This window comes from Paraburkholderia podalyriae, from assembly GCF_014397785.1.
GTDB lineage: Bacteria > Pseudomonadota > Gammaproteobacteria > Burkholderiales > Burkholderiaceae > Paraburkholderia > Paraburkholderia podalyriae.
In genome coordinates this window covers 1-57023 of the sequence record NZ_VZQQ01000033.1, presented here as the reverse complement: position 1 = coordinate 57023, position 57023 = coordinate 1, and the positions used below count along the sequence as shown (strand labels likewise).

General features: G+C 60.7%; 52 protein-coding genes and 5 pseudogenes. 38 read left to right on the top strand and 19 right to left on the bottom strand.

Going from position 1 to position 57023, the window contains the following annotated elements:
• The first annotated feature begins 262 nt into the window (after positions 1–262).
• Positions 263–949 carry a glutathione S-transferase family protein gene (locus tag F6X42_RS28725; RefSeq protein WP_187637426.1) on the top strand — a complete coding sequence of 229 codons (687 nt, stop codon included), beginning with the start codon at positions 263–265 and terminating at the stop codon, positions 947–949.
• Positions 950–1362: 413 nt separating this feature from the next.
• Here F6X42_RS28725 and F6X42_RS28720 read toward each other — a convergent pair whose 3' ends face one another.
• The gene (locus tag F6X42_RS28720; protein WP_187637425.1) at positions 1363–1716 is read right to left on the bottom strand and encodes a hypothetical protein; all 354 of its coding nucleotides are present in this window, start codon (positions 1714–1716) and stop codon (positions 1363–1365) included.
• 275 nt (positions 1717–1991) lie between these two features.
• Here F6X42_RS28720 and F6X42_RS44300 point away from each other — a divergent pair.
• The 12 genes and pseudogenes from F6X42_RS44300 to F6X42_RS28670 all read left to right on the top strand — a co-directional run.
• Positions 1992–2516, top strand: a pseudogene (locus F6X42_RS44300) (AfsR/SARP family transcriptional regulator); the annotation flags it as partial.
• A gap of 78 nt (positions 2517–2594) precedes the next feature.
• Positions 2595–3971, top strand: a complete 1377-nt coding sequence (locus F6X42_RS44295; RefSeq protein WP_246530263.1) for an ATP-binding protein — start codon at positions 2595–2597, stop codon at positions 3969–3971.
• Complete coding sequence (locus tag F6X42_RS44290; protein WP_246530259.1) at positions 3961–4923, top strand: hypothetical protein; 963 nt, start codon at positions 3961–3963, stop codon at positions 4921–4923. The genes F6X42_RS44295 and F6X42_RS44290 overlap by 11 nt, the downstream gene beginning before the upstream one ends.
• Positions 4924–4964: 41 nt before the next feature.
• On the top strand, positions 4965–5216 hold the full coding sequence (locus F6X42_RS28710; RefSeq protein ID WP_187637424.1) for a nickel-binding protein: 252 nt from the start codon (positions 4965–4967) through the stop codon (positions 5214–5216).
• 459 nt (positions 5217–5675) lie between these two features.
• The gene (locus tag F6X42_RS28705) at positions 5676–6485 is read left to right on the top strand and encodes a methyltransferase domain-containing protein (RefSeq protein ID WP_187637423.1); all 810 of its coding nucleotides are present in this window, start codon (positions 5676–5678) and stop codon (positions 6483–6485) included.
• A 733-nt stretch (positions 6486–7218) separates the two neighbouring features.
• Complete coding sequence (locus F6X42_RS28700) at positions 7219–8649, top strand: aldehyde dehydrogenase family protein (protein ID WP_187637422.1); 1431 nt, start codon at positions 7219–7221, stop codon at positions 8647–8649.
• 158 nt (positions 8650–8807) lie between these two features.
• Positions 8808–9893 carry an alanine racemase gene (locus F6X42_RS28695; protein ID WP_187637421.1) on the top strand — a complete coding sequence of 362 codons (1086 nt, stop codon included), beginning with the start codon at positions 8808–8810 and terminating at the stop codon, positions 9891–9893.
• A gap of 229 nt (positions 9894–10122) precedes the next feature.
• Positions 10123–11184: a transporter substrate-binding domain-containing protein gene (locus F6X42_RS28690; protein WP_222945754.1), complete on the top strand. Its 1062-nt coding sequence runs from the start codon at positions 10123–10125 to the stop codon at positions 11182–11184.
• Between the two features lie 64 nt (positions 11185–11248).
• Positions 11249–12544 carry an ABC transporter permease subunit gene (locus F6X42_RS28685; protein WP_187637420.1) on the top strand — a complete coding sequence of 432 codons (1296 nt, stop codon included), beginning with the start codon at positions 11249–11251 and terminating at the stop codon, positions 12542–12544.
• Positions 12544–13680, top strand: coding sequence for an amino acid ABC transporter permease (locus F6X42_RS28680; protein ID WP_187637419.1), 1137 nt, complete (start codon positions 12544–12546; stop codon positions 13678–13680). The genes F6X42_RS28685 and F6X42_RS28680 overlap by 1 nt, the downstream gene beginning before the upstream one ends.
• Before the next feature lie 70 nt (positions 13681–13750).
• Positions 13751–14509 (top strand): amino acid ABC transporter ATP-binding protein, encoded by a 759-nt coding sequence (locus F6X42_RS28675; RefSeq protein WP_222945757.1) that lies wholly within the window; start codon positions 13751–13753, stop codon positions 14507–14509.
• A 176-nt stretch (positions 14510–14685) separates the two neighbouring features.
• Positions 14686–15534, top strand: coding sequence for an ureidoglycolate lyase (locus tag F6X42_RS28670; RefSeq protein ID WP_187637418.1), 849 nt, complete (start codon positions 14686–14688; stop codon positions 15532–15534).
• A gap of 280 nt (positions 15535–15814) precedes the next feature.
• On the opposite strand, the gene istB is transcribed toward F6X42_RS28670, so the two are convergent.
• Positions 15815–16585: an IS21-like element helper ATPase IstB gene (gene istB / locus F6X42_RS28665; protein WP_187637417.1), complete on the bottom strand. Its 771-nt coding sequence runs from the start codon at positions 16583–16585 to the stop codon at positions 15815–15817.
• Positions 16582–18216, bottom strand: coding sequence for an IS21 family transposase (gene istA, locus F6X42_RS28660; protein ID WP_187637416.1), 1635 nt, complete (start codon positions 18214–18216; stop codon positions 16582–16584). The genes istB and istA overlap by 4 nt, the downstream gene beginning before the upstream one ends.
• 228 nt (positions 18217–18444) lie before the next feature.
• Here istA and F6X42_RS28655 point away from each other — a divergent pair, with 228 nt between their 5' ends.
• Positions 18445–19497 (top strand): LysR family transcriptional regulator, encoded by a 1053-nt coding sequence (locus F6X42_RS28655; RefSeq protein WP_312892932.1) that lies wholly within the window; start codon positions 18445–18447, stop codon positions 19495–19497.
• Between the two features lie 51 nt (positions 19498–19548).
• Here the strand turns inward: F6X42_RS28655 and F6X42_RS28650 are convergent, their stop codons facing one another.
• From F6X42_RS28650 to F6X42_RS28635, 4 genes are all read right to left on the bottom strand, one after another.
• Entirely contained in the window at positions 19549–20337 is a 789-nt protein-coding gene (locus tag F6X42_RS28650) for an aldolase (RefSeq protein ID WP_312892933.1), read from the bottom strand.
• A 216-nt stretch (positions 20338–20553) separates the two neighbouring features.
• A complete protein-coding gene (locus F6X42_RS28645) occupies positions 20554–21525 on the bottom strand; it encodes an ornithine cyclodeaminase family protein (RefSeq protein ID WP_187637414.1) in 972 nt (323 codons plus the stop codon).
• Between the two features lie 54 nt (positions 21526–21579).
• On the bottom strand, positions 21580–22191 hold the full coding sequence (locus F6X42_RS28640) for an MFS transporter (protein WP_187637413.1): 612 nt from the start codon (positions 22189–22191) through the stop codon (positions 21580–21582).
• A gap of 761 nt (positions 22192–22952) precedes the next feature.
• The gene (locus F6X42_RS28635; protein ID WP_187637412.1) at positions 22953–23528 is read right to left on the bottom strand and encodes a TetR/AcrR family transcriptional regulator; all 576 of its coding nucleotides are present in this window, start codon (positions 23526–23528) and stop codon (positions 22953–22955) included.
• 185 nt (positions 23529–23713) lie between these two features.
• Between F6X42_RS28635 and F6X42_RS28630 the strand changes: the two genes are divergently transcribed.
• From F6X42_RS28630 to F6X42_RS28620, 3 genes are all read left to right on the top strand, one after another.
• A complete protein-coding gene (locus F6X42_RS28630) occupies positions 23714–25123 on the top strand; it encodes an amidase (protein ID WP_187637411.1) in 1410 nt (469 codons plus the stop codon).
• 143 nt (positions 25124–25266) lie between these two features.
• A complete protein-coding gene (locus F6X42_RS28625; RefSeq protein WP_187637410.1) occupies positions 25267–26361 on the top strand; it encodes an IS630 family transposase in 1095 nt (364 codons plus the stop codon).
• A complete protein-coding gene (locus F6X42_RS28620; RefSeq protein ID WP_187637409.1) occupies positions 26358–26600 on the top strand; it encodes a DUF6429 family protein in 243 nt (80 codons plus the stop codon). The genes F6X42_RS28625 and F6X42_RS28620 overlap by 4 nt, the downstream gene beginning before the upstream one ends.
• Before the next feature lie 385 nt (positions 26601–26985).
• On the opposite strand, the pseudogene F6X42_RS28615 reads toward F6X42_RS28620, so the two are convergent.
• Positions 26986–27480: pseudogene (locus F6X42_RS28615) on the bottom strand (NAD(P)H-dependent flavin oxidoreductase); the annotation flags it as partial.
• A gap of 91 nt (positions 27481–27571) precedes the next feature.
• On the opposite strand from F6X42_RS28615, the gene F6X42_RS28610 reads away from it, so the two are divergent.
• Genes F6X42_RS28610 through F6X42_RS28600 form a run of 3 tightly spaced genes read left to right on the top strand, consistent with a single transcriptional unit; the run spans position 27572 to position 29585 of the window.
• Entirely contained in the window at positions 27572–28183 is a 612-nt protein-coding gene (locus F6X42_RS28610; RefSeq protein ID WP_187637408.1) for a hypothetical protein, read from the top strand.
• A gap of 1 nt (position 28184) precedes the next feature.
• Complete coding sequence (locus F6X42_RS28605; protein ID WP_187637407.1) at positions 28185–28859, top strand: hypothetical protein; 675 nt, start codon at positions 28185–28187, stop codon at positions 28857–28859.
• A gap of 39 nt (positions 28860–28898) precedes the next feature.
• The gene (locus F6X42_RS28600; RefSeq protein ID WP_187637406.1) at positions 28899–29585 is read left to right on the top strand and encodes an RES domain-containing protein; all 687 of its coding nucleotides are present in this window, start codon (positions 28899–28901) and stop codon (positions 29583–29585) included.
• Positions 29586–30573: 988 nt separating this feature from the next.
• Here the strand turns inward: F6X42_RS28600 and F6X42_RS28595 are convergent.
• The 5 genes from F6X42_RS28595 to F6X42_RS28575 form a co-directional block, all read right to left on the bottom strand.
• A complete protein-coding gene (locus F6X42_RS28595) occupies positions 30574–30876 on the bottom strand; it encodes a hypothetical protein (protein ID WP_187637405.1) in 303 nt (100 codons plus the stop codon).
• A 94-nt stretch (positions 30877–30970) separates the two neighbouring features.
• Positions 30971–31228, bottom strand: coding sequence for a hypothetical protein (locus tag F6X42_RS28590; protein WP_187637404.1), 258 nt, complete (start codon positions 31226–31228; stop codon positions 30971–30973).
• Positions 31229–31308: 80 nt separating this feature from the next.
• Positions 31309–31764 carry a hypothetical protein gene (locus tag F6X42_RS28585; RefSeq protein ID WP_187637403.1) on the bottom strand — a complete coding sequence of 152 codons (456 nt, stop codon included), beginning with the start codon at positions 31762–31764 and terminating at the stop codon, positions 31309–31311.
• A 71-nt stretch (positions 31765–31835) separates the two neighbouring features.
• The gene (locus F6X42_RS28580) at positions 31836–32843 is read right to left on the bottom strand and encodes a tyrosine-type recombinase/integrase (RefSeq protein ID WP_312892931.1); all 1008 of its coding nucleotides are present in this window, start codon (positions 32841–32843) and stop codon (positions 31836–31838) included.
• A gap of 501 nt (positions 32844–33344) precedes the next feature.
• Positions 33345–34799 carry an amidase gene (locus F6X42_RS28575; RefSeq protein ID WP_187637402.1) on the bottom strand — a complete coding sequence of 485 codons (1455 nt, stop codon included), beginning with the start codon at positions 34797–34799 and terminating at the stop codon, positions 33345–33347.
• Positions 34800–34945: 146 nt separating this feature from the next.
• Between F6X42_RS28575 and F6X42_RS28570 the strand changes: the two genes are divergently transcribed.
• On the top strand, positions 34946–35854 hold the full coding sequence (locus tag F6X42_RS28570; RefSeq protein ID WP_187637401.1) for a LysR family transcriptional regulator: 909 nt from the start codon (positions 34946–34948) through the stop codon (positions 35852–35854).
• 504 nt (positions 35855–36358) lie between these two features.
• On the opposite strand, the pseudogene F6X42_RS43480 reads toward F6X42_RS28570, so the two are convergent.
• Positions 36359–37937 (bottom strand): annotated as a pseudogene (locus F6X42_RS43480) (IS3 family transposase).
• Between the two features lie 568 nt (positions 37938–38505).
• Here F6X42_RS43480 and F6X42_RS28550 point away from each other — a divergent pair.
• Positions 38506–38922 carry a cupredoxin domain-containing protein gene (locus F6X42_RS28550; protein WP_187637397.1) on the top strand — a complete coding sequence of 139 codons (417 nt, stop codon included), beginning with the start codon at positions 38506–38508 and terminating at the stop codon, positions 38920–38922.
• Between the two features lie 432 nt (positions 38923–39354).
• On the opposite strand, the gene F6X42_RS28545 is transcribed toward F6X42_RS28550, so the two are convergent.
• Both F6X42_RS28545 and F6X42_RS28540 read right to left on the bottom strand, forming a co-directional pair.
• Positions 39355–40533 (bottom strand): TIGR03118 family protein, encoded by a 1179-nt coding sequence (locus F6X42_RS28545; RefSeq protein ID WP_187637396.1) that lies wholly within the window; start codon positions 40531–40533, stop codon positions 39355–39357.
• A gap of 392 nt (positions 40534–40925) precedes the next feature.
• Positions 40926–41374 (bottom strand): annotated as a pseudogene (locus tag F6X42_RS28540) (recombinase family protein).
• A gap of 268 nt (positions 41375–41642) precedes the next feature.
• Between F6X42_RS28540 and F6X42_RS28535 the strand changes: the two are divergent.
• The 10 genes and pseudogenes from F6X42_RS28535 (at position 41643) to F6X42_RS28490 (ending at position 50576) form a co-directional block, all read left to right on the top strand.
• Positions 41643–42623 carry a chromate resistance protein ChrB domain-containing protein gene (locus F6X42_RS28535; protein ID WP_187637395.1) on the top strand — a complete coding sequence of 327 codons (981 nt, stop codon included), beginning with the start codon at positions 41643–41645 and terminating at the stop codon, positions 42621–42623.
• A pseudogene (locus F6X42_RS28530) lies at positions 42620–43794 on the top strand (chromate transporter). The gene F6X42_RS28535 and the pseudogene F6X42_RS28530 overlap by 4 nt, the downstream one beginning before the upstream one ends.
• A gap of 35 nt (positions 43795–43829) precedes the next feature.
• Positions 43830–44408: a superoxide dismutase gene (locus F6X42_RS28525; RefSeq protein ID WP_222945756.1), complete on the top strand. Its 579-nt coding sequence runs from the start codon at positions 43830–43832 to the stop codon at positions 44406–44408.
• A 41-nt stretch (positions 44409–44449) separates the two neighbouring features.
• The gene (locus F6X42_RS28520) at positions 44450–44767 is read left to right on the top strand and encodes a hypothetical protein (RefSeq protein WP_187637393.1); all 318 of its coding nucleotides are present in this window, start codon (positions 44450–44452) and stop codon (positions 44765–44767) included.
• A gap of 52 nt (positions 44768–44819) precedes the next feature.
• Entirely contained in the window at positions 44820–45248 is a 429-nt protein-coding gene (locus F6X42_RS28515; RefSeq protein ID WP_018420361.1) for a chromate resistance protein ChrB domain-containing protein, read from the top strand.
• Positions 45235–46491 (top strand): MFS transporter, encoded by a 1257-nt coding sequence (locus tag F6X42_RS28510; protein WP_187637392.1) that lies wholly within the window; start codon positions 45235–45237, stop codon positions 46489–46491. Before F6X42_RS28515 ends, F6X42_RS28510 begins: the two co-directional genes overlap by 14 nt.
• Positions 46492–46600: 109 nt before the next feature.
• Complete coding sequence (locus tag F6X42_RS28505; RefSeq protein ID WP_187637442.1) at positions 46601–47524, top strand: DUF1259 domain-containing protein; 924 nt, start codon at positions 46601–46603, stop codon at positions 47522–47524.
• A gap of 79 nt (positions 47525–47603) precedes the next feature.
• Positions 47604–48650, top strand: coding sequence for a YncE family protein (locus F6X42_RS28500; protein ID WP_187637391.1), 1047 nt, complete (start codon positions 47604–47606; stop codon positions 48648–48650).
• Positions 48647–49810 (top strand): DUF3182 family protein, encoded by a 1164-nt coding sequence (locus F6X42_RS28495; RefSeq protein ID WP_187637390.1) that lies wholly within the window; start codon positions 48647–48649, stop codon positions 49808–49810. Before F6X42_RS28500 ends, F6X42_RS28495 begins: the two co-directional genes overlap by 4 nt.
• Positions 49800–50576 carry an alpha/beta hydrolase family protein gene (locus F6X42_RS28490; protein WP_187637389.1) on the top strand — a complete coding sequence of 259 codons (777 nt, stop codon included), beginning with the start codon at positions 49800–49802 and terminating at the stop codon, positions 50574–50576. The genes F6X42_RS28495 and F6X42_RS28490 overlap by 11 nt, the downstream gene beginning before the upstream one ends.
• 72 nt (positions 50577–50648) lie before the next feature.
• On the opposite strand, the gene F6X42_RS28485 is transcribed toward F6X42_RS28490, so the two are convergent.
• Positions 50649–51077 carry a hypothetical protein gene (locus F6X42_RS28485; RefSeq protein ID WP_187637388.1) on the bottom strand — a complete coding sequence of 143 codons (429 nt, stop codon included), beginning with the start codon at positions 51075–51077 and terminating at the stop codon, positions 50649–50651.
• 263 nt (positions 51078–51340) lie between these two features.
• Here F6X42_RS28485 and F6X42_RS28480 point away from each other — a divergent pair, with 263 nt between their 5' ends.
• The 4 genes from F6X42_RS28480 to F6X42_RS28465 are packed head-to-tail and all read left to right on the top strand — an operon-like array spanning position 51341 to position 53384.
• The gene (locus tag F6X42_RS28480; protein ID WP_187637441.1) at positions 51341–51841 is read left to right on the top strand and encodes a DUF4142 domain-containing protein; all 501 of its coding nucleotides are present in this window, start codon (positions 51341–51343) and stop codon (positions 51839–51841) included.
• Between the two features lie 28 nt (positions 51842–51869).
• A complete protein-coding gene (locus tag F6X42_RS28475) occupies positions 51870–52214 on the top strand; it encodes a cupredoxin domain-containing protein (protein WP_246530258.1) in 345 nt (114 codons plus the stop codon).
• A gap of 13 nt (positions 52215–52227) precedes the next feature.
• On the top strand, positions 52228–52929 hold the full coding sequence (locus tag F6X42_RS28470) for an RNA polymerase sigma factor (RefSeq protein WP_187637387.1): 702 nt from the start codon (positions 52228–52230) through the stop codon (positions 52927–52929).
• Positions 52930–52949: 20 nt separating this feature from the next.
• Entirely contained in the window at positions 52950–53384 is a 435-nt protein-coding gene (locus F6X42_RS28465) for a hypothetical protein (protein ID WP_312892930.1), read from the top strand.
• A 61-nt stretch (positions 53385–53445) separates the two neighbouring features.
• Here F6X42_RS28465 and F6X42_RS28460 read toward each other — a convergent pair whose 3' ends face one another.
• On the bottom strand, positions 53446–53907 hold the full coding sequence (locus F6X42_RS28460; RefSeq protein WP_187637385.1) for a hypothetical protein: 462 nt from the start codon (positions 53905–53907) through the stop codon (positions 53446–53448).
• Positions 53908–54435: 528 nt separating this feature from the next.
• On the opposite strand from F6X42_RS28460, the gene F6X42_RS28455 reads away from it, so the two are divergent.
• The gene (locus F6X42_RS28455) at positions 54436–55263 is read left to right on the top strand and encodes an MlaD family protein (protein ID WP_187637384.1); all 828 of its coding nucleotides are present in this window, start codon (positions 54436–54438) and stop codon (positions 55261–55263) included.
• Entirely contained in the window at positions 55260–55868 is a 609-nt protein-coding gene (locus tag F6X42_RS28450) for an ABC-type transport auxiliary lipoprotein family protein (RefSeq protein WP_187637383.1), read from the top strand. Before F6X42_RS28455 ends, F6X42_RS28450 begins: the two co-directional genes overlap by 4 nt.
• Here the strand turns inward: F6X42_RS28450 and F6X42_RS28445 are convergent.
• Positions 55865–56416, bottom strand: a complete 552-nt coding sequence (locus F6X42_RS28445; protein ID WP_222945753.1) for a cytochrome b — start codon at positions 56414–56416, stop codon at positions 55865–55867. The two genes, F6X42_RS28450 and F6X42_RS28445, sit on opposite strands and share 4 nt — an antisense overlap.
• Positions 56417–57023: the final 607 nt, after the last annotated feature.

The following is a 57023-nucleotide window of genomic DNA, read 5'->3' as shown; positions in this document are numbered from 1 at the left end:
TCCGCGATTCTCCAAAGCAGACGTTCGCACAAGAACAGGTTCCACTTGGTACGGCGACTTATGACGAGCTCACTTTCGCCAGTTGAGTAAATGCCAGTCTGCAGGTTGACCACTTACAGGGCGTGGAGGCCCAGCAGAATCCTGGTGCATCAGCGTGCGTTCCAGGGCGGGACGCTACCTACGTAAGTATGAGTGGGGTCCCTGCAAAGAGAAGCTCGCAGCCCTATAATCATCAGCCGTCCCACCCGTTCACAGTTACCTCATGATCAAGTTTTACTACCACCCTTCGCCCAACCCCGCCAAGGTCGCATTGTTTCTTGAAGAGAGCGGGCTGCCGTATGAACTTGTGCCTGTCGACACCCGCAAGGGCGAGCAGCACGTCCCGGCCTTCACGGCGATCAACCCGAACGCGAAGACGCCAGTACTGGTCGATGGCGATGCGACCGTCTTCGACAGCAACGCCATCCTGCTGTACCTAGCCGAGAAGACGGGTCGGTTCCTACCGGTGAGCACCGCCGAGGCGCGGGCGCAAATGCACTCGTGGCTGATGTTCGTGGCCACCGGCATTGGGCCTTACTCGGGCCAGGCGGTGCATTTCAAACACTATGCGCCGGAGCCTAAGGACTACGCCGTGAACCGCTACGACTTCGAGGCGTGGCGCCACTGGAGCATCATCGACGCGCACTTGGCCCACCGCCGCTACATGCTCGGCGACGAATACACTCTGGTGGACATGGCCGTATGGGGATGGGCACGGGTCGTGACCTTCGTCCTGGGGCCCGAAGCATGGGAAAAGCTGCCGAACGTCAAGCGTCTGCTCGACGAAATCAACATCCGACCAGCGGCGCAGCGCGCCGAAGCGCTCAAGACGCGTCATGCGTTTAAGGCCGAAATGGACGATGAGGCACGCAAGTCGATGTTTCCCCAGAACGCACGCATTGGCGCCTGAGCCTACTGGAACTCACGCGATCGTCGACAACGCGGCCACGCGCTGCGCGTTTGAGCGGCGGTAGCCTGGTGGCTGCCGCCAGAAAGCTTGAATCATCCAGCACGGCTCATCGGGCCTTCTGCTGCTTGTGCACAGCTATTCCGAGCGAAGGTCCGCGATGCGCGTCTCAGTCCGAAGAACCGCTTCTGGCCGACGGCGATCGGCCCTTCGCGACCCCCTGCCGTCATTCGCGTCACAAGGGTCGCAATGACCGGTGTCAAAGGTTCAACGGTCAGTCGCCTGCGAAGGCCTTGCCGCGGTCCGTTGACCTATGGCTGTGCAATTACCTCAAGGCACACGCACTGCACTTTCGGCTTCCGCCAGAAACGCTACAAGCGGCGGGTTAGGCCGTCTGCCGTCGCCGCATACCCGCATCACCGCGCGAATGGCCTCGTGCGGCGCCAGATCCGAAATGCGTCGGCGACGAAATAAAGCCCGGGCTCATGGGCGATTGCGAACGCCTGCTGTTCGGTCATCCAGTATTGCTGACGCGCCGCGTCGTACTGGAGATGACCCTGCGTCACCTGCGCCCCCAACCACTTGCGCACGGCTCCCGCATCGGTGCCCGTCTTCCTCGCGAGTCGCTGCGCCGATAGCGGATTGTCAGCCAGCGCTTCATACAGTCGAAGCGTGTCCGCTTCCGCTAGCGCGGCATTGACTCCGAATGCATCACGACGATGCGCGAGTGCCAGGATGTGCTCGTTTAGCTTGCCTTGATGGTTTGCCACGTTGACCTCCCTGCGATTTTCAGGTGGCAGAGCGTCCCGCTCCGGTAGTAACCTGCATTCAAGCGATGATTCGATGAATGCGTTCGACGACATGAGCGTGCCCCTGAAGCGTTGTATTGACGGTTGGAGCCAGCGTGAGAAACGCCGATGCGCCTGACGCCCCGGGCCGACCCTTGAGCATTCGCCTGCTCGGCGAGCTCGAAGTGCGGCGCGACGGCGCGAGCGTACCGTTGCCCGCTTCACGCCGTACCCGCGCTCTGTTGGGCTATCTCGTGATGTCCGACGGCGCAATACACAGATCGGCCCTCTGCGATCTGCTATGGGACGGTCCCGACGATCCGCGAGCCGCGCTTCGCTGGAGTCTGTCCAAGCTGCGCCCGCTGGTCGACGACGCATCGCAGGAGCGCATCGTCGCCAACCGGACACACGCTGCGTTCCATGCCGCTGGCGCGTTCGTCGATAGCAAGAGGATTGAGGCGCTGCTCGAATCGGGAACCGAACGATTGCCCGTAGCTGCGCTCGCCGAAGCAGCGCAGTTGCTCGGGGGCGACTTCCTCGGCGGGCTCGAACTTCCGGGCTGCTACCGTTTCCATAACTGGTGTGTCGGCCAGCGCGAACGGTTCGGACGGATTCGCGGGGCGGTCCTGCGCTCGCTCATCGCGCGGCTGTCGTGCAATGTGCCGCTTGCGTTGCAGTATGGCCGTGAGCTGGTCCAGACCAATCCGCTCGATGAGTCGGCTCACGCGATGTTGATCAGCTTGCTCGAAGCGGACGGCCGTCCCTCGGATGCGGACGGCCATCACCGCTATGCACACGAGCTTCTCCATCGCGAGCTCGGCGCGCGCGCGTCTGCAATGCTCGATGGTGCTGTCCGGCGCATGCGCCACACCACCTTGTTGCGCAACACCAACGAGTATTGCCATCGCGCACTTCGTGACGAGAACCGCCCATCGAAAGACGACGCTGGAACAGCAGAACGAAGCGAGCGAGCGCCGACGCGTGATCAACAATCGATGTCCCCGTTGCCTCTTGTCGGGCGCGACGCAGAACGTGCGAAGCTCGATGTGCTATTGGCATCTTCGACGGCGCACGGACTCACTCTGCTGACGGGGGAGGTTATCCGGCCATACGGCATCTGGATAGACGCCTTGCGCGACGTCGCAATGGATGCTTTAGAACCGCTCGACCAACATCTCGCGCCTTTTATCCGTCCCGCTACCGTCGGCACGCCTCAAATCCAGCGCGATGAGGGAAGCCGCGAACGGTTCTTCAATGCGGTCGTCACATTGCTTGGCCGGCTGTGTGTCGACCATCGATTGGCGTTCGTGCTCGATGATCTACAGTGGCTCGACAAATCGTCGGGCGCGCTGCTGCACTTCGTGCGGCGACGATTGGACCCCGAACTGCCTGTCGTTTTCGCCGCTGGCGCGCGTCCTGCTGAAATGGAGGACAACCGGTTCGCGAGGGTACTGTTGCAATCGCTCGCGCGAGACGGCAGGCTGACCCGCGTCCCATTGCAACCGCTTTCTGCCAACGAGGTGGGCGCGCTTATCCGGGCCGCGGGGAGCGACATCCGCGTTGAGCAGGCCTTGAGGGATAGCGGCGGCAATCCGCTTTACGTGCTCGAGCTGACGCGCGCAAAGCAAATGGATCGCGAAGCGTCGACCTGTACCGTCGATACGTTGATGGCCGATCGGCTCGCGCCGCTCGACGCGCCCACGCGTGATCTGCTTTCGTTCGCGGCTTCGATAGGTCATGCGTTTGCTCCCGAGCAGCTTGCGCAACTACTCGACCGCCCGCTTCCTGACATCCTGTCGTCCATTGTCGAACTCCAGCGTCGCGGGATCCTGGCCGAGGCGACATCCACGGAATTCGACTTTGCACACGATCTGGTACGGCAGACCGTCTATCGAACGCTTTCGCAGCCGCACAGGCGTGCGATTCATCATCAGATCGCGCGGCAACTGCTGGCCGCAAGCGTGCACGACCCGCAGCTGCATGGAGAAGTCGTTCACCACGCGATGTTGGCGGGCGACTCGCGCATGACGGCGCGAGCATGCGTTGAGGCCAGCCACCACTGTCTTCGCGCTTTTTGCGGCCACGGAGGCGCGCGCTGTCGCGGAACGCGGCCTGGCTCACGCCCGTTCATTACCGCAGGGGAGCGAACGGGTCCAGCTCGAAATCCAGTTACTCACTGCGCGGCTCGTTGCCGTCGCGAGTTCGGGCGACGGTTATGCGGTGTCGATGGAGCATGAGTTCGAACGGGCGATCCATGAGGCGGAAGCCCTGTCGCTTCATGCCGACGTTGTGCAGGGACTCCATAGCCTGTCATGGCTGACGCAGCAGGCAAACGACATCGAACGTACGCGCCAGGTGACGATCCGCGCAGAAACGGCCGCGCGCAAAGCCGACGCGGCGACGCGCTGCAAGCAGCTCGCCAACACGGGCCGGTGTTTACTCGAACTGGAGCGAGATCTGCCTCGTGCGCGCGGCGTTCTGCAGGAAGCGGGCGTGCTCGCCGGACGTCTTGACCTGCGCGTCGTCGAACTGATGTGGGGCCAGGCGCTGCTCGCCCGGGCCGACGGCGAACTGGACATCGGATGCGCGAAGCTCGACGAAGCCGTGGCGCAGGCGCGTGCGATGGGCGATCACTGGCGCGAGTACCAGTGTTTGGTCTGGCTCGCGACGATGAAGTTCGAGCGCGGCGCGTATTTGGACGTTACGCGGCTGGCGGCGGACATCGTCGCGGCTGCACAGAAAATGGGCGACTCCGGCGCACCCTTTGCGGAGGTCATCAGTCAGATATCAGCCCTGCGCCTGGCCGAGGGCGACCATCGCATGTTCGTGTTCGAAGGTCTTGACGCCCTTCGGCAAGCTGATGACAAGCGGCATCTTTGCTATGCACTGAACGAGGTGGCGCGTGCCTGTCTCGACTGTCGATGCAGCGCCGATGCGAGCGATCTTGGGCGACAAGCGCTGCAAGCTGCCGACGCGCTTGGTTCACCCACCGAGAAAATCGTTGCGACGGCTTTGCTCATCGAGGCAGCTTTCGCCGCCGACGAGACGGAACGCTCCAACCGTTTTCTTTCTTCATTGCGCGAATTGCTGGGCGACAAGCCGCTTGCTCCCCGAAGTCGGGCTGCACTACAACGGCTTTACGATCGCTATCCCGGCACTGCAACCATCATTCAAACGCAGACGCATTAATCTTTGGCGAGTGCAAACTGTGTCGCAATGGGAGAACTGACATGTCGCACGTCGTCGTTGAAAGGAGCTTTCCGATGCCACAGTCGGAGGCGGACCTGTCCGTCCTGGAAGACCACCTGGCCCCGTGCAGCGAACTGCATGGCGTTGTCTGGATACGCAGTGTCGTGTCCATCGATCGCCGGCATATGATCTGCGAGTACGAAGCGCCCGATGCGGAAACCGTCCGAAAGGTGCAACGGGAAGCCGGCGCTGCCTTCGATCACATCTGGTCGGGCGACGTCATTGAAAGCTAAAGCGGCACGCGCGTTGGCGTGAGCCGCAGTGTCGAACAGACACTTGGGAAGCTCCTGCTTCCTAATGACGCACCGCGCGCGCCGTCTTTTTTATCGCAGCTACCGCGCTTTGACGGGAGCTGTGTCCCGAAGGACTCGGCGGCGCATACAGCCAACGCCGCTCGTCTGCGACAGGTCAAAATGACCGCGGTTCTATGTCAATCTGCCGTTTCAAAGACTGAACGCCGGCAGGATCGAAAGGCCGTCAGTGGCCGAACGCGGTCACAAAGCGCAACCCAAGGTTGGCGCGCCATGGAACCCGACAAGTTAAGTTTTTGCGTGGATTAAGCCGGACAACTATATTTAGCCACATGTGTCCCATGCGGCTGCCGACTACCCCTCACCAGATACCGCCGCAGCGGCGGACCTGCTTCATGCATTGCCAAAGGGCCTCCCGACTCCGACTAACGAGGACGAAACATGTCTTTCCGTGACGTGTACGGCCGCACTCACCAACTCGACGCGCCGACTGTCGAAGTAATCGCGAAGCGACTGGAAGCGCGATCGAACAGCGATCGGTACATGGGCATGCTGCACGACTACCTCGGTGCTATCGATCTGACCGCCGCTCGGGACGTGCTTGCTCTTGGCTGTGGCACGGGCGTCGAAGTTCGCGAACTCCTTCGCCAGCCATCTTTTTCGGGAAAGGTCACAGCGGTTGACATAAGCCCGACACTGATCGCGACCGGAAAATGCATCGCCGCACAACAGGGATTCGCGGATCGAATCGAGTGGTTGGTGGACGATGCACAAAGGCTTGGGTTTCAGGACGCGGCATTCGATGTGGTCATCGCGCACACGTTGATCAGCCACGTACCGGACCCGGAAGAAGTCATCCGACAAGCAGCACGCGTCGTCAGGCCCGGTGGAAGAGTCGTTGTTTTTGACGGTGACTACGCTACGCTGACGTTCGGAGCCGATCCCGACATGGATAACAAGATTATTTCGGCACTGATAGCAAATCCACGTGTCTTGCGAAGACTGCCGACGATGTTCAAAGACGCACACCTAGAACTGGTCGATAGTCGCGGATGGGCTCTCACTGAAATCGGACACGCGGACTTTTTGCTGGCGGGGCTGCAATCGTTTTCTGTCCTGTTGCCAAAAGCCGGCGCAGCGACGCCTGAAGAAGTGGAAGCGTTCGTTGCCCGACAACTTCGCGCCAGTGAAAAGGGGACCTTCTTCGGTGGTTATAACTTCTACGTCATGATCGCTCAGAAAGCGAGCTAAGGCACGTGCAGGCGCACCCATCCCTGCGCATTGCTCGTGTGATTCTGTAGCTTCGCATCGACTGCCGCTTAACCGGCGATTCCCGACCCGTTCCTGCCCCTCAGTAAGTTTCTCCGAATGTCACCACCGCGCTCAAAAGCGGCCGTTCTCCCCACGCCGTAACTGGGGGCTGGGCGACTCGCGTGCGCTGGGCGATCGCCCTGGCTCCGGCATAGGGAGAGCCGGAGGCCAGGAATAGCCGCCGCATTTTCGTCCACATGCCAGCAATCTGACAGTACCCCGCCGTCCGACCATGCGCCAAAAAAGCGCAAATGGCGGACCATGCCAACCTTCGACATTCAGTGTTGCTCGACAATTCGCTGTGCCCCTATGACGAGACGGATGACGTCATAACTCGTCTTGGGCAGTTTTCCAAGGCGAGATATGCCATCACGGCGTGAAGCCCGGCTCCAGGGAAGCATAGTGCGAGGAGCGCTGCGATCGCACTCGTGCACATGCCCAAAAGAACATGCCTGTGGCGCACGACCGTGGATCTTTCGCGTCCCCTCTATTAACTGCCGCATTAATGATGAAGTCGCGTTGGCGTTAACCCTATTGGCATTTTGGCTGGCAATACTTCGTCCCGCCCTATGCGGTTGCGCGCCAGACGGCGCAGCAAGCACCGGCGAATTTCCAAGGATCGGTCCTGACCTGTCGGCGGCGATCCGTCCACGAATGATCGAGGAGTCAAGCAATGAAGCAGGAAGCGGCCGTCATCAACGGTGAGTCGATTGAGACACGCGACACGGTAGCGGTGCTGGATCCGTCCAGCGGCGAAGTGATCGCCCAGACCCCGGACTGCGGTCCTGCGGAAATCGATCTTGCGGTTAGCGCGGCCCGGCGCGCGTCGCATCCGTGGCGCAAGGTGGCGGTTGCCGAGCGCGCACGCATTCTGCGCCGCATCGCTCAACTGGTCGAACGTGACCGCGATGCACTGGCGGAACTCGAAGCGCTGCAAACGGGGAAGCCTTTGCGGCAAGCGAAGCGCGATGCTGAAATTACCAGCCGCTACTTTGACTTTTACGCCAGCGCGCTCGAGACACACTATGGGTCGTCCATTCCGTTGAACGCGGATACGATGATCTTTACGCAATGGGAACCGCATGGTGTCACCGCGCACGTGATTCCATGGAATTATCCGATGCAGATCTTCGCGCGCACCATCGCCCCCGCACTGGCGATGGGCAATTGCTGCGTGTTGAAGCCTGCTGAAGAAGCGCCGTTGACCGCGTTGAGACTGGCATTGCTCGCGCTTGAAGCGGGCTTGCCTGCCGGCGCGCTGAACGTAGTGACTGGCTATGGCGAGACGGCCGGTGCAGCGTTGACGAGCCATGGCGACATCGACCATATCTCGTTCACCGGCTCAGTCGAAGTAGGACGCATCATCGCCCACGCCGCGGCCAACCGTGTAATTCCGGCAACGATGGAATTGGGCGGCAAGTCGCCCAATATCGTGTTCGCCGATGCGGACCTCGAACGTGCCGTACCGGGCGTCGTCAACGCCATTCTGCAAAATGCAGGGCAAACCTGCTCAGCCGGTTCGCGGCTGCTGGTTCACGAAAGCGTGCACGACGTGCTGGTGGAGCGCATCCAGCAGGCCTTTGCCAACGTGACGATCGGTCCTGCTCTGACTGACCCCGTTCTTGGGCCGCTCATTTCGCAGACGCAGCGCAGTCGCGTCATGTCGTTCCTCGAGCAGGCGCGCGGCAACGGCGCGAAGATCGTTGCCGGCGGCAACGCGCTGAACGGCGGCGTGTTCGGTAAGGGCTTCTTCCTGCAACCAACATTGATTGACGATGTCGACCCCGCGAGCCCGATGGGCCAGGACGAAGTCTTCGGGCCGGTGCTGGCCGTGACGCGGTTCCGCAACCTCGAGGAAGCGGTCCAACTGGCCAATGGCACCGACTATGGACTGGTTGCTGGCGTGTGGACGCGCGATCTGACCACCGCGCATCGAATGATCCGGGAGGTGTTGGCCGGGCAGGTCTTCGTCAACACGTATGGCGCCTCAGGTGGGGTTGAACTGCCGTTCGGCGGCTTCAAGCGCTCCGGGTACGGACGCGAGAAAGGCGCGGAGGGGCTGCGCAGTTTTGCGCAGATCAAGACCGGCGTGGTCGCGCTGTAAGCAAGTCCAACTCGTCCCAAGGTAGAGGAATTATGTCGAGCATGAGACGTACAACAACAGATCCGAGTGAGCCTGAGTTCCACGGTGAGTCGCGCGCTGCAACGCCTGGGCCAATCGAGTCCCTGTGCACCCCTGCGCTGTTGCTCGACGAGAGCCGCATGATGCGCAACATCGCGCGTCTGCGGGGACGGCTCGCGGAACGCAGCGTCAAGTTGCGCCCGCACCTGAAGACACCGAAGTCGATCGAAGTGGCGCGTCGCGTGATGGATGGTCCGGCCGGACCGGCGACGGTATCGACTCTTCAGGAAGCGGAGCAGTTCGCCGCCGGCGGCGTGCGCGACATTCTCTACGGTGTCGGCGTTGTGCCCAGCAAACTCGACCGCGTGAGTGCACTACGCCAGCAGGGCATCGACCTGTCGGTCGTGGTGGACAACGTCGACGCTGCGCGAGCGGTTGCCGAGCAGTCGCGCCGCACAAATGACCGCATTCCAACGCTGATCGAGATCGACTCGGACGGTCATCGCGCCGGTGTGCGGCCCGATGACACGGTCAATCTTCTGGCAATCGGCAACACGCTGCATGACGGCGGTGCGGAATTGCGTGGCGTCATGACTCATGCGGGCGAATCGTACGCATGCAGGAGCATCGAAGAGATCGTGGCGATTGCCGAACGCGAACGCGCAGCGGCAGTCGGTTGCGCAACAGTGCTGCGCGCTGCGGGATTGCCAGCCCCCGTCGTCAGTGTGGGGTCGACGCCGACGGCCCATTTCGCGGGCGACCTGACGGGCGTCACGGAGGTGCGTGCGGGTGTGTTCGTGTTTTTCGATCTCGTGATGGCGGGTCTTGATGTGTGCACGGTCGACGACATCGCTGTTAGCGTGCTGGCCACCGTCATCGGTCACCAGGCCGCCAAGGGATGGATTCTCGTCGATGCAGGCTGGATGGCGATGTCGCGCGATCGCGGTACGGCGTCGCAGAGAATCGATCAGAGTTATGGCGTGGTGTGCAGTGTCGACGGCGTGCCCTACCCCGACCTGATCATGGTTCAGGCGAACCAGGAGCAGGGGATCATCGCCGTGCGCAGCGGTAGTGGGGCGTCGCTGCCTCATTTACCCATCGGCTCGCTTGTGCGCATTCTCCCGAATCACGCTTGCGCGACGGCCGCCCAGCACGCCCACTACGAGTTGATTCGAACCGGCTCTCGCGAAATCGCAGCCCAATGGCCACGCTTTCAGGGGTGGTGATAGTTAGCGGCAAGTCCCTCCCCGCTGCTGAGACAACTACACGCCTGCTTTAGGTAAGGTTGTCGAGTAGCGCGAAGCATTGCATGTCAGCCCAGGTTGTCATGCGATCGAGCTTCGAGAATGGAAAGGACTGGGAAGTGAATACGAATGGTTGGTTGCAATTTTGCGTCGCGCCGATATTGCTCGGAATAGGCGGGCCGACGTCATCTTTCCGGGCTGGAGAAATAACATGAAGATTCGCTTTAATGCGGCACGTCTCCTTGCGTGCATGGCGTTGAGCTGCGGTGCGTTGACTTTGGGAATGACCGCTGCACACGCCGATGAAGATCACCTGAGCACGGTGGTCAAACGCGGCATGCTGTTGTGCGGCACGGACAATGCAACGCCGGGCTTCGGCTATCTGAACACGAAGACCGGCAAGATGGAAGGCATGGATGTCGACCTTTGCAGGGCGACCGCTGCCGCCGTGTTAGGTGACCCGAACAAGGTCCAGTTCGTGATCGTCACGGACCGCAGCCGCTTTAACGCGCTTCGCACGGGGCAGGCCGACGTCGTTTTCGCCCACAGTACGGTCACGCCGACGCGCGAGTCGGCAGCGCTCAGCATTTCCTTCCTGCCCACCAATTTTTATGACGGTACCGGTGTTCTGGTCAAGACCGCGCTGAAGGTCAAGCACATCAGCGACCTGAACGGTGCGACATTTTGCACGACGCAGGGTTCGGAAACGGAGCAGATGCTGGCCGGTTACTTCAAGGCTCACAACTGGAAAACGTCAACCAAGGCGCTGACCTATCAGGACACGAACAAACTGTTTGACGCGCTGAATTCCGGACGTTGTGACGCAATGGTGACGGACAAGTCGGCTTTGGCGGGCTGGCGCGGCAACGCGAGCAATCCGGCTGCCTTCCAGATTCTTCCTGAGGCGTTCGACAAATCGCCGCTCGCAGGGTTTGTGTCTGAGGACGACCCTCGCTGGCACGCTGCGTTGACATGGGTGATCTATGCGACCTTCGAAGCCGAAGAGCACGGCATCACCTCGAAGAATTTGCCGACCTTCGTCAAGACGACAGACCCGTACCTGCAAAAATTCTTGGGTGTGAACGGTACGCTCAGCAAGGATTTCGGGCTGCAACCTGAGTTTGTGCAGAAGGTGATCGCGTCGGTCGGCAATTACGGTGAGATCTACGACCGCAATATCGGCCCACGGACACCCTACGCAATTGAACGCAAGGGTTCTCTGAACGCGGCATGGAATGACGGCGGCATGATGTATTCGCCGCCCTGGTACTAAGCAGCGCAAGTCGCACTGAAGCGGGCGGCCGGCAACCTGCCGCCGGCTTCGGCAGAGTCCGGATATGAAACGAGATCAACTGTCCGCCCGCATTGGAAATTTTGACGTCAGTGGAGAAGGAAGAGTGTCGCAATTAAAACTGTCCAGTACGGAAAAAAATCGACCGTTCGGACCTCCTCCTTCACCCGCTTCACAGTCCCAATCGAAGCGGCGGCGCGCGGCACGCACGCGCGCAGCGGCGATCCAGGCGCTGATCCTTGCGGCCATTATTGCGGTCGTGTTGGCCTTCTTCGCGACGGTATGGGGTGGTCTTCAACGCCATGGCATCGGGTTTAGCCTCGACTTTCTCAAGCAGCCTGCAGGCTTCGACATCAGTGAGGGCCTGACCGTAGCGAAAGGTCCGCACGGTCTGTCGCTGGTGCCGTTCAATTCTCAGCAGACCTACGCCCAGGCACTGATTGCGGGTCTTTATAACACCCTCGTAGTCACACTCATCTCGATCGTGCTCGCCACCGTTGTTGGCGTGCTGGTCGGCGTCGGGCGCATGTCGAGGAATTGGGTCGTCAAAAACTGGGCGTGGGCGTTTGTCGAACTCATCCGCAATACGCCGCTACTCATCCAGATCATCTTCTGGTATTTCGCTGTGCTGTTGCAACTGCCAAGCCTGTCAGATGCGACGCTGCTGCATGGTGCGTTGATCGCAAGCCGGCAAGGTGTGTTCACTCCGTGGCTGATTGCTACCCCGGCGGCGTCCCGCTACGCGTGGATTGCAGGACTGGCCGTGGCCGTGTTTGCCGTGGGTGTGCTGGTGAGGACGCGAGGCCAGCGTCGCTTAGCCTTCGCGGTGAGTGCCGGGATATTGGCGCTCGGCGTTGCGGTCGCTGGGCGGCCGTTCAGCATCGACATGCCGCAGGCCAGCGCTTTTTCGGTGTCGGGTGGCGCGGGCTTTTCTCCGGAGATGGCCGCCCTGATCATCGGTCTCAGCGTGAACTTCGCCGCGTACGTTGCCGAAGTGGTGCGCGGTTCGGTGCAATCGATCGACCGAGGGCAGTGGGAGGCAGCCGCTGCACTAGGTCTCGGCCATCGTGAATCCCTCTGGGTAGTCGTCTTGCCGCAAGCGGTGCGCGTCATCCTGCCTTCCCTTGGCAACCTGTACGTCACCATCGCGAAGAGCACTTCCTTTGCAATTGCGATCGGTTTTCCCGATATGTTCAGTGTGTACGGGACGGTCGCCAACCAGACCGGACGTGCACTGGAGGGCATCATCATTGTCATGGTCGTCTACATGCTCATCAGCTTGTCCATTAGTGCGATCGCGAACCTGTACAACCGGCGTGTCATGAAGAAAGGAGCTCGGTAATGGCAATGACCATTGGTCGTTGGGCGCGGCACAACCTGTTCTCGACTTCATCCAGTTCGCTGCTCTCGCTGGTGTCGATTCCGCTGACGCTTTATATTGCAGTCCTTGCCGCGCGCTGGGTCTTGTTCATCGCGCATTGGTCGGTCGTGGTGGACAACCTGACCGTATTGCTGGTCGGGACGTTCCCGGCAGACCAGATCTGGCGTGCGCTCGTTACTGGCGCCGGACTGAGCGCGCTATTCGGCATGACGATCGGCCTTGTATTGATAGCGAAGCGCTGGAAGCGCCATGTCCTGAGCGGCGCCGTTCTGGCGGCGGCCGCGGCGGTGACTTCCGGTATTCAACTTCATTGGCTCGCCGGTGTGTTCGGCTGTCTTTCCATCGCGCTGGTCGCATGCGCCGCTACGAGCCGCTGGCCCCAGATCGGCCGCATGATGGGCCTGTTGTGGCTGCTGGGCGTGGGCATCATCTGCGCGTTGCTGGCACCGGCCGGCGTCGACCGATGGGGTGGATTGCTCCTGAGTGTCCTCGTCACGGTGATTGCCACCTTGCTCAGCCTGCCGGTAGGCATCCTGCTCGCGTTCGGCAGAAATAGCCGATTTTCGAGCGTGCGACTGGCGTGTTCGGGGTACATCGAATTGATGCGTTCCGTGCCGCTTGTCTGCACCGTCTACTGGTCATGGATCATTATTCCGCTGGTGTTTCCACCTCAGGTTCATATTCCGGACCTTGCGCGGGGCATCGCGGGTTTCGTGCTCTTCTACGCGGCCTATGCCGCCGAGTATGTTCGCTCTGGTATTCAGAGCGTGCCGCGGGGGCAATCGGAGGCGGCTCAGTCTTTGGGCTTCAGCAAGCGGGACGAGAGTTTCCTCATCGTTCTTCCGCAGGCATTGAAGGCCGTGATTCCCGCGCTCGTGGGGAACGTGCTTGACCTGTTCAACAACGTACCCGCGCTGTTCATTATCGGGCTTACCGATTTTCTGAAGGCAGGACAAACCGTGCTCGCCAATCCGCAGTACAGCGGCTCGCAAGACGAGGTTTATGCCTTTCTGTTCGCTGCTTACCTCGCGATCGGCTCGCTCATATCGTACGGCGCTCGCCGGATTGAACTGAAAATGAGCGAGGGTGCGCGCTAGGCTGCCGCCTCGAACAAGATGGATGGCCAGCTTCTTGCTGGGTGAAGATATTTTTGACGAAGGAGTGGATATGTCCGCGATTGTCCAAATGCACAAGCTGAACAAATCGTACGGCGCATTTCACGTGTTGAAAGACATAGATCTGCAAGTACAGAGCGGCGAAGTGGTGGTCATTATCGGTGCGAGCGGCTCCGGCAAGTCGACCCTGATTCGTTGCGTCAACGGGCTGGAGAATTTCGGCGATGGCCAACTGATTGTCGATGGAATCGAGCTGGCGCCGTCGGAGGATGGGTTCGGCACTTCAAGGAAGGAACTGGCGGCTATCCGTAAGGAAGTCGGCATGGTCTTCCAGCACTTCAACCTGTTTCCGCACAAGACCGTTCTGGAAAACGTGATGCTCGCACCAATCCGCGTACGCAGATGGCCGCGTGCGCGCGCCGAGACGATTGCCCGCAAGCTGCTCGAGCGCGTTGGACTACGAGACCATGTCAACAAGTACCCATCCCAGCTTTCCGGCGGACAGCAGCAGCGAGTCGCGATTGCGCGTTCGCTGGCGATGGAGCCGCGGGTGATGCTGTTTGACGAGCCGACCTCGGCGCTTGACCCGGAAATGGTAGGCGAGGTGCTTGAAGTGATGCGCGAGCTCGCAAGTTCTGGAATGACGATGATGATCGTTACCCATGAAATGGGCTTCGCGCGCGAGGTGGCGGACAGGGTCATCTACATGGACCACGGCAAGGTGCTTGAACAAGGGGAGCCGGCCGCCATCTTCGACAATCCCATGCATGACCGCACGCGTACGTTCCTGTCACGGGTACTCAAGCATTAATGCCGCGGCGACGCTCGCCGAGCCACGAACCCGTCCAGCCGGCGCACGAATGGGGCAGGACGGAGAGGACAGGCGCCGAGATGAGTTGAGCTGACGCGCGAAGTAGCGTCAGACCGGGCTAAACGGCTGGCCCCAAGAAGCCCGATTTTCAATAGAAAACCTTAGGAAGTCAAACAATGAAACTGCTTCGTTATGGGCCGAAAGGGCATGAAAAACCAGGGTTGCTGGATAGTGACGGCAAGATTCGTGATCTGTCTGCTGTCGTGGACGACATCGCTGGTGACGTGCTAACAGACGCAGGGCTTGCACGGCTGCGCGCCATCGGTCCTGCGTCGTTGCCTGTCGTGCAGGGCGAACCGCGCATCGGAGCATGCGTTGGCAACATCGGCAAGTTTGTCTGTATCGGCCTGAACTACGTCGACCATGCGGCCGAATCAAATCTGCCGGTTCCTACGGAGCCAATTGTCTTCAACAAGTGGACGAGCGCCGTATGCGGCCCAAATGACGGCATTGAAATCCCGCGCGGCTCCGCGAAGACCGACTGGGAAGCCGAACTCGGCGTCGTCATCGGCAAGTCTTGCAAGTACGTCGACGAAGTAGATGCGCTCGAGTACGTAGCGGGCTATTGCGTGATCAACGATCTGTCGGAGCGCGAGTGGCAGATTGAACGCGGCGGCACGTGGGACAAGGGAAAGGGCTGCGACACATTCGGACCAATCGGCCCCTGGCTCGTGACTCGCGACGAAGTGGCCGATCCGCAGGCACTCGATCTGTGGCTCGAGGTCGACGGGCATCGCTACCAAAACGGCAATACGCGCACGATGGTGTTCAGCGTCGCGAAGCTGGTTTCCTATTTGTCCCAGTGCATGAGCCTGCAGCCGGGTGATGTGATCTCTACCGGTACGCCGCCGGGAGTCGGCATGGGTGTGAAACCGTCGCCAGTGTTTCTGAAGCCGGGGCAGACGATGCGCCTTGGCATTGATGGTCTTGGCGAACAGCAGCAGACCACGTACGCGGCCGAATAACACGCTCGCCGCTTGCATTTCGGCGAACAACGCGGCGGCGAGGTTGTTTTCGTGAAGTGGCCGCACCCGAAGTCATATCAGAGGCCGTGCGCCATTGAGCCGGGACACGGCCTCGCGCGCTCTGCAGTCACTCGCGCGAATGTGTCAGGTGCGGGTCGATGGTCTTGCGGAACTCGCGTGATTGAGGGTCGGCTGGGCTGAGCGCCCGGATGGTCACTTCAAACTCCCCCACTTGTGGTCGCGCAAACTCCTCCATCCGGCAGCAGGACAAGATTGTTTTTTAGCTCGCTTTGGTTTTGCGCGCAAGAGTTTCAGCAGCCTCCTTCAGCCGGTAACTTCGGCCGTCGAATTCAAGCGAGTGACAGTGGTGCATAAGTCGGTCGAGAATGGTGCTGCTCATGGTGTTATCGCCGAGGTAGGCGCCCCAGTCCTGGACGACGCGGTTGGACGTGACCATGGTGCTGCGGCGTAGTTTGTATCGTTGATGAACGAGGGTCTGCAGCAGCGCACCGGCGGCGTCTGGAATCGATCGCGACAGGAACAGGTCGTCCAGAACTAGCAGATCGCAGTCGAGAATGTTGCGCAGGCGTTTCTCCTGCTGCTCGGGCTCGCTGAGATTGAAGCGGGCGAAGAAGTCGTCGGTTTCGAGATACTGGACCTTATAGCCTTGCAGAACAGCCTGATTCGCGACGGCCTTCGCGATGTGCGATTTGCCAGTGCCGGGTTTGCCGATGAGAAGTGCGTTCTCGCCAGCGGAAACGAACTTCAGCGTTCGCAACTCCAGACAGGCCTGCCGAGGGAGTTTTGGATTGAATGTCCAGTCAAACTCGGCGAACGTGAGCTTCTCGTCAAGGCCCGACTGTTTATGCCGACGATCGATCAGCCGGGACTGACGACGATCCAGTTCGTCCTGCAGAATGATCGAGAAGGTTTCGATGAACGGTTGACTTGCCGCCTGTGCCTGCAGTATGCGGGTCTCCAGCGTGTCGCGCACGCCGGACAGGTGGAGCTGTTTGAGCGAACGCTCGATTTCGGGCATCGACATGGTCATTCGTTGGTCTCTCCGTTGTTCAACGACAATGGGTTGAGTTGCTGTCGTGCGCCGAGGCTGAACAGCTCACCGTATTCGGCCGCTGGACGGATTAGCGCGTGATTCTGGGTAAGAGGCAAAGCGACCTGGGGCGCCTGATCAAGCTGTTCCAGTGCCTGCTCGAACAGTCGCTCGACCAGCTTGCGAACCTGTTTGTAGGATTGGAGGCGGTACTGCAGTGCCTGGCTGCAGGCTTGCTCGACGATGCGGGCCGGGTATCTCTTTGCCAGACCGACGATGCCCCACATGCCCCGCTGGCCAACGCGTCCCTGGGCTTCAAACATTCGCTGGCAAAGTGCCTTCGTTTGCGGACCGATGTCGCCTGCGGTTGAGAGCAGGAAGGCGGTTTGCCGGGACGGATTGAACGGACGCTCGTCCTCGGGCAGTAGCAGTTGACCGGGCTCCGTGAAACGCGGGTGGATGCGTAACAGCGCTTGTGTCTGTCGATCCCGAACTTCAATGGTTGAATCGAAGACACGCACAAGCACCGTGCTGCCTATCGCCGCAGGACGGGCTGCGTACCAGCTGTGGTCGATACGAATGGTTGTATCGTCGGAGACAGTGCGAACGACCTGCTTGAAGTAACGGAATGCAGTCAGCGGCAATGCCCGGAGGTGCGGCTTCTCCTCCTCGAACATCGACTCGACCTGACGGCGGGCGCGCCCATGCAGGCGCTTCGACGCCCAGTTCGCCTCCCAGCGCACAAGGAACGCGTTCTGCTCTTCGATAGAATCGAAACTCCGCCCGCGCAGCGCGGTGCCCTGCGTATGCTGGATCGCGTTCTCAACCGTACCCTTCCTGTTCGGATCGCGGATGCGTGCAGGATCGGCGATCACGCCATAGTGCTCGAGCATCGCGGCGTAAAGATGATTGATCTCCGGCTCGTACAGGTCCGGTGTGATAACCCCTTCCTTGAGGTTATCGAGGACGACGTAATGAACACAACCACCGAAATAGCGGAACGCTTCTTCGTGCAGTCGCGCCCACACCTCCTGCCCGGATTTCCAGACAACCCGCCGGAAACTGTGGCGCGAATAACGCAACGTCATCACAAATAGCCGCGGTCGCCGATAACGTCCAGTCTTTGGATCGCGGGTCGGAGCGCCCTCGCCATAGTCAACCTGGGCCTCCTCGCCGGGCAGGAAATCGAGCCGGTCGAATTGCTCGGGATCGACGTGTCGCAGTGCGCGCACGAACCGTTTGACGCTCTCGTAGCTCGCAGCAAACGAGAACTCGTCGACGAGATCCTGATAGATGGCTTGGGCGTTTCGCTGCAGACGAACCGGTTCTTCGATCCATTGCCGGTGAGGCTCGCACAACGAGCGGGCAAAATCGAAGTTACGCGGCTCGGCAGGCGTGGCCTGAAAAGCCGGTGGTCGCGGGGGTGGAGGAGTTTGATCTGGTGGCCTCGATCCGATGGTCGCCGGAGTGGGGGAATTTGCGGACGCGCTTGCGCGTGCAGCGAAGATCGCCATGTAACGGCGGATCGTCTTGCGGTCGATTCCAGTGATCCGATGAATCTCGCGCTGGCTCTTGTTGAGTTCCAGCAACGTGAACACCGTACTTTGCTGATGCGGCTTCAAGACGTTCAACTCCCACCTCCCGGGCTGGCCAAGGAGGTAAAAATAACGTCCGGCTACGTGGTGCGATCGGCGACGTCGGTCTGCTCAGATCGGACCGCAAGGTGGGGGAGTTTGAAGTGACCACACCCGGAGGAATTTGGGTGACCGGCCGGGCTGAGCGGACATCATCGTTGTAAATCAGCAGACGAATTGCGCAGGCGGATCGCAAGGAATCTCTCGTGTCAAACGCAGATAGCAATGGCGGTCAAAAAACCCGCAGACTACCATCCTCGGATTGTTGCGCTCACACTCAAGTCAATGATCTCGACCGAGGACCTGCACTTTTTCATTATGCTTACGAACGCGGCGTCACTCGCTGACGCCGCGCGCAAGCTCGGCGTCACGCCGCCCGCGGTCACGCAGCGACTCCGTCTTCTTGAAGCGCGCTTGGGCATGCGGTTAATCGACCGATCGGGGCGGCGCATGGTGCTCACCGATGAGGGCGAACTGCTTGCGAGCAATGCGCGCCGGATCTGCGATGACATCGGCAATCTGGCGGACACGCTGGCATCGCGACGCGGCTCGGTGGCTGGACATCTGCGGGTGATCGCGCCGCTCGGTTTCGGGCAGCGTTATGTCGCGCCTGCCATTGCTGAATTTCGCACCCTTTATCCGGAAGTCAACGCAAGCCTCATGCTATCCGATCGTCCCGCGAGCATCTCAGACGATATGTGGGACCTAATGGTACATATCGGCGAATTGCGCGATTCGTCGCTTGTCAGCCGGCGCCTTGCACCTAACCGCCGCATCCTGTGCGCCGCGCCCTGCTATCTGGCCCGGCGCGGCGAACTGCGGTATCCGGACGATCTGCGCGCGCATGACTGTATCGCGCTGCGTGAAAACGATGAAGACGTGACGATGTGGCGCTTCACGCCGAAAGATCATGGTGCACCGGCGAACGTCCGTATCGAACCGGTCATGACGAGCAATGATGGTGGCACCGTGCGCGATTGGGCACTGGCCGGACTCGGGATCATTTCACGTTCCGAGTGGGATGTCGCCGAACACCTGAACGCGGGGCGGCTTGTCCCACTGCTCGGTGCATGGACGCAACCGGACGCGGATATCGTCGCGCTGATCAGTTCGCGGCATGGGCGCTCGCTGCGCGCAACTCGTTTTCTTGAGCTTCTCCATGCCTCGGTGTTGCAGCAGCCTTGGCTCCCGCGAAATGGCAGCGAGCATCCCGAGCGCGGCAAGTGTGCAAAGGACCCGCGTGCCGATGGCTCGGGCGCTCGCGCGACTGCCGTCTGACGGGATGTGACCGCAACGGTATGCCGTCACTCTCAAACACCATGACTCAGGTTAGTCCCGGTAGTCAGGTTCCAGCTTATCGAGCCTGCGTTTGATGCTCTCAAGATGTAGCTGACTGGCTTCCTCGGCGCCGGACTCCATTTGTTCGAAGGTCAATCGCGCGATCTGTGGATCGACCGGTTTCAGAGGCACGCCCGTTGACAGCGCGAGGCGTTCCACTTCGCAAACCCGTTCGAGATAGTAGAGGTCGTCCCAGGCTTGCGCGATGCTTCGGGCAGCGACCATGACGCCATGATTTTTCAAAAAGATCACGTTCGCGCTCCCGAGTGCGGCTGCCATGCGTTCGCCTTCACGGTTGTCCAACGCGAGGCCGCCGAAACGCTCCTCCACCGCGAGCCGGCCGTAAAACCTCAGTGATGTCTGACCCGCCCATCGCAACGGGGGCCCTTCGAGCATCGACAGGGCGGTTGCGTTCGGCATGTGCGTATGAAAGCATGCAACGGCATGTGGATGGTGCAGATGCACCTGCCCATGAATATGAAAAGCCGTGCTTTCGGGCTCCCCTTTTCCAGCGAGAACCTCACCGTCAAAATTGCAGATCAGCAGGCTGGAAGCGGTGATTTCATCGAATGCGTAACCGAGCGGGTTGACCAGAAAGAGCCTCGGGTGTCCCGGCACGAGCGCGGAGAAGTGGTTGCAAATGCCTTCATGAAGGCCGAGCCGCGCGGCCATGCGAAAGCACGCAGCGAGATCGAGACGCGCCTGCTGGATGGCAGGAGATTTCAATTCATCAGACGTCTGGCGTGAATTTGAACCTATCGTGGAATCTGTGGAAGTCACGTCATCCATATTCTTTACCCGGACGTCTCTTAGTTGCGAGGTGTGCAATTGAGTCGCAGGGCAGGCTCAACGACATTGCGCAAGCGTTCGACGTACCGCTCCTTTGGAAAGTTGAGTGTGGCCGCCTAACCGTATTGTCCATCGACGAACTAATCGGCCTGATCGGTGCTGGACTTGGGCTGACGGCCTGTGCTTGTGGTCTATGACCCAATGATATTACCAGGGCCACGCCAACGACGTTGCCGTGCTTGTTTCGCAGGCGCGCTGATGAAGCAGGCGTGCCACCGTCAGGTCTTGCAGGGCAATACCCGTCATGTCGAACAGCGTGATGTCGTCCGGCTGCCGGTTTGTCTGGACCCGGCCGGTGATCACATCGCCGATCTCGATAGATACGGTGCCCGGCGCCCATTGAGTCTCGCCGATTTCTCGCGCCTGGGTCCGGTCGTCGACGAAAACGCGACTGCGCATCAGCAAGCCTTCGGGAAGTTCACGTTTGCCTTTGGTGTCGGCACCGACGCAGTTGAGGTGAGTCCCGGGTCGAACCGCCGCCGCGTTGAAGAGCGGCCCGAAGCCTGGAGTCGCGGTGATCACCACATCGCTTTCGGCAACTGCGGCGTTATGGTCGGTCGCATGCGACACTTCGCAGTGTCCGGTGAAATGCGCTTCAAACGAAGCATCGCGCTGAGCGTCCACGGTGACATAGCGAATGGAGGAAAGCTGCTTTAGCACACGCAGCGCGAATGTGACCTGAACTCGCGCCTGTACGCCCGTGCCAAAAACGCACAGGCGGGTGCTGTCCGCACGCGCGAAGAGTGTCAATCCCAAAGCACCTGCCGCACCCGTGCGCATGGTCGTGATTGCGTTGCCGTCGATCACGCATACAGGCCGGCCGGTCTTGGGATCGATCAACATGATGGTGGCCTGGTGCGGTTCGCCGCCCACGCCGCGGTTTGCCGGCCAGAAACCCGCAGCCTTAAAGCCGAGCAGGCCTTGCGACTGTACGTCGCCCGATTTGATTCCAAATACGCCACCCGTCACGAGCGCCTCCCTGACAACAGGAAAGACACGCCCTTCGCCCGCGCTGTGCAGAGCAAACGCCTCCCGTACCGCTTCGACGACATCGTCAGGCTTTGACAACGCCTCGACTTGGTGTTTGTCGAGAAGAATCAGCTTGACATCATTTCGCATCGTATTAAACCTCTGTTTGTGAATAGTTCAATCCTGGAGCGTTTCGCACGTGCGCTAACCAGCGTGTGCCAGCCGGAGAGTCAGAGCGCGGCCGGGCTCAAGGAGTACTGCGCCGGGGCGCGGCTGCTGGCGGGCCGCCGCGCGGTTGGCGCGGTCCGCGAATACTACTGTGGTTGCCGAGACGCACATCAGCGCGGCAACACCGAGCATCGGAACGCGATCGGGGCCGGTAAGGCTGTGCAGCCAGCCCGTTGCGTAAGGTCCGAGGATGCCGGCCAGCGTGCCGATGATATTGACAAGGCCGATGCCGGGCGCAGCCGCCGCGTTGTTCAGATAGCGAGGCGGCAACTGCCAGAACGATGCATGTGGGTATAGACGCCAACCGCCCCAGAGGATGAAAGCGGCCATCACCTCATAACGCGACGAAAGATCCAGCGCAGCGGCGAACAACAAGCCGCCCAACGCCGTGGAAATTGCGACGTGCCAGGCGCTGAACGAGGAACGTCGGGCATATTGTCCCCACAACAGAAACATCACTGCCGATACCGCAAATGGAACTGCGGTGATCAGCCGGACGTGGACACTGAATACTTCCCAGCGAACACGGGGCGCAACTCGGTTCGACTTGATCGCGAAACCAAGAGTGCCGATGCGCAGACTTTTCATCAGGTACTCGTTCCTGGGTCACTCTCAATGGCATCGGACGCGTATCTGCCCAACGGAGTATCGACGGGTAGTGGCGTTACTTTCTGCGGCTCGGCGGGAGACTGCCGACGTGCGTGACGGCAGGTGTGTTCGCCTGCCGTTTGAAAAGTATTAGTTACCAAAAAGCCGTTGGGGTTAAGGCAGTCTGACTGATTAGTTAACTTGTGGATTAATGACGTCTCGCAAGCGAGTAGCCGGTCCGGCGTACGTCGCAGGGCAACCTGATGGGCATCCAGGAGCATCGTCAGGACCAGCGCGGCTTGCTCTGCTACCACACGTCAATGCGCCTGTGTCGGACTTGCCGGTCAGGCGCATCGTCGCTCCGTTCACTTCATTGCCGACCTGACACTGCCTTACGGACGAGTGCTGCACGACTACAACCGATAACATGCATTGCCGTTTCGTCGATCTCTGTAGTGTGGATGGCCGGTATGGGTCCGGCGAGCAGCCATTCGCCGTCACGACGCGAATGACCCATCATGGCCGCGTGCTGCCCGATGCGTTTTGCCTCGTGCCGACCCACAACAGCCCCTCGTCGTACTGCTTAGCGGTCACTCAGTTCGCGGGGGCAAACGCGGACCTGGCGTCGTTGGCGCAACCAGCGTCCCGGCAACACCGGCTCGATCGATTCGCCGATCGACGCCGAGAGCGCGCCGGTTAGCTATTGATCGTTCCGCAGCATGTTTCCGCAATTGTCGCGTCTATACGCGTAAGGTGAAGCGTCAACCAGGCAACAGCCCGGCCTGCCTGTAACTTTCGATCAGCGCGTCGAATAGTGCAATGTCTGCGCGACCGCGCGCGATAAGCTGCGCACCGGCGACCGCCGCATAGATTGCGCAGGCACGTCGACGGGTCTGCTCGGGGTCGACGATCCCCGCCTCTCCCAGAACTTTCTCCAGCCACGCGACGTTTACATCCGCAAAAGCCTGAACCTCTATCCTCACCCCTTCAGGCAGATCGTCATACTCGGCGGCCATGAAGCTGCTCAGGCACATGCGGTTGTCGCTCTCGAGCGACTTGCGAAACGTTTCCGGATATCGACGCAGGCTGAGCAGCGGATCCGCCGACGCGGTCGCAAGCGCTTCGAGCACTGCCGCAGAGTCTTCCCAATAACGTCTGGCGACGGCCGCGGCCAGGTCGGCCTTGCTAGCAAAGTGATGGTAGATGCTTGCAGCCTTGATACCAACCTCCTGCGCAAGGTCACGAATGCTGAGCCCGCCGTAGCCGCGGGCCTGCGCCATTCTTGTAGCCGCGACGACAATTTTGTCGCTCGAGCTCCCAACGGCTTGGTTCTTCAAGGCAGGTCTCCGCAAAAAATGTTGACAACACCGATTGTAGCGCCTAGGGTGGTGTCTAACAAACGTTAGGTAGGAAACCGCAGCTGAGCCGATCAATCGTCGGCTTTTTTAACGCGGTGAATGCCTAACGAACGTTAGCTAGGGTGGTCTTCCAGTTTTGCTTCAACCAACCGTCGGAGGACGTTATGAGCGCAGAAATCTTTTTTCAGGACGCAACGCGATTGGCTGAACTGATCCGCAATCAGGAAATCTCGCCGGTAGAAGTCGTGCAGGCACACCTCGACCGGATCGAAGCGGTCGATCCCAAGGTCAACGCGATTGTTACGGTCGCGGGTGACGCGATGAAGGCCGCAAAAGCTGCCGAAGCGGCTGTGCTCTCTGGACAAGAACTCGGGCCGCTGCACGGCGTCCCCTTTACTTCCAAAGACTCGATCGACACTGCCGGTGTGCCGACTCAGCGTGGCTCGCCCATCTTCAAAGGACGCGTCCCTGGCGCCGATGCAACCAGCGTCGCACGGATGAAACAGGCAGGCGGCATCCTGTTGGCAAAAACCAATCTGCCCGAGTTCTCCTACTGGATCGAGAGTGACAACCTGCTTAGCGGGCGTTCCAACAATCCCTGGGATCTTGACAGAACACCCGGTGGGTCAAGCGGCGGCGAATCGGCGGCCATCGCAGCAGGTATGTCGCCGCTGGGACTCGGCACTGATCTCGCCATCTCGGTGCGTGGGCCGGCCGCGCAGACAGGCATCGTCTCGCTGAAGGCTACTCACGGGCGAGTACCAATGACCGGCATTTGGCCCCGTGCACCGCGCCGGTTTTGGCATGTAGGTCCAATGGCCCGTAGCATCCGCGACCTTGCACTCGCTTTCTCGCAGTTGTCAGGCCCCGACGGGCAGGACGCTTTTGCGAGCAGCACCGTGCAGTTCGATGCAGGCCTCGGCCGTTCGCATGATCGCCAGTTGAGAGTAGGCTGGATGGTTGAACCGGGATTCGGACCGGTCGACCCCGAAGTCGCCGCGACCGTCCAGGCGGCGGCGGAAGCGCTCAAGGGCATAGGCTGCCTCGTGGAGCCCGTCCGTATTCCTGCGCTTGGGCGTGACTTCGCTCTCGATGTGTTCAACCGTCTGCACGTCATGGAGATGAAGCCCGCCTTTGCGGAAGCCACCGCCGGGCATGGTCAGGACGAGCTTTACAAGATGGCGAGAACAATGCTTGCATTGGCTGACACTTCCATGAAGGACTATATCGACGCCGAACAGGCCGCTGAGCGTCTGCGGGACGGCTACGCCGAATACTTCAAGAAGTACGACGCATTGATCACCCACGTCCTGCCGATCCCTGCACACAAACACGGTGCAGACACATTCACCATCAACGGCCAGACCGTGGACGCGACGTATCTCCAAGGCGCAACCGTTCCCCTCAACGTCACGGGCTTGCCCGGCATTTCAATGCGATTCGGTACGAGTAACGATGGGTTGCCGATCAACGTCCAGATCGTTGGCAGCTGGCAGGCGGAATCCACCATCCTCCATCTAGCGTCACTGCTTGAATCTGTCAGCCCGGTTCGCGACCAGCATCCGAAGATTTAAGCGGTCGGCATTTCCGTGATTGTTGAGAGACACGCCCGGGGGCGGCCGCGGAGGCCCGCTAGTGTCATGAGTTGAAAATTCATTGAATGATGCCGATCACGTACTAAAGTGCTCTGTGTGGCACCTGATACGAGGAGGCATCGATGAGCGGACGGCCCAAAGGGGAACTCGTGCTGAGCGAATCGGAGCGCGAAGAACTGCAAGCGCTGACGATGCGACGCAAGACCGCACAGGCCCTGGCATTGCGGGCGCGCATCGTGTTGGCCTGTGCCGATGGCATGGACAACAAGACGGTTGCGGCCAAACAGCGGGTCACTCAGCAAACGGTTTCCAAGTGGCGCACGCGGTACCTGATCCATCGTCTGGACGGACTGCTCGATGCACCGCGGCCCGGCGCCCCGAGGACGATTGATGACGCGCGCGTCGATGCAGTCATCGCGAAGACGCTCGAGTCCGTGCCTGTCGGAGCGACTCACTGGAGCACGCGCGCGATGGCTCACGAGATGAAACTGTCGCAGACGGCGGTCAGTCGGATCTGGCGTGCTTTCGGTTTGCAGCCGCATCGACAGGAAACGTTCAAGCTCTCCAGCGATCCGATGTTCGTCGACAAGGTGCGAGATATCGTCGGGCTTTACCTGGACCCGCCGCTCAAGGCCATGGTGCTGTGCGTGGACGAGAAGAGCCAGATTCAGGCGCTCGATCGCACCCAACCCATGTTGCCGCTGGCACCCGGCATCCCTGAGCGACGCACCCACGATTACATGCGCCACGGTACCACCACCCTGTTCGCGGCGCTGGACATCGCTACCGGTGAAGTGATCGGCGAGGTCCATCGGCGCCATCGCAGCAGCGAATTTGTGCGCTTTCTGCGCACCATCGAAGGCAGTGTGCCGTCTCACCTGGATGTGCATCTGGTCATGGATAACTACGGCACGCACAAAACGCCCTCGATCAAAGCCTGGTTCGCTCGTCATCCCCGCTTCCATGTTCATTTCACGCCCACCTCGGCGTCGTGGCTTAACCAGGTCGAACGCTGGTTCGCCACGCTTACTGAGAAATATCTTCGACGCGGCACGCATCGCTCGACACGTCAACTCGAAGACGCGATCCGCCATTACCTGGACATCTATAACGCCAATCCCCGACCGTTTATCTGGAGCAAGTCGGCCGATGCGATCCTGGCCAGCCTCGAACGGTTTTGTGTGCGGGTCCGCAAGGCCGCGGGAGGAGCACCATGAATATCAATACCGATGCAATCGACGAAGTCGCCCTGGCACTTCTCTACCTGACCCTGCACGACCAATACCGCGCATGGAAAGGTTTCGACTGGGATGTGCTGAACCGACTCTACGAACGAGGCTTCATCGAAGACCCAGTCAACAAGACAAAGTCCGTGATCTTTACCGAAGAAGGACTACGGGAGTCCAAGCGGCTTTTCAATCAGCATTTCGTCATTCCGGAGAAAACAGGAAATTGATTCAACGAACTTCTAACTCACAACACTAGATGACTTTCAATCTAGCGGGCCGCGCGACCGTCGGCTCATGGCCGCCACGAGACCACCGGCTCAATGTCCGCCCTTCGACGTAGCCGCTCGCGATGAAAGCCCGAGCAGCACACCCATTTACGTAGTCGACTTCGATGCCCCGAAATCCGAAAGCGATAAGGAGTCCGCTGTTAACGACGAGATTGAACAGACCATTTCGCATACGAGTATGGCAACCAACTCGGCAGCCTGGATAGCGTCAAGCAGGAAATCCGGTCGTCAGCGGGTAATTGACGGCGCCGCTCCTTCTGTTTGTCGGTGGCTTTGCGGCGCCGATAGCTTTCAACATTCAGTTCGAAGATGGTCGAGTGATACACGCGCCGTCCATGATCCCACCTGCGGCAATCACGGGCAGTGATGTTTCGCGCAGCTGCAATCGGACGAGAGCCATAGAACCAAGCCGTTCGTCCTCCAACGCCGGATCAAACATGCCGCGGTGGCCGCCTGCCTCGATCCCTTGCGCAACAATGGCATCGATTCCGGCTGCGGCAATCTGGCCCGCTTCGTCCGGATTGGTAGCCGTCGCCATCAGCACAATGCCGGCGTCGCGCAGCGCGGCAATTTTTGCGACGGTGGCAGCCCGAAATGAAAGCTCACGGCAGCTGGGCGTTCTTCTAACAGCATCGTCAACATCGCGTAGTCGTCAACAAAGCTTGCGTACCCCACGCCGAGCGCCGTTGGCGGCTGGGCATGGAAACGCGCGAAATGCGGCTTCAGATAACTTGAGCCAAGGGGCCTCGCGCGCCGGGTCCGCGACGGGCGGAACGTGGCAGAGGACGTTGACATTAAATGGCCCGTCGATAAGCGAACGGCGTCCGGGAAAAATGGGAAAAGATGGGACAAATGGGAAAAAACCTTGCTATAATGGGACCCACGTACCCGAAACCCCGCGGGGGAGAACCATGCTGAACTGGGATGACGAGATCCAGCTTTCGCGGCTCGAAGTGAGGCACGCGAGGCGACTCGCCGTTGCGCCGCTGGACGAGGCCATTGCACAGACCGACCTTCTGCTCGCGGAAGTGCGGCAGCTGGACGCGTCCCCCGAACGCGAGCAGCTCATCGAAAGGATTCTTGCTCTCCGCGTGGAGCGGCTGGCCATCAAGCGTGAGCGCCTGGCCCAGCTGGACCGCATGCTGCCGCAGACCGGGCGCGTCGTGCCGGTACGGGCAGGCGTCCTGCAGACTACATACAACCGTTACCTCGAGTATTGCGAGCAGGTCATTTGTGGTGGTCGTCGTGGTCAGGCGGTCAGCTTCGCCACGAGGAACGCGTTTTTGCGGCCACTCGGCGCGAGTCGCGCTCCCCGACGCACGCTCGGCTTGCCCGTCGCACGGCGTGGTCTCGACGTCGTGGCCAGCGTGCTTCACCGGGAAGCGGCCGGCCGGCTGATTTTCAGTTGCGGACAGCAAGTTCGCCTGCCGCACGCGCATCCCTTCCATAGCCGGAGTATCGCGTCCCGGTCCCGCATGCTCGCGCCTGTCGGCGCGCCCCCTGGATTGCTGAGCAGGAGTTGAAATGGAACTGGCAACCAAACGCAGCCACGCAGGCGCAAAAGCGGACCTGCGGGCCCTTGTGAACGGACAGTACACGGGTGACGAGCACGCCCTGATCGAGCAGGTCGCGGCAGACCTGCTCGCTGGTGTATCCGCGCGGGCCGGGGTGAAGCCTGGATCGGGAAAGATCGCCGGCCTGTCCAGCGAGGCAGCCCGCCGGGAGATTGCCTCGCGGCTGGCCGAGTGGCTGATCCGGGACACCGGTCGTGTCGGTGATCCCCGCCCGTCCTGTTTGCCAGTTGCCAGATGGAGTCCTGAGGAGGTAATCGAGCACACCGGTATGTCGAAGAGCACGCTCTATCGCGGTGACCATGCGCAGTTCTACAGCGTGGTGCCGCCCGGCAAGAAGAATGGCCGCGCATATCCCGCCTGGCAGTTCACCGCCGACGTGCCTTCGCATCTCCCGCATCTGCTCGAAATCCTCCGCAGCAATTCACGGATTCAGGTCAACACCTTCTTCATGTCCGAGCAGGAGTCGCTGAATGAGCTGTCGCCTGCGGAAGTCCTCGCGGGAATGGCGTTCGAGGACCGGCGGACCGTGGCGCCAGAGCAGGCCCGGATGCTGTCGCTTCCGCTCAAGGCACGGCTCGACAGGATCAGCGCCCTGGCGAGGATGGAGGTGGCTGACCTGGATTGAGCACCAGACAATCCAATGTCAGAACACAAACAATCGGAAGTGGAACGGTTGCTGCGAGTGGGCGAAAGGGTCCCGACCACAGCACCGATCCTGCAGGCCCTCAGGGGGCAGCATTACACCTACGAAGCCGACCGCGTTTTTGTACGCGCTGTCACCGACCCGAAATACATTCCAACGGCGTCGCCGTTCATGTCGGGCCGCTTCGGCCCGGCGCCCGAAACCGCCGGCGCCGATCAGCGCCTTCCCTTTACCTGGCTGTATCTGGGGATGGACAGCCTCGTGGCCGCGTGGGAAGGCCGGTTGGTGCTGAACAATCGTGGTCCGGGAACCGGCTTCCATATCACGCGCCGGGCTGAAGAGGACGGCGTACTCGCGTATATCAGGTTTACGCGGCCGCTCCGTCTGTGGAACCTTGGCGAGGACCATAGCAGCCGGCTCGGTGTTCACGACATGATCTCCGAAGGCGATTGCGCGGCGTGTCAACTGTTTGGCGAGCGGCTCCGCGAGGCGATGCTGACGATGCCTTCGGCCGATCGGCCCGATGGCTTCGTCTATCCATCCCGCCGTGTGAAAGGCTATCCCGCGCTTGCGCTCGCTGACTGGGCCGGCACGGAGCTGTTCGAGCACGCGAAAGTGGTGATCACGCGATTCGTCGAATCCGAGATCTACGCCCGTTTTCGTGACGATTCCATGCGCACGGATCCGCCCGCCCGCGACGCTCCGTAAGTCTTCGCAGGCGGAGCCGAAACGCGAGTCGTGCCCGGGCGGGCGGTGGCCTACCTTGCTCACGCGCAGCATGCCAGGACATGCGCTAACACGGAGATGGCGTCAGGGACCGGCCGGTCTCGGCGGCAGCCAGCCGTTCGAAAGTCTCCGCTCTCCCGTCGATGAACGTCCGGAACTGGCCGGTCACTGCCTCATGCAATCGGCATACGAGGCATGAATCATCGGAAGCCTGCGGTCGGCGACACGCGACCCAACGCGGACAACCGGTGGCCCTGTTGGTCGATGTCCATTCTTTGAGTACCAGGGTCATTGAAGACTCCCGTCAGCTTCCGTTACGCCGCCATTTTCTTCGCTCGATTAAACGGAGCCTGGAGCAGAGACTACACCGGACAGTGTCCGAAACGATCATGTGAGATCAACGGTACGCACGAACTTCAGCAGTTGATCGCTGACATCGGAGGCGGCCTCATGCTGAACCCAATGTCCCACGTTATCGAGTTCGAGTCCTCCTACAAGGCCCGGTAAGCCGGCGCGAAGGTCGTCGAGGCTAAGTGGATATAGCTCTTTCGGACCGTCCGCCTTGCCCCAGATAAAAAACGACGGCTGAATGCCGCGCGGTAGTAATTCAACCCTCCGTGGAATCCGGTACGCTGAAATTCCGCGATGTTATGCGCGACATAGTCCGTTGGGGCCCACGAAGGCAACGGTCCAGGGGCAGTACGATGAAGGCTTCGAGCCGGATCCATTGGACTCCACTGCTGGCCAGCTGGCGCGGTACCCGATGCCCAATACAGAATGCCGGGAACGGTCACCGCTGCGTTGGCCCAGATTTCGTCGGCGTCGGCCCGAGTTTGCTCGAACATATAGAACTTGTCTTGAAGCCTCGCCTTTCGCATCCTCGCGAGTCAACTGCATGCCATCGCCGTCCTGTTACTAGGACGTAGGGACGGCGATCGATTGTGGGCGAGAACAAGGCTGCGGAGCGCCGCTAAGCGTCCTGCCCGGCTTTCTCGATCTGGCGATGCAGACAGGCGCGCATGTCGTACGCCGCCTCGGCGGCCGTGCCGGCGTAGCCCTCGCTGATGACCACCGTCTCGGCCTTTACCCCAAGCAGTTCGCCGGCGCCATCGCGCACGCGGTTGATGACCGTCTTCGAGAGCCGCCAGACCCATTCATCAAGCCCGATCTTGTCGTGCGACGGGTACATGGTGCCGAAGATCTCGCCGTGATCGAAGGTGAAGACGTCGTCTCGGGTCACGACAAATTGCAGTAGGGTATCGCTGGTTGTCAATTCATGCCTCATCAAATGTTCGCCACGCCCTTCGTGCGGCGGCTAATTCTCGCCCACCTGCGGCTGATCCGCCCGCTCGCGTTGCCGTGGAGGATTATTCGTCGCCCTTATCCTGAACATCTCCTTCGTCGTCGGTCAGCGCCGGGACCCATGGCCACGGCCACGGATAGACGGCCCAGTACGGCGGTTCATCGATCAACTTGAAGTCGTACTCCTGCGGCTCGTCGAAGATGTCGCCGAAGGTCTCGTTCAGTATTTGTTGCATGTACTCAAGGTCCGGCAAGCTCATGTAGTGCCATTCCTTGTCGTAGCGGTGTTCGCCGGCGATGACTTTTCGGGCAGGAAGGTCCATCAGTATTCGTTGCGACATGTACGGGTGGCTCGCCCACAGGGACTCCCATCGACCGACGGCGTAGCGGGGGCGCGGCGCACTCATCGGAGCATCCCTGCGACGCTGGGGCTGACCGGTTTTCCGCCTTGCCGATCAACATAGAACGCGACGGACCCGCCAACGACATCGAGCGAGCGGATGTGCATGGGCTGATCCGACGTAGTCGCCGGCCGCCCGGCCACACTGCCGGGGCGCGCAACATCCAGCGCGTTGAAGGTGACCGGGTACTCCGTCAGCTGCGCATCGGCCTGAACGACCAGCCGGACGCAGTCGTGGCGCACGCCAATCAGTTCTGCATCAATGATCCGGTTGAGAATGACGTCGAGCGCCGTGTCGAGCTCGGTGGAATGCGGTTGCGTCGGTTCGTTGGCTACAAGATGAACGATCGCACGAACCAGCTTTGAGTTTTTCGTGAGCACGATGCGGTATCGGGTGGCGCGCGGCTCCCGGTTCTGTGCCGGGTAAATGATGTCCTTGAACGCGCTTTTATAGATCATGGCTGTAGCCCGGAAGTGTGGCCGTACCCCGTGTACGGTTCACACACCAGGCTACGCGGCGGTGGCCAAAGTCAAGGGAGCGCCCCGCACGTCGGACTTACGTCGGCACCCCCTCCTTGCTGGTCATCCATTTCACCAGCGTTAAAAATTGTCTCGCGCAGCCGGGTAGCCGTCCTATGACTGGACAGGCCCATAAGGTTACTCACCTGTTCGTTTGTCTTGCCTTGCAGAAGGTGCCTGCGACCATATGTGTTGCGCAACAACCGCGGACTTTCGTCAGCGGCCGCGGCGCCGGCAGCGCGTAACGCACTCCGCACGCACTGCCCCAGCGTTGCAGGCTTCAATGGCTTGCCGCCGGCCGTCGCTATGAATAGCAGACCGTCCGACGCCGGAAGTGCGGCGCGCGCCTTCCCATACTCACTCACGATCTCAAGCGCAAACCCGTCGACGGGCACGCGGCGCGCAAAGCGCGGCCCACGCTTTCTCACGTACACGCTGACTCTTGACCCTCCTGCGTCGAGATCGTCCACGCTCAGGGCGCTGAGTTCGGCCGCCGTGATACCAGTGGCAAGCAACAGCGCCACGACCGCGCAATTACGCAGTTCCTTGAACGACTCGAAGGTCGCTGTGCGGCAGACGTCCTGAAGCCGCGCATCTTCGTTTGGCCATAGAAAGACCGGCATCGGCTCGTCGTCTGGCCAATGTTCGCGCGGCAGGAGGCTTGCAGCAGGGTTATCGGTGCGCAGACCCAGCAGCGAAAGATGGCGCGAGAGCCGATCCATCAGCTTGAGATAACGCAGGCGCGTCGACGTACCCGGTTCGCAATCGCGGTCGAGGTCAGCAAAGAAGCCGTCGATGTGGTCAGTGCCAAAGTCCACCAGGGTAATGCCACGGCTGCCGAGATAGCGATGGAAGCGGGCAAACATCGAGCGATGCTGAACGATGGAGCGCTCGGCAAACGCGCGCCTATCCGCACCGGTCGCCTCGGCGCGTTGCCATTCGGCATAAGCCGTTTCAGGGTCCGACAACCAGAGTTCCGAATCCATAAATGTATATACTGAAATTGCGCCTTCTTCCATGATAGCGAAGCTCTCGCTTCGCTAAAACGCCGCCGTCAAGGAGTAGGGGTAGTCCGGAGGCTAAGGGAAGGGCAGGCGCTCGGTTCATCAGTAGGGCAGCAGGTAAAAGACAATCTGTCTGGCTATCGTACCTATCACCGACCAATGTCAAGGCGCCGTCTCGCGGCTGGACTCAACTGAAATGAGACGCAGACGCCTCTCGGCCATGAGAAGACAATCGTCGTCACAACTTCCCGGACGTTCGAGCGGCCGCTTTGCTTTCGAAAGCCGCCGACCAGATAGCGAGGCGGCGAGTTGCCTCGCTACTTCGCGCTGCCGAATTCGAAGGGATCGCGGCGACGCATCCGCCTGTTTTGCTATTGCTTGATGAAGCCATTCAGTGGCGGCATCACCCGGATATCGGCATTTGTCCTCCGATGACGCCAAGCTGGTGCCGTCGCGTGAGAACGGGGGAAAACGGGCGAACCGAGCCGCCCGCATGAAATACGCGGCCCGTTGCTGTTACGCCTGATGCCCCGCCCAAACTGCGGGCCGCCGATTGATCCACGGCCGTGCGCGTTCGAGCTGCCCTCCGAGTCGCAGCAATATATCTTCTCGCGCGAATGCTCCCGCGAATTGCATTCCGATGGGCACACCTGTTCCGGGATGACTTTCTAGCGGGACTGACATCGCGGGAACACCGGCGACATTGAACGGCGGGGTTAGAGGCGAATGCTGGAATGCTCGCTGGGTCCATTCGAGGCCGTTCATCGATTCCGCGCCCTCGCCGTATTCTCCAATGCGCGGTGGCATTTGCGGCAGCGTTGGCGTGAGCAGAACATCGAAGTCTTCGAACCAATGCCCGACAGCCCGCGTCACAACGTTGCGCATCGCCAGCGCGGCGGCGAATGCGGACGCCTTCTCTTCCTTGCCATAGCGATAACAGGCCAATGTGGCGTGCTCCAGCGTCGTCTCATCGATCGGTCGTCCGGTCGCGGCAGCCAGGCCTTCGATCCAGTCGACCAGCGTCGCCGTCCAGATCGTCGCATTCATCCGCACGAACGCGTCCCACGACACGCCAAGGGACGGCCGCACTTCGTAAACCGTGTGACCGAGGTCCTCCAGGAGCCGCGCCGTCGATGCCGCCGCTGCCGCGATTGCTGGGTCGGTTCGATCCGCGCTCCACGGATCGGTCATCATGCCGATCCTGAGTTTGCCTGGTTCGCGGGCGACCTGCGACAGGAAGCTGTGCTCTGGCGCGGCGGTGAGGTAAGGCTCGCCGATCGCGTGCCCCTGGATCGCATCGAGTAGCGCGGCGCTGTCCCGCACGCTCCGGCTCACGCCAAGTTGCACGCCGAAGCCTGCAAAGACTTCGTCGAGGGCGGGCCCGTTCGAACTGCGCCCTCGCGTCGGCTTGAGTCCGAACAAGCCGTTGAAGCTTGCCGGCACCCGGATAGAGCCGGCTGCATCGGTGGCATGCGCGAGCGGGACGGCGCCGGCTGCGACTGCAGCTGCGGCTCCGCCGCTAGAACCGCCGGCGCTCGAATCCGGCTGCCAGGGATTGCGCGTCGCGCCCTGGAGCGTGGATTCAGTGGTCGTGCTGAACGCCATTTCGGGCGTAGTCGTGCGGCCAATCGTGACGAGTCCGGCTGCGCGGAACCGCGACATGAGCCATGAATCGGCCGGGGCGACGACGCCGCTGGAGAGCCGGCTCCCAAGCTCCAGCCGCTTACCACTCATCGCAACCGCGAGATCCTTGATCAGAAACGGTACGCCAGCGAGCGGACCAGTGCAGTGGTCCGGGTAGCCTCCGCTTTCGCTGGCCGGCCAGTGTTCGATAACTGCGTTGATCGCCGGATTGACTGCTTCGATCGCCGAACGGGCGAGCTCGGCAAGCTCCGCAGGCGTAACTTCGCGGTCTGACACGCGTTTTGCGAGCCCAATTGCATCGTGACTTGTGTATTCGCTGAGATTCATATGCGCCTCCTGGTTGAAGGCGACAAGATATTGCAGGAGGGTGCTGGCGATTAGCCCGGGTTGCCGGGAAGGATTAAACCATCGGCGGCACAATCTCTATGCTAGGCTCAAGTCATCCACAACGCTCAGCCGGGATATATGCGTCGATGACCAGGGATCTCAACGACACGCTCGTCTTTCTTCGCGTCGTGCAATCGGGCAGCTTTACTGCGGCAGCGATCGCGTTGCAGATTCCCAAGACGACGGTTAGCCGGCGAGTACGGGAACTCGAGGCGCACCTCGGTTCGCGACTGTTGCACCGGACCACGCGCAAACTTCGCCTGACCGAAGCGGGTACGGCTTACTTCGAGCACTGCCGCGGTATCTGCAAACAGCTTGATGACGCGGAGAACGCTGTGCAGCGCATTCGCGGCGCGCCCGCAGGCTGGCTGCGCGTCACGCTGCCGTTTTCGTTCGGCGTCACGTGGATCGCGCCTTTGATTGCCGGATTCTGCTCGCGCTATCCCGATGTGCGGCTCGATATTCTGGCGACGCATGTGCCATTAGATCTTTTCGATGACGAAGTGGACGTCGCTCTGCGTCTTGGAGTCCTTCCCGATTCCAGTCTTGTGGCACGGCGGCTTGGGACCTTTTCGACGTCGGTCTATGCGAGTCCCGCATATGTCGAACGGCACGGCTCGCCAGCCGTTCCCAACGAACTCCGGCTCCATCCTACGCTCGCACTTCATCAGGCCCGCAGCGACAGCGGTTACACCTGGCCTCTGCGCAAGCTGGGACGGAAGGCGACGCACTATTCGCTGGGACCGGTGATCGTCGCCAGTGACCCCGCACTTATTCTTGACGCCGTTCGCGCCGGCAAAGGCTTGTTGCTGGCTATGGATGCCAGCGTGGCTCCCGAAGTCGAGGCAGGGCGCTTACTGAGAGTGCTGCCCGAATGGATAGGTCCACCGCAGGATTTGAACGCACTGTTCCCGGGAGAACGGGTTCCGTCGCCCAAGCTGCAAGCTTTTCTGAACTACCTCAAAACGCAATTGCGTTTCGGCGATATGGGGTGACAGACATTTTGACGAGTGGCTCCTGTACTGCCAATACCAGACCTCGGAAGTACGTTTAGTTGACTGGCCGATTCGGGTCGTCTGCGAGCAATCGCGTAACGCAAAATTGGCAACGATTCATTTGCGCGCCGGCGGCCTTCCGAGGGCCGCGGGGGTGGCGGCAACACCTCAACGAGGGGCAAGCTTCAATTGAGCGTCTTCGTTCAGTTCGCTGTGCCCAACAACATCCTGAGGCGTGAGACTGCGCCCGCATTCTGGACAGGAAGGACGATTCTCCGCGAAAAGCTCGTCAATCCCCTCGTAAGCGCCGCCACTCGACAGATCGCGCAACCATGCGTGATACCAGCCCGCGGGCGGCGTCGGATCGTAGGTTTGGACTATCGACCCCCTATGGCCACAAGTGCAGGCAACATATGTAAAAGTGTGGGTTTTCATGCGGCGCTCCCGGTTCCTTGGAACGCCGCACGGTAAATTTCACGCTAGATGTCGCCTCAACGATAAAATTCAGGCGGCTTTTTGCTCCTGTCGGTGGTCGCGTTTGATGGGTTCGAATTTATCTGTCTGATCGGGATTCAGATGGACCGTGTGTACGCGCTTCCAGTTTCTCGTGGGGCCTTTCCAACGTAGCGGGTTGCGCTGCTTTGCTGCTTCGTAGAGCGTCGCGCGACGATCCAGAATCTGCTGGTCGAGGTTGGCGTGCCGCTGGGCCGGCGTGACGAAGCGGATCGCGCTTTGACGATGTTCGTGGTTATACCAGCGCACCAACCCGGTGACCCAGGCGCGCGCGGCAAATAGAGTGTCGAACGCCCTGCAGAGGATAGGCTGGCCGATACTTCAGTGTTTGAACAACGACTCCGAGAACGGGTTGTCGTTGCTCACGCCCGGTCGACTCAATGACGGTATGACACCCAGAGCCTGCAGAGTGGCGAGCATCGTGGCGCCCTTCATCGGGCCGCCGTTATCCGAATGCAGGATCACCTGACCCGGTTTGATCGCTTCACGCGCACACAGGTCCTTCAGGAGCTCGCTGGCCTGGGTGCTGCTCTCTTCGGCATAGACCTGCCAGCCAACGACCATCCGACTGAACACGTCCATGAACAGATAGAGATAGAAATACTGCCCACGAACCGTCGTCGGCAAGTAGGTGATGTCCCAGCTGAACAGCTGATTGGGTGCATCGGCACATACCGCGCGTGGCTTGCTGCAGGCGCGGGCCGGTCGTTCACTGCGCCGGTGGGCGAGCTGTTTCTCTTCGCGCAGTACCCGGTAAAACGTCGATTCCGACGCGATGTAGCGTTGCTGGTCGGCCAGGCGTGGCACGATCTGGCTCGGCGGCAGATGAGCGAATTCGGCTGAGTTGGCCACCGCCAGCAGTTCGGCGCGTTCCTCTGCAGACAGCTTGTGGGCGGGTTCATGGCGGCGCAAGGTGCGCCCATCCACCGCGTCAGGACCGCCGCCTTGCCAGCGCTGCACGGTGCGCGCGCGCTTAACCCCAGCATGGCACACGCGCGTGCCTGACGAGCCCCGGCTGTAGTCGCCTCACCGATCAGCTCCCGCAATGTCGCGCGCTCTTCAAGGGAGGTCATTCGTCCTCGTCCCCGAACAGCGCCTGATACTTTTTTGAAAGTACCAGCAACGCAGCGGCCTCCGCTAAAGCCTTTTCCTTGCGTTTGAGTTCGCGCTGCAGTTGCGCGTTGGCCTGTTTCAGCTCGCGCATCTCTGGAGCGTTTGCACGTGCGCTGCTCGCGGTGCTGGCCGAGCAGAACTGGGCGCGCCACTGGTCCAGATGATGGGCAAACAGGCCCCGTTCGCGGCACCACGCGTTCAGCGCCTCGTCGCTCAGTCCATGGCTCTGCTGCAAGGCCAGCAGGCGCTCTTCCAAAGACCAGTCTTCCGGGCGCCGTGCATCGATTGGCCCCTGGTTGCGGTTTGCGGCGTTAGACACGCGGATCCACTTCCTCAAGGTTAATACGTTCATGTTCAGTTCCGAGGCAACCGTTCCTACGGACCGGTTGCCTCGTTGCAGGACCTTTGCCAGCGCCTGCTCCCTGAATTCGACAGAATACGTCTGTTTGGCATTCAACCTGCACCTCTGAGTTCTTCAAATCAAGAAAATTCAGAGGCGACATCTAGTGTGACGCAGGGGGCTCCACCACACGCGCCAAAATCGACTGCAGAAAGGATTCTTCGCCGCGAGCTTCGCCAACTCGCTTGACCCTCGCGCGGTGCGATGGCGGAGCACCGCAGCGCTCACGATGAGCCGACGTGTGCGGCGATGCGAATCCCGCGCGTTCGCGATCGCGAGGCTCCGTTCCCAGAGCCGTCTCCGGCATTCCGTGGAATATTTCGAAGTTCCCCCGCGTTCTTGTAGCGGAGTCGAAGTGCAATGGTGTTCACGGGTTTTCGATCTGCGATCCAGTCGAGCCTGTTGGCGCCATTGCGTGAATGTCGAGCTGTCCCCGCCACGAAGCACCGGTATGGACAGGCCATGCGTGCGGTGCCGGTTCCTACCCATGCATTTCGGCGAGCTGCTTGCTTAAGTCTACTCACTATCGAGAGAACACCTGACGCGGAGGCGCTCGGCGCCGATGTCCCCGACACTGTGCCCGGGCACGTCCTGCGGCAACGTGGACCGTTCAAGGAGAAACATCATGACCGACAGATACCATGCTGCGTTCGTGCTGAGCGCGGTTGTGCTCGGCGTTGCTCCGCTAGGCAGTCACGCGGACGAAACGATACAGGTGAAGCTGACTGACACTACGATTCAACTTGATCCCGGAAGCGCAAAAGCAGGGCGCATCACGTTCGACGTGAGCAACGTGGCGAACGGCAAAACCGAACATGAACTCGTGGTGCTGAAGACCGACACGGACGACTCGCATCTACCCATCCACAAAGGTCAGGTCACGGAAAGCAAGTTCAAGAAGATGGGCGAGGTGGAAGACGTGAAGCAGGGTGCGAGCAAGCGCCTGTCGGTGAAGCTCGCACCTGGACATTACGTGCTGATCTGCAATCGCCATGGGCACTATGAGATGGGGATGCATGCATCGCTGGTCGTAGCGCGTTGATGAGGGCAACAGGCGTGTCCGCTGGCGGTTGCATCTCAGCTGAACGATCGCGTGGATCGAGCCCGAGGTCTCGTCACCGCATTGAGCCGGGCCGCGTAGCCATCGCTGGGCGGCCTGGCGGTGCCCACTTGTCCACCGTTTGTGCAACGCGCATGTCCCACTTTGCCTCAGCACCGGGTCGCGCTGGAGCGGGAGAGGCAGAACCTCTGGCGGCGCGACCGTTCATCGCCCGATCGGCGGATTGGCGGATTGGCGGATTGGCGGATTGGCGCGTTGTGCCAACACGCCGGCCAGTTTTTCCCGGTAGTCAGTCCCCGGGACCTCGTCACCGTCAGGAAGTGGCGAGGGTGCACCGCGATGGGGCTGCAGGTGCCCTGACGCGGACAAGGTGAGCATTTACCTCACCGTCAGGAAGCCCCGCGCGACTGCCGGCTATTCCCTGTGCTCATGTGCCTTGGAGGCGCTTGTTGGAGCTATGGTACCGAAAAGTCCATTGACCTCCTTGTTTGGACCTGCCGAGAAGTACACCGTGTCCGGGCTCGAGTTGCGACCGCCACCGAGCGTCAGAGTCCACAAGCCGTCGATAGCCAGTGGATTGCCGTTCGCATCCTCCAGCTGATCGACGAACGTGCCATCATCGTTGAAGACATTGATTCGCCCATCGCCAAAGTTGCCAATAAGGATTTTGCCGCTGAAGCGGCCGAATGCAAACGATGCGCGCATGATTCCCCATGGTGAGTTGAGCGGCCCTCGGCTGGCGAAGCGGTGCAGCAGGTGACCGTCTGTATCGAATACATCGACGAATCCATGACCATTGCCTGCAACATCGTCGTGCTTCTCATCGTTCTGCTTCGCATAGGTGACAAAAAGGTCGCCGTCGATGTTCGCAATGCCAAACGGCGCGTAGCCGGCCGGGATGTGTCGGTCGGTAAAGCCGCCGTCCGTCGTCGCGGGCGTGAACAGGCCATTCGCGCCGCTCGCCCCGAATACATCGATCCGCCCCGAGCGGAAGTTCGTCGCAAAGAGGAATCCGCCTTTCGCGTTCACACCGAAGACGAGACCTTTGTAGACGGCCCCATTGGCGGCGGAGGGAGAGGATGAGTTATCGGCCGCGATCACGGCGTGGTCAGGCGGATTTAACCCACCGGCCCAGGCGGAAATCGTGCCGTCCTCAGTCGCGAAAATGAATGCGGCCGGGATATTGGTACCGGGCACGAGAAATGCCGATGAGGGATTCCACACGATTCCGGTCGGCGCCGCAGGCGCGGTTTTATGTGCATTGTTGGGAAGGACGGGACTACAGGCGCTTTTCGGTATGACATTGCCTGGCAGCGGGATGGAGACCTGCAGCGGCAACTTTGCCCCCTCGCCGTCATACAGCGTGGAGCAGCCTGTGGCATTGTCGTTGACCCAGAAGGGACTGGCTGCCGGACTAAAGGCAATACCCCAGGCGTTCTGTAGTACCGGGTCGGGCTTCGGTGCAGCGCCTGCCACGTTGGACACGAGTGGTGTGACAACGTATGTATCATCGTCAGCGGCATGCCCGATTGTGAAACCGGCGGCGAGGACGACCACGGCCGCCGCTTTGAGACCCCACGAGACCTGAGACATGACTACTCTCCTTAGCTACCGGTGAAAAGATGCTTGAGTTGGCGCCAGAGGAGACTAAACGACCGCTGTACTTCAAATATTCCCGCTGTACTTCAAAAAATCCACTTGCCACCCGGTCGAATGGCGCGATAGGTCGACCGTGGCCCTTCGACTCGATTCATGGATCAGAACGTGATTTAAGCAAGCCACTTTGAGTGAGCGGGTCCTCTGACATCTCCACGATTAAGCTAAGTCGCTCCCTCATAGGGACAGCTGGAGTTGTAGCCATATCTCCTGCCATTGTAGAAACGAGGCAAGGCAATCGGTTCGGCGACGCAAGGCGTCGCGCAGTCGAAAAAATGGTAGCAAACGATAACCTTCCCTCCGGCCAAAATTCGTTCCCAGCGCGCCAGTTACGCGACCGACAAGGCCGGCTTACGACCGCGATAGGCGCCACGGTGCCGCGCCAGGGCGATCCCCTCACGCTGGCGTTGGCGAATCAGCGCGCGCTCGAATTCCGCAAAGGCCCCCATTACCGACAACATCAGATTCGCCATCGGCGAATCTTCGCCCATGAACGTCAAACATTCCTTGGCGAACTCGATCCGCACGCTGCGTTGGGTCAGCGTCTGCACGATATGGCGCAGATCATCCAGATTTCGGGCGAGCTGGTCCATGCTGTGCACTACTAGCGTGTCGCCGCTGCCACGAACGCCATCATCGCGTCGAGCTGCGGCCGCTTCGTGTCTTTCCCCGACGCCTTGTCGGTAAAGGTGCGATCAACCTCAATTCCGTCGAGCTGGCGCCCGGCGTTCTGCTCGAACGAGCTGACCCGGACGTGGCCGACAAGCTGACCGTTCATGGCGAATTTCCGACGAAGGTGTCAGGCTGAAATCTATGACTTCGGCATCTCCGCGTCAAACAATTGCCATGACAATCCTTTCCCGAATCTGACAGTCTTGCCTGACATCAGGTTACGTATACATCAATCTGACGGTTGGGGATCTTCCCCCGGCGCACGGTCGATCTCTCCGTATTGCCGCGGTCAAACCGCACCGCGCCGACGGCACATCCAGGACGTTTTAGAGGTTAGCTTGTAGATGGAGCTACCATGTTGTAGGCTAATCTACATGAATACAATCTCAACCTGGTCGCTCCTGGTGCTGACGTTGCCCACAGAAAACGCCACGGCCCGCATGCGGTTCTGGCGCGCGCTGAAGGCAAAGGGCTGCGCGGTGCTGCGCGACGGCATCTACCTGCTTCCTTACACCGAAGAACGCGAGGACATGTTGCGCGAACTGGCCGGCGCCATCGCGGACAGCAGCGGCACGGCCCACCTGTTGCGAGCGCCCAGCCTTGACACATCCCAGGAAGCCGAATTCCGCGCGTTGTTCGATCGTGGCGACGACTACGCGAACTTCGTCCGCGCGCTCGCCGACGCGCGCAAGACGATCTCGGGTCAATCCGCCGCCGACCTGGCCCGGCTGCTGCGTCGGTTGCGCAAGGACTACGAGACGATCGTCGCAACCGACTATTTTCCCGGCGATGCGGCAACGCGCGCTGAGGCGGCCTGGCAGGACTTCGTCGCGCTCGTCGATACGGTGCTGTCGCCCGGCGAGCCGCACCCCGCGCAACGGACTATCCGTCTGCTGCCGCTTGACGAGTACCAAGGCCGGACATGGGCCACACGCCAGCGCCTGTGGGTCGATCGCGTGGCAAGCGCATGGCTGATCCGGCGCTTCATCGATCGGGACGCACGCTTCATCTGGCTCACGTCCCCCGATGCGTGTCCCACTGATGCGCTGGGCTTTGACTTTGACGGTGCGGCCTTCACGCACGTCGGCGATCGCGTGACATTCGAGGTATTGGTTGCGAGCTTCGGCCTTGACAAGGACCCGGCGCTGCTGCGGCTCGGTGAAATGGTTCACGCACTCGATGTCGGCGGAGCGCCGGTGCCCGAGGCGGTTGGCTTTGAAGCGGTGATGGCCGGTGCGCGCGAACGTGCGCCGGATGACGAACAACTGCTCGATGAAATGAGCCGCGTACTCGATTCGATCTACACGCACTTTGCGGCGACCACAAAAAACGGCAGCGCGGGGAGCCGCTCATGAACACCACTGCAGCGACGGCGCCTGGCTATACCCTGGGTCAGATGATCCTGTACATGCTGCGACTGGGCACGTTCGGGTTTGGCGGACCCGTAGCGCTCGTTGGCTACATGCACCGTGATCTGGTCGAGCGGCGGAGCTGGATCAGCGACGCCGACTACCGCGAGGGGCTGGCGTTGGCTCAAATGATGCCGGGACCACTCGCCGCACAACTCGGGATTTATCTCGGCTATGTGCACTACCGTGTCGTCGGCGCGACGCTGGCCGGTATCGCCTTCGTCCTGCCTTCGTTCCTGATGGTCGTTGCGCTGGGTTGGGCCTACGCCCATTTCGGCGGGCTCTCCTGGATGCAGGCGACTTTCTATGGCGTCGGCGCCGCAGTGGTCGGCATCATCGCGATGAGCGCATACAAGCTGACCATGAAGACCATCGGGACAAACAGACTCCTGTGGGCGATCTACCTGACGCTCGCGGCGGTGACCGTTATCACCGAATCTGAAATCGCGTGGCTCTTTATCGTGGGCGGCCTGCTCAACTGGTTCTGGCGTGCTCCTCCGAAATGGCTCAGCAAAGGTGGGGTGAACGCGCTTGCAGCGACACAGGCGCCCACTGTGAGCGGCGTCCTCAGCGGTCTGGATCTGCCACTGCTCGGCCAGATCGGCCTTTTCTTCGCCAAGGCCGGCGCGTTCGTGTTCGGCCCAGGACTTGCAATTGTGCCGTTCCTCTACGGTGGCGTCGTGACTGAACACCACTGGCTCAACGACAAGCAGTTCGTTGATGCAGTGGCGGTCGCGATGATCACGCCGGGCCCGGTCGTGATCACGGTCGGTTTCATCGGTTACCTGGTCGCGGGCTTTGCCGGCGCCTGCGTCGCCGCGCTCGGGACCTTCCTGCCCTGCTATCTGTTCACGGTGCTGCCCGAGCCGTACTTCAAGAAATACGGCAAGCTGCCCGCCGTCAAGGCTTCGTCGACGGCATCACGGCCGCAGCGATTGGCGCGATCACCGGCTCGGTGATCGTCATCGCGCGAAGGTCCATCGTCGACTGGCTCACTATCGCGCTCGCGCTTGCCACGGTTCTGCTGCTGTGGCGTTTCAGGAAGCTGCAGGAGCCTGTGCTTGTCGTGGCAGCCGCACTGGTCGGCTTGATTGCCTACCCGCTCCTGCATCACTGACTGTCACGTCAAAGGAGACGCTCGTGACCCACTCAATGAAACCGCTGGCCTGCAATCCCGCCAGGCTCTCCGGCCTGTCGGAAAAACTGATCGTCAGCCACTACGAGAACAACTATGGCGGTGCAGTAAAACGCCTGAACGCCATCACTGACCAACTGGCCGCGATCGATGTGGCGAGCGTGCCCGTCTTCGTACTGAATGGACTCAAGCGCGAAGAATTGATCGCGACCAATTCGATGATCCTGCATGAGACGTACTTCGAGTCTCTCGGCACCAGCGACCCGGTGAAGGGCGCACTTGAAGCCGCGCTGGTGCGCGACTTCGGCGGCGTCGAGCGCTGGCGTGCTGAATTCGGCGCAATGGGCAAGGCGCTGGGCGGCGGCTCGGGCTGGGTCTTGCTGACATACTCGGCACGCCTGGGCCGGCTGGTCAACCAGTGGGCGTCCGATCACGCGCATACGCTGGCCGATGGCGTGCCCATTCTGGCGCTCGACATGTACGAGCATTCGTACCACATGGACTTTGGCGCCAAGGCCGCCGCCTACGTTGACGCGTTCATGCAGAACATTGATTGGACGCGGGCGGTGACACGGTTCGAGGCGCTGGGCATCTGAGCGATACGGGCCGCACTGTCTCGCGCGACAAGGAGCACATCATGTTGATTTGTACCGGGCAGTTAGCCATAGCGAGCATTGTTGTTTCCGTTTGCCTGACGCTGGTCGGTTGCAAGGAGAAGCCCGTCGGGGAGCGTCAGCAGGAAACGGTCAGCCTGCCGCAACTACCGCCCCCGGTCAAAGCCACGATCGATCAGCAGGCACAGGGCCGCACTATCGGCGAAATCGAAAAGCAGACCGCCAGGGGCACGACGCGCTATGCCGTCGCGCTGGGCTCCCGTGACCAGAAGCAGGAACTGCTCATCGACGAAAGCGGCAAAGTAGTCGCCACCAACGCTGGGGAAGAAGACGACGACTGAATGGTGCCAATAGCCATACTGCGTGCCGTCAGCGGCAACGCGGGAGCACATCATGAAATGGGTCACACGCGAACGCCCCAAAGTCGATCGGATCGCATGTCCGTGGCTGATCGTCAACTTCATTGACAAGGACGCCGAGTTTCTTTATGTGCCGCGAGATGATGTGTTGCGGGTGGCGAACGAGACCGGTGCGATTCCATACGATGTGCCAAACGTTGAACTTGGACACCACGGCGAGCTGTGCAGCTTCGACGCGTTCCTGCAGAAGTACCAGCTGAGCGAACCCGCCTTGCTCAAGCTCGCCCGCATCGTGCGCGGGGCGGACACCAGCCGGCTCGACCTCGCGCCCGAAGCGAGCGGGCTTTACGCGATTTCTGTCGGGCTTTCGCGTCGTTTCACCGACGATCACGATCAGCTGCGGCACGGCATGATCGTCTATGACGCACTGTACGCATGGTGTCAGGGCGATGCGCGCACCTGAGGACGCGGCGTTGACCGCAGGTGGCAGTCGGGTCCCGCGGTGGCTGCTGCCGGCGGGGGTGCAGCCGAGCGCGCTGTTCCTGCTTGTCGGCCGCGGCTTGCGCGGTTTCTGCGACGGCTTTATCGCCGTGCTGCTGCCGGCATACCTTCTCGCTCTCGGTTTCGGGGAGCTGGACGTCGGACTGGTCAGCAGCACGACGCTGATCGGATCGGCCCTGGCGACGATCGCGGTCGGCATGCTCGGCAATCGCTATGCGCCGCGTCGCATGCTGACTTTTGCGGCTGGCCTGATGGCTGTCACCGGCATAGGCTTTGCCGGCCTGTCTGCGCTGTGGCCGCTGCTGATCGTGGCGTTTGTCGGGACGCTCAACCCGAGTTCGGGCGATGTCAGCCTGTTCCTGCCGATCGAGCAGGCGCGACTGGCCGAATCGGCGACGGGCGACGCACGCACCGCGGTATTCGCGCGCTACAGCCTGGTTGGAGCGCTTTCCGCCGCCGTCGGCGCACTGGTCGCGGCACTGCCCGACTGGCTGGCGTCGCACACGGGCATGTCATTGCTTGTCGGCATGCGCGCCATGTTCGTCCTCTATGCGCTGACTGGCGTCGCGCTGTGGTTGCTGTATCTGCGCTTGCCCAGGCCGTCCGCACCGACACGCGCTCCGAGTGCGCTGCTTGGTCCGTCGCGCGGAATCGTCACCCGCCTGGCGCTGCTTTTCAGCGTCGATGCGTTTGCGGGCGGCCTGGTGGTGAACGCGTTGCTGTCGCTGTGGCTGATGCAACGCTTCGGTCTTTCGCTCGGTGCGGCGGGCCGGTTCTTCTTCTGGGCCGGGCTCCTGACGGCGGGCTCGCAACTCGCCGCGGTACCGCTGTCGCGCAAGATCGGCTTGCTGAACACGATGGTGTTTACCCACATCCCGGCAAGCCTCTGCTTGATCGCCGCCGCGTTCACACCGTCCTTGCCGCTGACGTTGGCGCTGCTGCTCATTCGCAGCGCGTTGTCGCAAATGGATGTGCCGACCCGCACCGCCTATGTGATGGCGGTGGTAACGCCCCCCGAGCGGCCGGCGGCGGCAAGTTTCACCACGGTACCGCGCAGTCTCGCCGCAGCGCTGGGACCGACGCTGGCGGGAGCACTGATCGCATTGGGCTGGGCCGGTGCGCCGTTGCTTGCGTGTGGTGTGCTCAAGATTACCTACGACCTCTCGCTGCTTGGCGCATTTCGTCACGTCAAGCCCGACGGCTAAGCCGAATGAAACAGTTCCGTGCCCACAATGCGGGCGGCCGGCACGCTCTCTGGATCTGATAACGGCGTCGCTTGCATTGCCCGCTGTTAATTCAAAGGAGGACATCCTGATGTCATCGCTGAAATGTCTCTCGCGTGCATTGCTGATCACCGTTGGCGCCTGCGCCGCTGCGACCTCGGTACTGGCCGCGCAACCAGCCGCTCTGGACACCGGTCGCATCGAACAGATCACCGGCCTGAAGGGCACGTATTCGAAACAGGAAGACGTGTTCAAGGTAACGAAACCGCGCAACGACGTGAAAGTCCAGGTCGACGACTGGACGATGCCGCCATTCATGGGGTTGACCTCCTATGCGGCATTCAAGCCGGCACATGGCTCGCAGGTCATGATGATGGGCGACACCGTGTTGTTTGAAGACGAGGTGAATCCCGTCATGAGTGCCGCGCTCGATGCCGGACTGGAGGTTACGGCGCTTCACAACCACTTCTTTTTCGATCATCCGAAGGTCTACTTCATGCATATCGGTGGCACTGGGGACGTGGCACAGCTCTCCGAGGGTGTCAGGAAGGTCTACGACAAGATCGGAGAGATCCGTTCCGCGCACGCGGATCCGGAGAACATCTTTCCCGGACACATCGCCAGCCCGAGCAGCATCAGCCCCGCGCCGCTGGAGGCGGTGTTCGGATCGAAAGGCCAGACGAACAACGGCATGTTCAAGGTGGTCATCGGGAAAACAGCCAGCATGCACGGCGCTACGGTCGGCAACGAGATGGGCGTCAACACCTGGGCTGCATTCGCTGGCACGGACGACGAAGCCGTCGTGGATGGCGATTTCGCGATGCGTGAAAGCGAACTGCAGGCCGTGCTGAAAAGCATGCGCGCATCCGGAATCAACATTGTCGCGATCCATCAGCATATGACCGGTGAAACGCCCCGCGTCCTGTTCCTGCACTACTGGGGCAAGGGGAAGGCTGTCGATCTGGCAAAGGGCGTCAAGGCGGCTCTGGACGCGCAGAGCGCAAGCACGCGATAACGGTGCACGGCACTCTAGATGCGTGATGCCACCGCTGCCGCTTGCGTGCAGCGGTGGTAATCGCGCGTGGGAGGGTTTCATGAGAACCTTGCAACACTGGCGCTTCCGTCCAGTTGTCCTGTCGTACCCCGTCCTTCTCGTTCTATCCGCAGTTGCAGGCGTTCTGCTGTACATGGTTCCCCCCGCTGCCGGGGAAGAAGGAGCCCATGGCCTGCCACTGACGCATGTCGCCGACATCCCGTTGCCGGGTCGCGCCACCCGGCTCGACTATGAAAGCTACGATCCCGCTCGCCATCTGCTGTTCATCGCCCACCTCGGCGACGGGGAAGTGATCGCCTTCGATGTGGGTGCGTCGGGCGTGATCGCACGCATTGCTGGTGTCTCATCCGTTCACGGCGTGCTCGCCATTCCCGAACTGTCCCGCGTGTTTGCTTCAGCATCAGGAACGGACGAAATCGTCGCCATCGACGAAGCGACGCTCAAAATAGTCGCGCGCATGCCAGGTGGACGCTACCCGGACGGGATGGCATACGCGCCGGAGGTGCACAAGCTCTACGTATCAGACGAGACCGGTAACACTGAGACGGTCATTGACGTCCGAAGCAACCAGCGTGTCGCGACCATTCCGCTCGGCGGTGAGGTTGGCAATACGCAATACGATCCGCGATCGCAGCACATTTTCGTCAACGTTCAGACACGCAACGAACTCAATGAAATTGACCCGGCCGTCGACAGGATCGTTGCGCGTTTCGGGCTTCCGGGAGCCGAACACAATCATGGGCTGCTGATTGATTCTCAGGATCGGCTCGCCTTTATCGCTTGCCAGGGAAACGACAAGCTGCTCGTTTTCGATATGGAAGCACGGCGAATTATCCAGTCGTTCGGAATCGGCCGCGACCCGGACGTGCTCGCGTTCGATCCGGCACCGGGCACGCTCTATGTGGCGGGCGAAGCTGGCATTGTTTCGATGTTCAGCGTCAGAGGCGCGAATATCAAAAAGATCGGTGAGGGCCGTCTCGGGCCGAATGCGCATGTCGTTGCCATCGACCAGGCTACACACCATTCGTTTTTCGCGCTGAAAGACGTCGGCGGAAGTCCGGTGCTTCGTATCATGTCATCGCAATGACGCTACCACCCTTCGTAGGCGCGAGTTCCGCGGCGCCAGCGTTGCCAGTCGTCCTCCTGTATCGCAAGGGACCCAAGGTGGCCCCACGTGGTCACGAAGCCGACACGCTTCGGGAACTCGCGCGACAGATCGCGGAGCTGAAAGGCACGCAGCTTGCGGGCGAATTCGACGAAGCATGCGCCTATCCGGCACATCGCTATCTCATTCCCGACGACACGCTGACCCTTGCGGACGCGCGCAAACTCGGCGTGCGATCCGTACGCGATCTGTATGGTGGCGTCGTGCCGTTTCCCTTTGTTGCGACGAAGCTGATTGCGCATGGCCTGCCCGATGATGCAAAGGTTTCGCCGCCCGGCTGGTCACATGCGTTCAGCTCGCGTACGGCCTCACTGGTATTGCCGGGGTATTCGGCGTTTTCACGCGACGATGCACGCAACGCCGCGCGCATCCTGTTGGAAGGCGGCCGCGTGCGCGTCAAGCGGCCCTATGGAATCGGCGGCGCTGGGCAGACGCTGGTTGCGAACCGCGACCAACTGGAGGCGGAGCTCGATGCGCTTGGCGATGAGGCGCTGCGAGAAGGCATCGTCATTGAGCGGCATCTGGATGCGATTGAAACATTCAGCGCTGGCCAGATCGAGATCGACGACATGATAGCGAGCTACTACGGCGTGCAGCACCTGACCGTCAACAATCACGGCCACCGTGTTTATGGCGGCACGGATCTGGCCGTGGTGCGAGGCGGCTTCAATGCGCTTGTGCGGCTCGAGCTGCCGGAAAACATACGAGAAGCCATCGCGAAGGCGCGCGCATTCGATGCCACTGTGCACAGCGACTATGCCGGGTTCTTTGCATCGAGGCGAAACTACGACGTGGCGCGCGGTTTCGATGAAGCGGGCGTCCTCCATTGCGGCGTGCTTGAGCAGTCCTGGCGCGTCGGTGGCGCAACGGGTGCCGAGATCGGTGCACTGCGCACATTCAGAGCCGAACCGCACGCGCATCTGGTGTACGCATCGACACGCGAGATCTATGGAAAAAATGTACGGCTACCCGCTGGGGCGTGCGTGGTCTACAGTGGTGTCGATGCGCACGCTGGTCAAATCACGAAGTACTACACGCCAGGCGGGGAACGCCGCAAAGGAGCGTCGATTGATGACAGCTGACCGTTACCAGCTGCAGATCAAGGTCGAACATGGCCATCTCGACGGCACAATGCTTGTGCCGAAAGCGACCGTGCCCGGGGCACTTTTCGTGCACGGATGGGGCGGCAACCAGGGACAGTATCTCGAACGCGCGAGGCAGGCGGCGGCCATGGGCTGCGTATGCCTGACATTCGACCTCACAGGGCATGCGCGTACGCAAAGCGAACAACAGACGGTGACGCGCGAGACGAATCTCAACGATCTGATTGCTGCGTACGATACGCTGGCTGCACATCCGCTGATCGACCGCGATTCGATCGCGGTGATCGGCAGCAGTTATGGGGGCTATCTCGCGGCCATCCTGACGGAGTTGCGCCCCGTTCGTTGGCTCGGTCTGCGCGTGCCCGCGTTGTATCTCGACGACGGCTGGACCACGCCGAAACGCGCGTTGCATGTCGAGCACGATCTTGTCGAGTATCGCAAGCGCATCGTGCCGGCGAACGAAAACCGGGCGTTGCGTGCCGCCGCGAGCTTCAATGGCGACGTGCTGCTGGTCGAATCGGAACACGATGAGATTGTTCCGCACACGGTCATCGCCAGCTATCTGCAGGCCTTCCTGCGCGCGCATTCGCTGACGTATCGCATCATCGAGGGCGCCGATCACGGCCTCTCTGACGACGGCAGCCAGCGCGCGTACACGGCGCTGGTTGTGAACTGGCTGGCGGAGATGGTCGCAGGCTTGCGCGCCGGCAGCAGCGGCGCGGCGCCGGGTCATACGGAAACCTAGGCGCAAATTCGTCGCCGAGGGGCAACGTGTCGTGGTTCCAGCCTCCGCAGTGTTGGGTGTGCGTCTTGGGCGCTATTTACCGGCTCCGGCCGATGCAATACAGCTAATCGCAAGCGTGCTGGCGTTCGCCTCGGGACTGACGGCGGCGGTATGGAATTCATGCATGCCGCACCTCCATTCAGCCAGATAGTCCTTCTTGCATTCAGACAATGGATTGTCCGTGCGCCGGTCTTTTATGACATATCGGCATGACATGCGACCACCGCATTCGGCCGCAAGGTGGCGGGTATCGTTACCGTGGCGCACCCCGCAGCTACCGCCGTAAGTGCCTGAAACAATCGCAATGGTCTGCGCGACTGCGGTAGATGCTAGCGAAACAAGTACAACGGTGAGCGTCGCGGAGGCCAATTTGCGAAGTTGGACTGTCGTCTGCCGCTTCGGGCAGGCCGGGCAAGTTGCGGAGCCGCGCGGAAAAATGAAAGGGGCTTCATGATGGCGCATGAAGACCTCCAGCGCGAAAAAACCTGAAAGCGACCCGCTTCAGGTGTTGACATCCAGGATTGTAGGACCGCAAGGCGGTAATGCAAGAACGCTTGCTCCGGCGGCTGCTGAACCAAAGCTCTTGCGCGGAACGGGATTCCCAGTCGTGACATCTATCTACATACGCAACGTCGCGTTAGGCTGGCTCGGGTCGTTCCGGGCTGGTTGGAGACATCCACGGAGATACCATCATGAGATTAATTAACCCAAGCTGGTGAGGCGTCCTGGCCCTGATCAGTGTCGCTGGCTGGGCGCAAAACGCCGGGCCAACCGATCCGCAGATCGCGGCGATCGTGGTGACGGCCAATCAGGTCGACATCGACGCAGGCAAGCTCGCCGAGTCGCGGTCGAAGTCGACGGACGTGAAGGCATTTGCCCAGCAAATGATTACCGACCACAGCGCGGTCAACAAATCGGCCGCCGATCTCGTGCATAAGCTGAACGTGACACCCGAGGAGAACGCAACAAGTCAGAGCCTGAAGAGTGGCGGGGATGCGAATCTCGCGGCGCGCAGGAAACTGGATGCTCACGCATTCGATCGCGCCTACATCGACCACGAGGTGGCGTATCACGAAAGCGTTCTTGATGCGCTCGACAAAAGTCTGATACCGAATGCAAAAAACGAAGAACTGAAAGCGCTCCTTGTAAAGGTTCGGCCGGCCTTTGTCGCGCACCTCGAGCACGCCAGGCACTTGCAGGCGTCGCTGGGAAAAAGCGGTGGATAGGCGAGGGTGCGCTGCCGGAGTCGAACTGATGACGGGCCACGTTCGGTCGGCTGGCATCGCGCTGGCGTGCAAGGTCGTCACCTGTGCCATGCTGGCATCCGCTGGCAACGTGCTCGCAGCGCCAGAAACCTACGTCGTCGCTGTGGAAGACATGCGCTTCAGTCCGGCAACACTGAATGTGAAACGCGGGGATCGCATCGTGTGGATCAACAAAGACCTGTTTCCCCATACGGTGACCGCTGATAACCGTGCATTCGACTCGGGGAGCCTTGCCGCGAACGCGTCGTGGTCTTATGTCACCGGCAGGGCCGGCACTTATCCATACGGATGCAGCTTCCACCCGACGATGCACGGCTCCCTTACTGTGCGATGAGAGGCAGCACGCAATGACGAACACAAGTTACTTATCTTCCGCGCCCAACGGTGATGACCTGTCCCTCGCTGGACGCATTGCCGCAGGCGACCACCCGGCGTTCGAACTGCTCATGCGGCGACACAACCGGCGCCTGTATCGTCTGGCACGCGTGACGCTGCGCGATGACGCGGAGGCCGAGGACGCGTTGCAGGAGGCGTATCTGTCGGCTTACCGATCCATCAGCCGGTTTCGTGGGCAGGCCTCCTTGTCCACCTGGCTGTCGCGGCTGGTCCTGAACGAATGTCTCGGCCGGTTACGACGTGCTAACCGCAGGCAGAACATCATCCCCATGGTGACTTCGAACACAGCTGACATTGAAATGGACACCACGCCACTACCTGACTCTGCCTCTCCGGACAACGCACTGGCACGCGCCGAGATGCGCGCGCTCATCGAGCGAAAGCTCGATGCGTTGCCGGAATCTCTGCGCACGGTATTCGTGCTCCGGTCGGTGGAAGAAATGAGCATCGACGAAACTGCGCAATGTCTGGGGATTCCCGAGGCCACGGTCCGCAGCCGGCATTTTCGGGCGAAGAGCCTGCTGCGTGAATCGCTGGCCCACGACATCGATCTTGCCGAGTGCGAGCTTTTCGAGTTCGCCGGTACACGTTGCGACCGGATTGTTCAAAACGTCATGGCCCGGATCGCTGGGAACGAAGATCCTGGGCGCTGACGGTGTCCGAGTCCGCGTTCGTGACGAAGCGAATCGCTCCGACGGACGACATCACTGACATTGTGAAGGAGATTTCAATCATGGAACCTGGCCTGATTCTGAAGACCGCGACGGTATTGCTTGCACTTGGCGCACTCGGTGGTCTGTTGATGGCCGGTATGCGCTTTGCCGGACGGCCCCATCCTCCGGCGTGGCTTGCGATGCTGCACGGTGTGCTTGCCGCCTCCGCGATCACACTGCTGGCCTATGCCGCCGCAACGATCGGACTACCAGTGCTGGCGCTTGTCGCACTTGCCTTGTTCCTGATCGCGGCTGCCGGCGGTGCGGTTCTGAATCTTGGCTATCACTGGAAGATGATCGCCCTGCCAAAGTGGTTAATCCTCGTCCACGCTGGCATCGCGGTGTTCGGATTTGTGCTGTTGCTGGTCGCGACATGGACGTCGGCGCGCGGATGAGCCCCCGGTGTCGGTAAAAAACGAATGATGTCCGTTGACCAGGGTGGTTGCTGGCTTCCTGTTACTGCGCCGCATTTCTGGTCTTGTACAGATAGCGTCGCAACCGGGCGCAAACCGGCGAGTAGGCTGGCCGTGACGGGTGCATTAGCCCGTGGCGATCGGATCGCTGTTGCGCCCAAGGCCGCATGTCGGTGCAGAGATAGATCAAACGTCTGAGGATCAAGACGGCGTCCATTTCCGTGCATAAGTGACCTGCCTTGTTGCAGATCGGGACGTAATGACCCGGTGAGAACCTGAGTATCAGATGGTTGCTCGTGCCGGACGCCACGTCTTCCGCCTCGCCCATTTTCTTGAACAGGCTTTCGGGGATCTGCTGGTTCTTTGCCGGTAACGGGTCGTCGGCCAGATCGGTCTTCGCCACGACCAGTTCGTGCTTCGTCTTATCGCCAGCAGCATCAGTCACTGCGAACGTGACTGTTCCCGCCTTGACGCTGCTCCTGTCGAGCCGGATCGATTGATCCACTGAGGATGGATTATCCCGGTGCCGCAGAACGTTTACCAGTTGGAAACGGGTGTCAGAAAGCGCCAGCGAGCTAACGGGTACCTCTGTTCCTGTTAGCCTTGGGCCGGAAGCCGGAAAAGGATGTTCGCCTTGACGGCATATGATATATGCGAGGCGCGAAGTCGGGTAATGCGCGCCAGTCGCGCGCACAGGAGCTCAAGATGAAAGCAACCAGGCTGGTAGTGGCCTTCCTCATGATTCTGTCGGTCACCTTAACGGGATGCCCGTCAAACGCGGGCACACATGACAGCGGTGCGGCGGCGAGCAGTGGCAGCAGTAGCAGTAGCAGCAGTGGCGGCGGATATTAACTACTACAAGGTCGCCACGAGCTCGATGCCGTCAGGATTCGGACGCTTACGCATGCCAGACGGGTGGCAGGTCACGATTCAGACGGATACGAGCCGGTGAGTTGGGCCAGTCGATCATCACGGACCACGCTTTGCGCCGGCCCCAGACCTGCGGCTGGCGAAGTCATGGAGGAGATGTGCGATGAAAGACGATATCGGCACGAAGGCCAGGCTCGCGTTCGTGGCGTTGCTGCTTGTGGTGACTGTCGCTGGGGCGGGCTGGTATCTTTTTTCCGCAAGCCAATATGCGACCTACCAGATCGATACAGAGGAGTCCGTCTCCGGTCTCATTGCCGATGCCCCAGTCGAATTCCACGGCGTCGATGTGGGAAAGGTGAAAAGCATCAGGCTGGTCAATCCGCACTCGGTGGACATCGTGCTGACTATCGACAAGACGGCGCCGGTTACTTCGGCGAGCGTAGCCACGATCACATCCCGAGGCCTTGCGACACGAGGATTTACAGGCTACGTTTATATTTCCATCGAGGACGTCGGCAACGATTTTCGGCCGTTGGCCCCACGGCCAGGCGAGCCCTATCCGATCATACCGACGGCGCCATCGAAAGCCGTGACGCTCGATACGACTATAAATCAGGTAAACGAAAACGTTCGCGTCATCACCGAACTGCTGGAATCGATACTCGACAAGACAACCGTAGCATCGCTCAAGCAATCAGTCGACAGCTTGCAGAAAGTCACCACGGTGCTGGCGGAAAACACCGGGAAACTGAACGCTATCGTTGCTAACACCGAACGCGCCAGTCATCGTTTCGAGCCGCTGCTGGAGTCGAGCCATGACACCGTGACAGCGCTCCAGACGCAGATCTTGCCGGAAGCGCACAAGGCGCTGTCCAACCTTGACAATCTGTCCAGTTCCGTCGCCGACGTAGCGGCCAGGATCAATCGCGACCCCTCAATCGTGATTCGCGGCACGGCACCGCCGGCACCCGGGCCGGGCGAACGGAAATGAAAATCGACAAGGGCAGGGCGACTTTCATCGCACTATGCGTCGTCGCGTGGTCGGCCTGCACTCTCTTCTCGCCGGTCAAGATGGATATGAAAAAATATGTGTTGGAGAATATCCCGCTTGATCTGCCCAGCGAACGGCCCCATCCTGCGACCCTGCTGGTGCTGATCCCCGAGGCCGAGCCGATCTACGCCACAACGCAGATGGCTTATACGACCCAGGCGCATCAGATCGCGTACTTCAGCCAGAATGAATGGGCGGAAACACCGCCGCGGATGATTCAGCCTTTAATCGTCGAGACACTTCGGCAGACCCGCTATTTCAGCGATGTTCTGTCCGCCCCTCACTTCGGCCACCACACTTTCGTGCTTCACACCGAACTCTTGACGCTTAAGCAGGATTTCACTTCGGACCCCGCGATACTGCAGTTCGCGATGCGCGTCTCTCTTAGCCTCGAGGCAACGAATCAGGTGATTGCGACGAGAGAATTGTCGGTGCGGGTACCCATGCGAGACGGGAACGCCGCCGCGGGAGTCGCAGCGGCCAATGAGGCTATGGCAAAACTATTGCGGGAACTCGCCAGTCTCGTGGTCGAGAAAGCACATTAAGGCAACATTCTGCGTAAAGTATCGTCCTTGCGTACGAAATGATGCATCAGCGCCGCGCCCACATGAACGAATATCAAAAGGATCAGTACGTAAGCGAGCCATTTGTGGATGTCGATGAGTCGTTGAAACAGATAGTCGTCGCGAGGAAGGAAACCGGGTAGCATGAACAGGCCGAAGAACGAGACCGGGATGCCAGCGGCAGAGGACATCAGCCAACCAGTCACCGGCAACGCGAACATCATTGCGTAAAAGCAAAGATGGACGAATCGGGCGGCGATTTTTTGCCATTGAGGCAGATCTGCAACCAGTTGCGGCAGTATCTGGGTTAGCCGCCAGGCCAACCGCGCTGGGAGTAACACGAGTACCGCAAAGCCGATCTCCTTGTGGTAGAGAATCAGCACGATCTTTCTCGTGTCGAACCCGGCATCGGGAAGCCTGACCATGTAAAGGCCCAATGCCAGAAGTCCAATGATAAGAACCGCCATTGACCAGTGGAACAGGATCGCGACCGCTCCGAAGCGCTCCTCGGTGTTCTCAATCGGCATCATCGCTCGCGTTCCGTTCATTAAAGGTCGCATCGATGCAGGGCCGCGGAACCACCGGCCTCCGGTCAACGCCACCAGGAGTCGTTGGCTCACGACCAAACGTTGCTCATGCCTTTGCCGGCTGCAGACTTCCCGCCCGGACGGTGCATTTCGGACTCGAATGGGTTCCGGGCGCTGATCATCCGGCCCGCCTGCGTACCATAGGAAAACGTTCAGCGCGGTGGGCTTATTCCCGTGTGCCAGCGTCCCGTCGGCGGCCGACGACCCGGCTGCCGCCGGCGACCTTCCGTTGACGCTGGTCGTCGATCTTCCGCTGGTGGCCGTGCAACCCGTCTTGATTACAAAAGCTTTGACCCCGGGCGGCAACTGCCATTTATCGCTCACCCCGGTGACGGCGCGGTGATTGCGTTCGACACGCTTCGCCCAACGGTGGTTCTCTGAGAACTGTGTTGCGCGACTGTTTGAACAGAAATCTGCAATATCTGCGTATTTCGGTGAACGTGACCGCTGATTTCGGGAACGTGACCGATTCGGCGAGGTTGGGCGTTGCGCGGTTTCGATTGTAGAGTTCCTCCCTAGTTTTGGTCGAGTTCTGGTTCCAATACACTGG

Excerpts from the sequence above, each read along its gene's own strand:
- F6X42_RS28580 (WP_312892931.1), bottom strand. The coding sequence starts at position 32,843 with ATGGAAGAAGGCGCAATTTCAGTATATACATTTATGGATTCGGAACTC.
- F6X42_RS28670 (WP_187637418.1), top strand. The coding sequence starts at position 14,686 with ATGAAACTGCTTCGTTATGGGCCGAAAGGGCATGAAAAACCAGGGTTG.
- F6X42_RS28495 (WP_187637390.1), top strand. The coding sequence starts at position 48,647 with ATGACGCTACCACCCTTCGTAGGCGCGAGTTCCGCGGCGCCAGCGTTG.
- F6X42_RS28500 (WP_187637391.1), top strand. The coding sequence starts at position 47,604 with ATGAGAACCTTGCAACACTGGCGCTTCCGTCCAGTTGTCCTGTCGTAC.
- F6X42_RS28625 (WP_187637410.1), top strand. The coding sequence starts at position 25,267 with ATGAGCGGACGGCCCAAAGGGGAACTCGTGCTGAGCGAATCGGAGCGC.
- istB (WP_187637417.1), bottom strand. The coding sequence starts at position 16,585 with ATGACCATGTCGATGCCCGAAATCGAGCGTTCGCTCAAACAGCTCCAC.
- F6X42_RS28475 (WP_246530258.1), top strand. The coding sequence starts at position 51,870 with ATGACGGGCCACGTTCGGTCGGCTGGCATCGCGCTGGCGTGCAAGGTC.
- F6X42_RS28455 (WP_187637384.1), top strand. The coding sequence starts at position 54,436 with ATGAAAGACGATATCGGCACGAAGGCCAGGCTCGCGTTCGTGGCGTTG.
- F6X42_RS28485 (WP_187637388.1), bottom strand. The coding sequence starts at position 51,077 with ATGCGCCATCATGAAGCCCCTTTCATTTTTCCGCGCGGCTCCGCAACT.
- F6X42_RS28655 (WP_312892932.1), top strand. The coding sequence starts at position 18,445 with ATGGCGGTCAAAAAACCCGCAGACTACCATCCTCGGATTGTTGCGCTC.
- F6X42_RS28450 (WP_187637383.1), top strand. The coding sequence starts at position 55,260 with ATGAAAATCGACAAGGGCAGGGCGACTTTCATCGCACTATGCGTCGTC.
- F6X42_RS28520 (WP_187637393.1), top strand. The coding sequence starts at position 44,450 with ATGTTGATTTGTACCGGGCAGTTAGCCATAGCGAGCATTGTTGTTTCC.
- F6X42_RS28575 (WP_187637402.1), bottom strand. The coding sequence starts at position 34,799 with ATGAATCTCAGCGAATACACAAGTCACGATGCAATTGGGCTCGCAAAA.
- F6X42_RS28505 (WP_187637442.1), top strand. The coding sequence starts at position 46,601 with ATGTCATCGCTGAAATGTCTCTCGCGTGCATTGCTGATCACCGTTGGC.
- F6X42_RS28690 (WP_222945754.1), top strand. The coding sequence starts at position 10,123 with ATGAAGATTCGCTTTAATGCGGCACGTCTCCTTGCGTGCATGGCGTTG.
- F6X42_RS28610 (WP_187637408.1), top strand. The coding sequence starts at position 27,572 with ATGCTGAACTGGGATGACGAGATCCAGCTTTCGCGGCTCGAAGTGAGG.
- F6X42_RS28675 (WP_222945757.1), top strand. The coding sequence starts at position 13,751 with ATGTCCGCGATTGTCCAAATGCACAAGCTGAACAAATCGTACGGCGCA.
- F6X42_RS44290 (WP_246530259.1), top strand. The coding sequence starts at position 3,961 with ATGGAGCATGAGTTCGAACGGGCGATCCATGAGGCGGAAGCCCTGTCG.
- F6X42_RS28630 (WP_187637411.1), top strand. The coding sequence starts at position 23,714 with ATGAGCGCAGAAATCTTTTTTCAGGACGCAACGCGATTGGCTGAACTG.
- F6X42_RS28710 (WP_187637424.1), top strand. The coding sequence starts at position 4,965 with ATGTCGCACGTCGTCGTTGAAAGGAGCTTTCCGATGCCACAGTCGGAG.
- F6X42_RS28685 (WP_187637420.1), top strand. The coding sequence starts at position 11,249 with ATGAAACGAGATCAACTGTCCGCCCGCATTGGAAATTTTGACGTCAGT.
- F6X42_RS28525 (WP_222945756.1), top strand. The coding sequence starts at position 43,830 with ATGAAACCGCTGGCCTGCAATCCCGCCAGGCTCTCCGGCCTGTCGGAA.
- F6X42_RS28545 (WP_187637396.1), bottom strand. The coding sequence starts at position 40,533 with ATGTCTCAGGTCTCGTGGGGTCTCAAAGCGGCGGCCGTGGTCGTCCTC.
- F6X42_RS28645 (WP_187637414.1), bottom strand. The coding sequence starts at position 21,525 with ATGCGAAATGATGTCAAGCTGATTCTTCTCGACAAACACCAAGTCGAG.
- F6X42_RS28620 (WP_187637409.1), top strand. The coding sequence starts at position 26,358 with ATGAATATCAATACCGATGCAATCGACGAAGTCGCCCTGGCACTTCTC.
- F6X42_RS28695 (WP_187637421.1), top strand. The coding sequence starts at position 8,808 with ATGATGCGCAACATCGCGCGTCTGCGGGGACGGCTCGCGGAACGCAGC.
- F6X42_RS28490 (WP_187637389.1), top strand. The coding sequence starts at position 49,800 with ATGACAGCTGACCGTTACCAGCTGCAGATCAAGGTCGAACATGGCCAT.
- F6X42_RS28640 (WP_187637413.1), bottom strand. The coding sequence starts at position 22,191 with ATGAAAAGTCTGCGCATCGGCACTCTTGGTTTCGCGATCAAGTCGAAC.
- F6X42_RS28585 (WP_187637403.1), bottom strand. The coding sequence starts at position 31,764 with ATGATCTATAAAAGCGCGTTCAAGGACATCATTTACCCGGCACAGAAC.
- F6X42_RS28510 (WP_187637392.1), top strand. The coding sequence starts at position 45,235 with ATGCGCGCACCTGAGGACGCGGCGTTGACCGCAGGTGGCAGTCGGGTC.
- F6X42_RS28445 (WP_222945753.1), bottom strand. The coding sequence starts at position 56,416 with ATGATGCCGATTGAGAACACCGAGGAGCGCTTCGGAGCGGTCGCGATC.
- F6X42_RS28470 (WP_187637387.1), top strand. The coding sequence starts at position 52,228 with ATGACGAACACAAGTTACTTATCTTCCGCGCCCAACGGTGATGACCTG.
- F6X42_RS28570 (WP_187637401.1), top strand. The coding sequence starts at position 34,946 with ATGACCAGGGATCTCAACGACACGCTCGTCTTTCTTCGCGTCGTGCAA.
- F6X42_RS28550 (WP_187637397.1), top strand. The coding sequence starts at position 38,506 with ATGACCGACAGATACCATGCTGCGTTCGTGCTGAGCGCGGTTGTGCTC.
- F6X42_RS28535 (WP_187637395.1), top strand. The coding sequence starts at position 41,643 with ATGAATACAATCTCAACCTGGTCGCTCCTGGTGCTGACGTTGCCCACA.
- F6X42_RS28700 (WP_187637422.1), top strand. The coding sequence starts at position 7,219 with ATGAAGCAGGAAGCGGCCGTCATCAACGGTGAGTCGATTGAGACACGC.
- F6X42_RS28590 (WP_187637404.1), bottom strand. The coding sequence starts at position 31,228 with ATGGACCTTCCTGCCCGAAAAGTCATCGCCGGCGAACACCGCTACGAC.
- F6X42_RS28725 (WP_187637426.1), top strand. The coding sequence starts at position 263 with ATGATCAAGTTTTACTACCACCCTTCGCCCAACCCCGCCAAGGTCGCA.
- F6X42_RS28515 (WP_018420361.1), top strand. The coding sequence starts at position 44,820 with ATGAAATGGGTCACACGCGAACGCCCCAAAGTCGATCGGATCGCATGT.
- F6X42_RS28705 (WP_187637423.1), top strand. The coding sequence starts at position 5,676 with ATGTCTTTCCGTGACGTGTACGGCCGCACTCACCAACTCGACGCGCCG.
- F6X42_RS44295 (WP_246530263.1), top strand. The coding sequence starts at position 2,595 with ATGCGCCACACCACCTTGTTGCGCAACACCAACGAGTATTGCCATCGC.
- F6X42_RS28605 (WP_187637407.1), top strand. The coding sequence starts at position 28,185 with ATGGAACTGGCAACCAAACGCAGCCACGCAGGCGCAAAAGCGGACCTG.
- F6X42_RS28680 (WP_187637419.1), top strand. The coding sequence starts at position 12,544 with ATGGCAATGACCATTGGTCGTTGGGCGCGGCACAACCTGTTCTCGACT.